General features: G+C 35.4%; 49 protein-coding genes, 1 tRNA gene and 1 pseudogene (1 of these 51 running past the window's edge). 27 read left to right on the top strand and 24 right to left on the bottom strand.

The window, feature by feature from the left end; genetic code table 11:
- Both EKL97_RS08450 and EKL97_RS15680 read left to right on the top strand, forming a co-directional pair.
- Nucleotides 1-220, top strand: the final stretch of a protein-coding gene (locus tag EKL97_RS08450) for a zeta toxin family protein (RefSeq protein ID WP_197037222.1). 365 nt of this gene lie to the left of the window's left edge; 220 of the gene's 585 nt are visible here — the last part of the coding sequence; its start codon lies beyond the left edge, outside the window; its stop codon occupies nucleotides 218-220.
- Entirely contained in the window at nucleotides 207-353 is a 147-nt protein-coding gene (locus EKL97_RS15680) for a hypothetical protein (RefSeq protein WP_197037221.1), read from the top strand. The genes EKL97_RS08450 and EKL97_RS15680 overlap by 14 nt, the downstream gene beginning before the upstream one ends.
- A gap of 293 nt (nucleotides 354-646) precedes the next feature.
- Here EKL97_RS15680 and EKL97_RS08445 read toward each other — a convergent pair.
- Nucleotides 647-1,063: pseudogene (locus tag EKL97_RS08445) on the bottom strand (transposase); the annotation flags it as partial.
- 540 nt (nucleotides 1,064-1,603) lie between these two features.
- On the opposite strand from EKL97_RS08445, the gene EKL97_RS08440 reads away from it, so the two are divergent.
- From EKL97_RS08440 to EKL97_RS08420, 5 genes are all read left to right on the top strand, one after another.
- On the top strand, nucleotides 1,604-1,897 hold the full coding sequence (locus EKL97_RS08440) for a type II toxin-antitoxin system HigB family toxin (RefSeq protein WP_126463225.1): 294 nt from the start codon (nucleotides 1,604-1,606) through the stop codon (nucleotides 1,895-1,897).
- Between the two features lie 5 nt (nucleotides 1,898-1,902).
- Entirely contained in the window at nucleotides 1,903-2,259 is a 357-nt protein-coding gene (locus EKL97_RS08435) for a type II toxin-antitoxin system HigA family antitoxin (RefSeq protein ID WP_126456257.1), read from the top strand.
- A gap of 550 nt (nucleotides 2,260-2,809) precedes the next feature.
- Complete coding sequence (locus tag EKL97_RS08430) at nucleotides 2,810-4,273, top strand: M28 family peptidase (protein WP_126568641.1); 1,464 nt, start codon at nucleotides 2,810-2,812, stop codon at nucleotides 4,271-4,273.
- A 9-nt stretch (nucleotides 4,274-4,282) separates the two neighbouring features.
- A complete protein-coding gene (locus EKL97_RS08425; protein WP_126568640.1) occupies nucleotides 4,283-5,449 on the top strand; it encodes an ATP-grasp domain-containing protein in 1,167 nt (388 codons plus the stop codon).
- Nucleotides 5,450-6,568 (top strand): porin, encoded by a 1,119-nt coding sequence (locus EKL97_RS08420; RefSeq protein WP_126568639.1) that lies wholly within the window; start codon nucleotides 5,450-5,452, stop codon nucleotides 6,566-6,568.
- A gap of 274 nt (nucleotides 6,569-6,842) precedes the next feature.
- Here EKL97_RS08420 and carB read toward each other — a convergent pair whose 3' ends face one another.
- Nucleotides 6,843-9,695 carry a carbamoyl-phosphate synthase large subunit gene (carB, locus tag EKL97_RS08415; protein ID WP_126561686.1) on the bottom strand — a complete coding sequence of 951 codons (2,853 nt, stop codon included), beginning with the start codon at nucleotides 9,693-9,695 and terminating at the stop codon, nucleotides 6,843-6,845.
- Between the two features lie 157 nt (nucleotides 9,696-9,852).
- Nucleotides 9,853-10,014, bottom strand: a complete 162-nt coding sequence (rpmH, locus tag EKL97_RS08410) for a 50S ribosomal protein L34 (protein WP_007136275.1) — start codon at nucleotides 10,012-10,014, stop codon at nucleotides 9,853-9,855.
- A 164-nt stretch (nucleotides 10,015-10,178) separates the two neighbouring features.
- Between rpmH and EKL97_RS08405 the strand changes: the two genes are divergently transcribed.
- Complete coding sequence (locus tag EKL97_RS08405; protein WP_126463217.1) at nucleotides 10,179-10,694, top strand: DUF2892 domain-containing protein; 516 nt, start codon at nucleotides 10,179-10,181, stop codon at nucleotides 10,692-10,694.
- Nucleotides 10,695-10,978: 284 nt separating this feature from the next.
- Here the strand turns inward: EKL97_RS08405 and EKL97_RS08400 are convergent, their stop codons facing one another.
- Nucleotides 10,979-11,872: a lytic transglycosylase domain-containing protein gene (locus EKL97_RS08400; RefSeq protein ID WP_126568638.1), complete on the bottom strand. Its 894-nt coding sequence runs from the start codon at nucleotides 11,870-11,872 to the stop codon at nucleotides 10,979-10,981.
- Between the two features lie 19 nt (nucleotides 11,873-11,891).
- Nucleotides 11,892-12,584, bottom strand: coding sequence for an alpha/beta hydrolase (locus EKL97_RS08395; RefSeq protein ID WP_126568637.1), 693 nt, complete (start codon nucleotides 12,582-12,584; stop codon nucleotides 11,892-11,894).
- 240 nt (nucleotides 12,585-12,824) lie between these two features.
- Between EKL97_RS08395 and EKL97_RS08390 the strand changes: the two genes are divergently transcribed.
- A complete protein-coding gene (locus tag EKL97_RS08390; protein ID WP_126555852.1) occupies nucleotides 12,825-13,541 on the top strand; it encodes a pirin family protein in 717 nt (238 codons plus the stop codon).
- A 29-nt stretch (nucleotides 13,542-13,570) separates the two neighbouring features.
- Entirely contained in the window at nucleotides 13,571-13,855 is a 285-nt protein-coding gene (locus EKL97_RS08385) for a GNAT family N-acetyltransferase (RefSeq protein ID WP_126463288.1), read from the top strand.
- A gap of 57 nt (nucleotides 13,856-13,912) precedes the next feature.
- Here the strand turns inward: EKL97_RS08385 and EKL97_RS08380 are convergent, their stop codons facing one another.
- The 3 genes from EKL97_RS08380 to EKL97_RS08370 form a co-directional block, all read right to left on the bottom strand.
- Nucleotides 13,913-15,547: an ABC-F family ATP-binding cassette domain-containing protein gene (locus EKL97_RS08380; RefSeq protein WP_126463208.1), complete on the bottom strand. Its 1,635-nt coding sequence runs from the start codon at nucleotides 15,545-15,547 to the stop codon at nucleotides 13,913-13,915.
- 284 nt (nucleotides 15,548-15,831) lie between these two features.
- A complete protein-coding gene (locus EKL97_RS08375) occupies nucleotides 15,832-17,007 on the bottom strand; it encodes a GlmU family protein (protein ID WP_126454386.1) in 1,176 nt (391 codons plus the stop codon).
- 161 nt (nucleotides 17,008-17,168) lie between these two features.
- The gene (locus tag EKL97_RS08370) at nucleotides 17,169-17,420 is read right to left on the bottom strand and encodes a type B 50S ribosomal protein L31 (protein WP_126454388.1); all 252 of its coding nucleotides are present in this window, start codon (nucleotides 17,418-17,420) and stop codon (nucleotides 17,169-17,171) included.
- A 243-nt stretch (nucleotides 17,421-17,663) separates the two neighbouring features.
- Between EKL97_RS08370 and EKL97_RS08365 the strand changes: the two genes are divergently transcribed.
- The 5 genes from EKL97_RS08365 (at nucleotide 17,664) to EKL97_RS08345 (ending at nucleotide 24,108) form a co-directional block, all read left to right on the top strand.
- The gene (locus tag EKL97_RS08365; protein WP_126463204.1) at nucleotides 17,664-18,194 is read left to right on the top strand and encodes a DUF4199 domain-containing protein; all 531 of its coding nucleotides are present in this window, start codon (nucleotides 17,664-17,666) and stop codon (nucleotides 18,192-18,194) included.
- 5 nt (nucleotides 18,195-18,199) lie between these two features.
- On the top strand, nucleotides 18,200-19,153 hold the full coding sequence (locus EKL97_RS08360; RefSeq protein WP_126463202.1) for a glycosyltransferase family 2 protein: 954 nt from the start codon (nucleotides 18,200-18,202) through the stop codon (nucleotides 19,151-19,153).
- Between the two features lie 610 nt (nucleotides 19,154-19,763).
- Nucleotides 19,764-21,491, top strand: a complete 1,728-nt coding sequence (locus EKL97_RS08355; protein WP_126563306.1) for a phospho-sugar mutase — start codon at nucleotides 19,764-19,766, stop codon at nucleotides 21,489-21,491.
- Entirely contained in the window at nucleotides 21,491-23,320 is a 1,830-nt protein-coding gene (locus tag EKL97_RS08350; protein ID WP_126568636.1) for an ABC transporter ATP-binding protein, read from the top strand. The genes EKL97_RS08355 and EKL97_RS08350 overlap by 1 nt, the downstream gene beginning before the upstream one ends.
- A gap of 86 nt (nucleotides 23,321-23,406) precedes the next feature.
- A complete protein-coding gene (locus tag EKL97_RS08345; RefSeq protein ID WP_126568635.1) occupies nucleotides 23,407-24,108 on the top strand; it encodes a hypothetical protein in 702 nt (233 codons plus the stop codon).
- An 11-nt stretch (nucleotides 24,109-24,119) separates the two neighbouring features.
- Here EKL97_RS08345 and EKL97_RS08340 read toward each other — a convergent pair whose 3' ends face one another.
- The 3 genes from EKL97_RS08340 to EKL97_RS08330 form a co-directional block, all read right to left on the bottom strand.
- Nucleotides 24,120-24,842, bottom strand: a complete 723-nt coding sequence (locus EKL97_RS08340) for a hypothetical protein (RefSeq protein ID WP_126463194.1) — start codon at nucleotides 24,840-24,842, stop codon at nucleotides 24,120-24,122.
- Between the two features lie 122 nt (nucleotides 24,843-24,964).
- Nucleotides 24,965-27,433, bottom strand: a complete 2,469-nt coding sequence (locus tag EKL97_RS08335) for a carboxypeptidase-like regulatory domain-containing protein (protein WP_233588567.1) — start codon at nucleotides 27,431-27,433, stop codon at nucleotides 24,965-24,967.
- 15 nt (nucleotides 27,434-27,448) lie between these two features.
- A complete protein-coding gene (locus EKL97_RS08330) occupies nucleotides 27,449-29,143 on the bottom strand; it encodes a M23 family metallopeptidase (protein ID WP_126568634.1) in 1,695 nt (564 codons plus the stop codon).
- Nucleotides 29,144-29,322: 179 nt separating this feature from the next.
- Between EKL97_RS08330 and EKL97_RS08325 the strand changes: the two genes are divergently transcribed.
- The 3 genes from EKL97_RS08325 to rny all read left to right on the top strand — a co-directional run bounded on the left by EKL97_RS08325 (nucleotide 29,323) and on the right by rny (nucleotide 31,689).
- Entirely contained in the window at nucleotides 29,323-29,613 is a 291-nt protein-coding gene (locus EKL97_RS08325; protein WP_126463190.1) for a hypothetical protein, read from the top strand.
- 8 nt (nucleotides 29,614-29,621) lie between these two features.
- Nucleotides 29,622-29,915 carry a cell division protein ZapA gene (locus tag EKL97_RS08320; RefSeq protein ID WP_126463188.1) on the top strand — a complete coding sequence of 98 codons (294 nt, stop codon included), beginning with the start codon at nucleotides 29,622-29,624 and terminating at the stop codon, nucleotides 29,913-29,915.
- Between the two features lie 208 nt (nucleotides 29,916-30,123).
- Nucleotides 30,124-31,689 carry a ribonuclease Y gene (gene rny / locus EKL97_RS08315; protein WP_126561677.1) on the top strand — a complete coding sequence of 522 codons (1,566 nt, stop codon included), beginning with the start codon at nucleotides 30,124-30,126 and terminating at the stop codon, nucleotides 31,687-31,689.
- 464 nt (nucleotides 31,690-32,153) lie between these two features.
- On the opposite strand, the gene EKL97_RS08310 is transcribed toward rny, so the two are convergent.
- The 3 genes from EKL97_RS08310 to EKL97_RS08300 all read right to left on the bottom strand — a co-directional run bounded on the left by EKL97_RS08310 (nucleotide 32,154) and on the right by EKL97_RS08300 (nucleotide 33,661).
- On the bottom strand, nucleotides 32,154-33,050 hold the full coding sequence (locus EKL97_RS08310; RefSeq protein WP_126568633.1) for a site-specific tyrosine recombinase: 897 nt from the start codon (nucleotides 33,048-33,050) through the stop codon (nucleotides 32,154-32,156).
- Nucleotides 33,051-33,124: 74 nt separating this feature from the next.
- Nucleotides 33,125-33,352 (bottom strand): hypothetical protein, encoded by a 228-nt coding sequence (locus EKL97_RS08305; protein WP_126561675.1) that lies wholly within the window; start codon nucleotides 33,350-33,352, stop codon nucleotides 33,125-33,127.
- An 84-nt stretch (nucleotides 33,353-33,436) separates the two neighbouring features.
- Nucleotides 33,437-33,661: a hypothetical protein gene (locus EKL97_RS08300; RefSeq protein ID WP_126561674.1), complete on the bottom strand. Its 225-nt coding sequence runs from the start codon at nucleotides 33,659-33,661 to the stop codon at nucleotides 33,437-33,439.
- 311 nt (nucleotides 33,662-33,972) lie between these two features.
- Between EKL97_RS08300 and EKL97_RS08295 the strand changes: the two genes are divergently transcribed.
- The 3 genes from EKL97_RS08295 to EKL97_RS08285 all read left to right on the top strand — a co-directional run bounded on the left by EKL97_RS08295 (nucleotide 33,973) and on the right by EKL97_RS08285 (nucleotide 37,695).
- Nucleotides 33,973-34,536 (top strand): porin family protein, encoded by a 564-nt coding sequence (locus EKL97_RS08295; protein WP_126561673.1) that lies wholly within the window; start codon nucleotides 33,973-33,975, stop codon nucleotides 34,534-34,536.
- A gap of 164 nt (nucleotides 34,537-34,700) precedes the next feature.
- Entirely contained in the window at nucleotides 34,701-35,114 is a 414-nt protein-coding gene (aroQ, locus tag EKL97_RS08290; protein ID WP_126561672.1) for a type II 3-dehydroquinate dehydratase, read from the top strand.
- Between the two features lie 94 nt (nucleotides 35,115-35,208).
- Complete coding sequence (locus EKL97_RS08285) at nucleotides 35,209-37,695, top strand: DUF5686 and carboxypeptidase regulatory-like domain-containing protein (RefSeq protein WP_126568632.1); 2,487 nt, start codon at nucleotides 35,209-35,211, stop codon at nucleotides 37,693-37,695.
- 146 nt (nucleotides 37,696-37,841) lie between these two features.
- On the opposite strand, the gene EKL97_RS08280 is transcribed toward EKL97_RS08285, so the two are convergent.
- From EKL97_RS08280 to EKL97_RS08265, 4 genes are all read right to left on the bottom strand, one after another.
- The gene (locus EKL97_RS08280; protein ID WP_126555878.1) at nucleotides 37,842-38,711 is read right to left on the bottom strand and encodes a cation diffusion facilitator family transporter; all 870 of its coding nucleotides are present in this window, start codon (nucleotides 38,709-38,711) and stop codon (nucleotides 37,842-37,844) included.
- A 113-nt stretch (nucleotides 38,712-38,824) separates the two neighbouring features.
- Nucleotides 38,825-40,135 (bottom strand): UDP-N-acetylglucosamine 1-carboxyvinyltransferase, encoded by a 1,311-nt coding sequence (gene murA / locus EKL97_RS08275; RefSeq protein ID WP_126463175.1) that lies wholly within the window; start codon nucleotides 40,133-40,135, stop codon nucleotides 38,825-38,827.
- A 104-nt stretch (nucleotides 40,136-40,239) separates the two neighbouring features.
- Nucleotides 40,240-40,965 (bottom strand): DUF4290 domain-containing protein, encoded by a 726-nt coding sequence (locus EKL97_RS08270; protein ID WP_126463173.1) that lies wholly within the window; start codon nucleotides 40,963-40,965, stop codon nucleotides 40,240-40,242.
- An 86-nt stretch (nucleotides 40,966-41,051) separates the two neighbouring features.
- Nucleotides 41,052-41,336, bottom strand: a complete 285-nt coding sequence (locus EKL97_RS08265; protein WP_126463171.1) for a DUF493 family protein — start codon at nucleotides 41,334-41,336, stop codon at nucleotides 41,052-41,054.
- A 147-nt stretch (nucleotides 41,337-41,483) separates the two neighbouring features.
- Between EKL97_RS08265 and EKL97_RS08260 the strand changes: the two genes are divergently transcribed.
- From EKL97_RS08260 to EKL97_RS08240, 5 genes are all read left to right on the top strand, one after another.
- Nucleotides 41,484-42,023, top strand: coding sequence for an AAA family ATPase (locus tag EKL97_RS08260; protein WP_126463169.1), 540 nt, complete (start codon nucleotides 41,484-41,486; stop codon nucleotides 42,021-42,023).
- 59 nt (nucleotides 42,024-42,082) lie between these two features.
- Entirely contained in the window at nucleotides 42,083-43,978 is a 1,896-nt protein-coding gene (locus tag EKL97_RS08255; RefSeq protein ID WP_126568631.1) for an ATP-dependent DNA helicase RecQ, read from the top strand.
- Nucleotides 43,978-44,925, top strand: coding sequence for a methionyl-tRNA formyltransferase (fmt, locus tag EKL97_RS08250; protein ID WP_126568630.1), 948 nt, complete (start codon nucleotides 43,978-43,980; stop codon nucleotides 44,923-44,925). The genes EKL97_RS08255 and fmt overlap by 1 nt, the downstream gene beginning before the upstream one ends.
- A 179-nt stretch (nucleotides 44,926-45,104) precedes the next feature.
- Entirely contained in the window at nucleotides 45,105-45,377 is a 273-nt protein-coding gene (locus EKL97_RS08245; RefSeq protein WP_073017033.1) for an HU family DNA-binding protein, read from the top strand.
- A 119-nt stretch (nucleotides 45,378-45,496) separates the two neighbouring features.
- Complete coding sequence (locus EKL97_RS08240) at nucleotides 45,497-46,057, top strand: YqgE/AlgH family protein (RefSeq protein ID WP_126568629.1); 561 nt, start codon at nucleotides 45,497-45,499, stop codon at nucleotides 46,055-46,057.
- Here EKL97_RS08240 and EKL97_RS08235 read toward each other — a convergent pair.
- Together EKL97_RS08235 and EKL97_RS08230 are read right to left on the bottom strand one after the other, a co-directional pair.
- Complete coding sequence (locus EKL97_RS08235; protein WP_126568628.1) at nucleotides 46,054-46,893, bottom strand: aminotransferase class IV; 840 nt, start codon at nucleotides 46,891-46,893, stop codon at nucleotides 46,054-46,056. The two genes, EKL97_RS08240 and EKL97_RS08235, sit on opposite strands and share 4 nt — an antisense overlap.
- Nucleotides 46,894-46,947: 54 nt before the next feature.
- Nucleotides 46,948-47,340, bottom strand: coding sequence for an START-like domain-containing protein (locus tag EKL97_RS08230; RefSeq protein WP_126463160.1), 393 nt, complete (start codon nucleotides 47,338-47,340; stop codon nucleotides 46,948-46,950).
- Between the two features lie 152 nt (nucleotides 47,341-47,492).
- Here EKL97_RS08230 and EKL97_RS08225 point away from each other — a divergent pair.
- Nucleotides 47,493-47,569, top strand: a tRNA-Met gene (locus EKL97_RS08225).
- Between the two features lie 264 nt (nucleotides 47,570-47,833).
- Here the strand turns inward: EKL97_RS08225 and EKL97_RS08220 are convergent.
- The 4 genes from EKL97_RS08220 to EKL97_RS08205 all read right to left on the bottom strand — a co-directional run bounded on the left by EKL97_RS08220 (nucleotide 47,834) and on the right by EKL97_RS08205 (nucleotide 57,462).
- Nucleotides 47,834-48,910 carry a PorP/SprF family type IX secretion system membrane protein gene (locus EKL97_RS08220; RefSeq protein WP_126555887.1) on the bottom strand — a complete coding sequence of 359 codons (1,077 nt, stop codon included), beginning with the start codon at nucleotides 48,908-48,910 and terminating at the stop codon, nucleotides 47,834-47,836.
- A gap of 13 nt (nucleotides 48,911-48,923) precedes the next feature.
- Nucleotides 48,924-55,643 (bottom strand): PKD-like domain-containing protein, encoded by a 6,720-nt coding sequence (locus tag EKL97_RS08215; RefSeq protein WP_126568627.1) that lies wholly within the window; start codon nucleotides 55,641-55,643, stop codon nucleotides 48,924-48,926.
- A 136-nt stretch (nucleotides 55,644-55,779) separates the two neighbouring features.
- Nucleotides 55,780-56,268, bottom strand: coding sequence for a hypothetical protein (locus tag EKL97_RS08210; protein ID WP_126568626.1), 489 nt, complete (start codon nucleotides 56,266-56,268; stop codon nucleotides 55,780-55,782).
- A 33-nt stretch (nucleotides 56,269-56,301) separates the two neighbouring features.
- Nucleotides 56,302-57,462: a restriction endonuclease subunit S gene (locus EKL97_RS08205; RefSeq protein ID WP_158614921.1), complete on the bottom strand. Its 1,161-nt coding sequence runs from the start codon at nucleotides 57,460-57,462 to the stop codon at nucleotides 56,302-56,304.
- Nucleotides 57,463-57,671: the final 209 nt, after the last annotated feature.

The raw sequence follows: 57,671 nt of genomic DNA, 5'->3' as shown, positions 1-57,671 counted from the left end.
TGGACATAATATAGAGACAGAAGTTATTCGACGTAGATATAAAAACGGGATTAAAAACTTATTTGAAATTTATCTTTCAATAGTTGATGAAGTTATGATTTTTGATAATTCAGGAGGGAAACCTGAATTGATTGCTGAAAAAACTTTAGAAACAGAAATAAACATTTTAAATGAAATGAAATTCGATAAACTTAAAAAATATTACAATGAAAAAGCATAAAAGAACATTAAATCAAACCAAGATTTTAGAAGGAATGGATAAAGTTTATGAAAAACTAATCGAATTCAAAAAGAAAATGAATAGCGAATTGATAATATTGAAAGATAACCAAATCGTAAGACTAAAACCGTAAATATTTGCACTTCTGCCAGCAGCTAGGGTTTCGTTGCGTGCGCAGCACGAAAAATCAATTATAATCACCGAATACCAACAAAAATAAATTCAATGAGGTAAATCCGGGTTGAACTGCCTGTCCCGTTTTTACGGGAGAACCGATTGTACGTCCGTCAACGCTATGCTCTTATCGAAAAAAAATTAGAGAGAATTATAAGAGGCAAGCGAGCCTCTTTTTTTGTAGCGTGGTTTCAGCTTGTTTTTTTTCGTGTTTTTCATCACTTTTGAGCAGAAGTTCCCTTACCCATCCCGCTAATTAGCGGGACAGGAATTTGAACTTTGGCTACCGCCAAGATACCAAGCAGGTGGACCACGCTGGTCAAAGACTGCTATCCGGTGTAAATTTCCTGTTTTACAACACGGACACTTAGGCATAAAGGTCTTTTTCTCTGCTTTTTCTAACACTTTTACTTTGAGCTTTTCTTGTAGAAGCTTTAGTTTTTTTCGTTTCCAGGTGCTACTCAAAAATCCATAATGCCGTATTTTTACAAAACGTTTGGGCAAAATATGCAACGAAAATCTTCTAATAAACTCCTTATGCGTGAGCGTCATTTGTTTTTTAACGCCCGCTACTCGGTAATCCTTGTAAACAAAAGTTACGTTTTCATTGTCAATGCTTTTAATTCGATTGTTACTAATGGCAATTTTATGAGTGTAACGTCCTAGATATCCCCGATCGCGCGGATATCTGATTTTTCGGACAACGATAGCGCGGATTTGCAATCCGTGCCCACAAAGAGAATGATTCAGCAAGAAATTGTGCCCGTTTAGAGTGTGAAATAGAAGTGGTTTTATTAGAATTATTTCGATATTGTTTACGGGCACGGATTGCAAATCCGCGCTATCGAAGCTAAAAATTATCATCAAAACTGTCCAGTTTGAACCGGAATGAGGTGTTCACTTTGCTCCGGATTTGTTCGTATTCAGTGCAATCTCCTAAAAAAGATGGCTTTATATTTTGGGACTCTAAAAACAATTTTTAACCCTTTTTACGGACTGTTATATTTTAATATTCATAAGCGAATTTTGCCAGAACGAATTTTAATTGTAGTTTAAATCACAGGTATTTACTCAATGAGTAACAAAATACAGTTCGTTTAGAGATTTTTAGACGAACTGACGTTGGCAGTCATACACACTTGCGACGGAAAAAATAGAAATCCCATTTCGGGAACTTTTTTTTATTATCTTTGAAAAAAATTAATACATTTGAGAGTAGTAGCTAAAAAAATATTAAAAGACTTTTGGGAGATACATGGTGATTGTGAACAACAATTAAAATCATGGTTTCAAGAAGCAAGTACAGCTGAATGGAAAAACCCAAACGAAATAAAGTTAGATTATCCTAGTGCTAGTATTTTAAATGACAATAGAATAGTTTTCAATATTAAAGGAAATAATTACAGATTGATAGTTAAACTAACTTATGAATATCAAATGATTTGGATTCGATTTATTGGAACGCATGCAGAATATGACAAGATTAATGCAAATGAAATTTAAATATTATGGAAATTAAACCTATAAAAACAGAAAACGATTACAATCAAGCTTTACAAAGACTTGAAATAATCTTTGATGCAAAAAATGGCTCTCCTGAAGGAGACGAACTTGAGGTGCTCGGTATTTTAATTGACAAATATGAAAATGAAAAATTTCCTATCAGCTTACCAGACCCCATTGAAGCAATTAAATTTAGAATGGAGCAAATGGGTTACAACCAAAATGATTTAGCAAATATTATAGGTCTGAAAAGTCGTGCAAGCGAAATTTTAAACCGAAAAAGAAAGCTTTCTTTGGAAATGATAAGACAATTACACGAAAGGCTTCATATACCAACTGACGTTTTAATTCAAACTTATTAAAAGTACGACTGCCAACAGCTAGGGTTTCGTTGCGTGCGCAGCACCAACAATGAATTATAATCACCGAATCCAACAAAAATAAATTCAATGAGGTAAACCCGGGTTGAACAGCCTGTCCCGTTTTTACGGGAGAACCGATTGTACGTCCGTTAACACTATGGAGTTGTCGTAAAGTTTTTAGAGAGAATTACAAGAGGCAAGCGAGCCTCTTTTTTTGTAGCGTGGACATGCTAACTTTACCAGCATAAAAAGTTAAGAAACCAGGATACCAAATAAAGTCCCAAATAGAATCCCTATGCGACACATTTCTTAGTAAACGAAACGGATTTACGCTATATTCGGGAATTATTAGAGCGCAATAGTAGAAAAACTCACAACCAATGAAGTACCAAAAGCATTCAGCAAAAAAAAAGTCATTTTGATGATTTGTAATAAAAGATTATCTATACATTTGGAAAGGCTAGACTGTTCAGTAGCGATTACAGACGGGCTGCCAATACTTATTGATCCTTTACGATTTTAAACTTTTCAATTTTTAAAAATAAATCTTATGAAATCCAAACAAATTCTTCTTTTGATATTATTTATTTCCACTTCGCTTTTTGCGCAAAGCACAGCACCACAATTAGATAAAATTAAGCAGCAAGATCTAAAAGATGATTTATATGAACTGGCGGGTGACGCCTTTCGGGGACGAAGAGGAGGAGAACTTGGCGAAATGCGAGCTTCTGTTTGGGTGGCTCAAAAGGCCCGTGAAGCTGGCCTTAAACCTGCAGGCGAAGATGGAACCTACTTCCAATTCTTTAATCTGAAACGCAGCCGTGTGGCCAATAGTAGTACTGTTAGTGTAAATGGTAAAGCACTTGATCTTTGGAAAGAGATTTGGCCAACTAATTTGGTTGACACTACCCTAGAAGGCTCCGTAGTTTGGCTGGACAAAATACCGGATAATACTGTCGATCTGAAAGGCAAAATTGTAGCTATGAATATTATGCCTCCAACCCCCATTATTCAAGACTGGGTGAGCCTCTGGCAATATCGTTATACCGCTTCTGCCATGAACCAGCAGGGAAAAGAACTCCTCAGCCGCGGTGTTACTGCTATAATTTTTGTTGCTGATGACACTGTAGAGTCACTTATCTCATTTACGGGATTTCATTATCAAGAAGGAAGTTATGGAATAGAAGGTGCCCAATCCTCTACTGCAGCTACGGTACCAATTATATTGGCAAGTAAACAGTTAAAGAATATGTTTTCTAAACAAGGCGCTTATTTAAAAACTACTTTGAAGGTAGAAAATTTTGACTATCCTTCTATTAATGTTGTTGCTAAGGTTGATGGAACTGATCCTAAACTCAAAGAGGAATATGTTTTATTCAGCGGTCACCAGGACCATGACGGAGTAGGACCTGCAGTTAACGGGGATCCTATCTGGAACGGTGCTGATGATAATGCATCAGTAACGGTAGCGATGCTTGCAATAGGGAGTGCGTGGAGTACACAACCCGCTAAGCGATCGGCTTTATTTGTGTGGCACGGATCTGAGGAAAGAGGTTTATTGGGTTCTCGCTATTTTGTTAGCCATCCCACCGTTAAACTGCCCTCCATAGTTGCTGTTTTAAATGGTGATATGATAGGACGCAATGCACCTGATTCTGCGGCGCTATTAGGCGTAACAGAACCTCATCTTAATTCTTCTGACCTTGTAGCTATCACTTTAGCAGCTAATAAAAGTATTGCCAACTTCAAAGTAGATACTTCTTGGGATGCTGCAGATCACCCAGAGAATTGGTACTTCCGAAGCGATCATCTTCCCTATGCTCAAGCTAATGTTCCAGCAATATTTTTTACCACCTTATTACACCCTGACTACCATACCCCCTTCGATAGCCCAGATAAAATTGACTACGTAAAACTTACTAAGATGACAAAGTGGATTTATGAAACCGGATGGAGAGTTGCTCAAAGTGCCAAACGTCCTGCTTTAACTATTGAAATAAAAAGTAAAAAATAACTAACTATTATGTTCTTAATAGACAAGCCATTTGTTTCCGATTTTCTTATCAAAACAATAAAAGATAATAATTATAAAATAATTGCAACCAAAGTAGCAAAAGAATTGGTAAAAGATGATTCTTTGTCATGGATAGCCGAAGAGGAAGCAATCACTTTACTAAAAAATAATCCAGAAATTTCTCTTTATAGCAATTCAGAGAACGCATTAGCTTGGATCGATCAATACTATGGAGAAAGTGAATTATCAAGTCAATTACACGTTTTAAAAAATAAAGTAAAGTTTAGAGAACTTATAAAAGAGTTGTTTCCCGACTTTTATTTTAAGCAAATAAGTATTGAAGAAATCCAACGATTGTCCGATGATGAGATTCGGTTCCCATTTGTAATTAAACCTGCTGTTGGTTTCTTTAGCATAGGAGTTCATATAGTAGAAAATGAGAAAGACTGGGTAAAAGCTAAAAGTGAGTTACAACCTGATAAACTTAAAAGTATATTTCCTGAAAATGTATTAAACACAAGTAATTTTATTATTGAAGAATTTATTCGTGGAGAAGAATATGCAATCGATTATTATTACGACAATAATGGAGATGCTGTTTTGTTAAACGTTTTACACCACCTCTTTTCATCCGGAACAGACACAAGTGATCGGGTTTATTCAACATCCAAAGCAATCATTGAAAAGTATAAAATTGATCTTGAATATTTTTTAAGTAAAATTGGTAAAGAGTTACATTTAAAAAATTTCCCGGCTCATGCAGAAGTCCGCATTGATGAAAATGGGAAAATAATCCCTATCGAGGTAAACCCTTTACGCTTTGGTGGATTTTGCACCACGGCCGACCTTCTAGGAGTAACTTTAGGTTTTAATGAATACAAATGCTTTTGTGAAAACAAAAAACCAGACTGGAATACTATATTTAAAGGAAAAGAGAATAAAACATTTAGTGTCATTATTTTGGATAATAATTCAGGAATAATCCCTTCGGATATTTTAGGATTTAACTATTCAGGTCTTGCTAAAGATTTTGAAAAACCGATAGTAATTAGAGAATTAGATATAAATAAATATCCTGTATTTGGATTTGCTTTTATTGAAAGTGCTGCCAGTAATAAAAAGGAATTAAATGATATTCTAACCTCTGATTTAAGAAAATATATAGTATCGAAATAAATGAATTTTAAATCACAGGTTAGGAGCTTACTTCTATTTATTTCTTGTTTTTCAAGTAGTATTCTTCTTGCTCAAAATGATAGCATTTGGCACCAAAAGCCTGAACTGAATATTTCGGGCTTTTTGGATGTTTTTTATGTATATGATTTTAACCAACCACAAAAAACAGAAAGACAAACATTTTTATTTAACCACAACCGCCACAACGAGTTTAACTTAAACTTAGGTTTTGTGAAACTTGATGTGAAACATTCAAAGTATCGAGCAAATTTAGCTTTACAGACTGGAACGTATGCAAACGACAACTATTCAGCAGAGCCAGGTATATTGAAAAATATTTTTGAAGCGAATGTTGGTTTGTCATTAAATAAAAAAAAAAATCTTTGGATAGATGCCGGTATTTTTGCTTCACATATTGGTTTTGAAAGTGCTATTTCCAGTGACAATTGGACAATGACACGTTCCTTGTTAGCTGAAAATTCACCCTATTTTTTATCAGGAGCAAAATTAACCTATAACCCAAACGATAAATGGGAAATAACAGGTCTAATTGTAAACGGTTGGCAACGCATCCAGCGACTTCAGGGAAATTCAATACCTTCTTTTGGCACCCAAATAAAATTTAGTCCGACTGAAAAAGTTATTCTTAATTGGAGTACGTTCATTGGAACAGACGACCCTGACATAATAAGAAGAATGAGATACTTCAACAATTTTTATGGACAATTTCAATTGACAAAAAAATTTGGCTTAATCGCAGGGCTTGACATTGGAATACAGCAAAGCATGAAAGGAAGTTCAGATTGTGACTTATGGTATAGCCCAATAATTATCGGACAATATGCCATAAATAAGTATTGGAAAACAGCCATAAGAGCAGAATATTATCAAGATGAAACGGGAATAATTATCCCAACAACCACGCCAAACGGATTTAAGACAACAGGACTTTCAGTCAATCTTGATTACTCCCCGACTCGAAATATAATTTGCAGACTTGAAGGACGTTGGTTAAACAGTAAAGACAAAATTTTTGAAACTAAGACAACACCAACAAACAATAATTTCATAATAGGAACATCAATAGCAATAAAATTTTCAGAAACATTAAAGAAATAAAATACAATTCTATAAAACAGACGGAAGAAGAAGACCAGCAAACAATAGTGTCTTTAAGAAATTAGCGGTTTATTGAAGTTCTGTTTAACAATTAAACTTTAGTGGAAGTTGACAGTTCTGTGCTTCGAAATCGTTAATTTCAAATAACTATAAATTGTTAAAAATAAAATCAAATTGTGCCATTAAAAAAAGCATTTATGGCTATCCGCCATTTTTCATATCTAAGCAAAAAAAGCCCCAATCGGGGCTTTTTACATATAATAAATTCAAGTTTCTACTTACTCAAATACATTTTTCTTCTGGAGTACAATTCGTAGAATTGATCGTCTTTCAAATCATCAATAAACAAGATGCTTTCTCCTGTTGATTTCATTTCTGGTCCTAATGCTTTGTTCACATTATGGAACTTGCTGAAAGAGAAAACCGGTTGCTTGATGGCATATCCTTTCAATTGCGGATTAAATTTAAAATCGGTTACTTTATTATGCCCTAACATTACTTTGGTCGCATAGTTCACATACGGTTCTCCGTAAGCTTTTGCAATAAACGGCACCGTACGAGACGCTCTAGGATTTGCTTCAATGATGTAAACGATATCATCTTTGATTGCAAACTGAATGTTGATTAAACCAACGGTTCTCAAAGCCAACGCAATATTTTTAGTGTGGTCTTTTATTTGTTGCATTACAAATTCACCTAAGTTAAACGGTGGCAAAGTCGCGTTACTATCTCCAGAGTGCACTCCGCAAGGTTCGATGTGCTCCATAATTCCTATGATGTACACATTTTCGCCATCGCAAATCGCATCAGCTTCCGCTTCAATTGCACCATCTAAATAATGGTCTAAAAGCAATTTATTTCCTGGAATCGTTTTCAATAAATTGATTACGTGCTCTTCCAGTTCTTGTTTGTTGATTACAATTTTCATTCCTTGACCACCCAACACATACGAAGGACGAATCAATAATGGAAAATCTAAAGTATCCGCCAAAGCTGAAGCTTCATCCGCTGTTTCAGCGATTCCAAATTGTGGAAAAGGAATTTTTAAATCGGTCAACAATTCTGAGAAACGACCTCTGTCTTCGGCTAAATCCAAAGCATCAAAACTCGTTCCTATAATTTTAATACCGTATTTAGACAGTTTTTCGGCTAGTTTCAGGGCCGTTTGACCTCCTAACTGCACAATTACCCCTTCTGGTTTCTCATGTTGGATAATATCATAAATATGCTCCCAGAAAACCGGTTCGAAATACAATTTATCTGCTGTATCAAAATCAGTCGAAACTGTTTCCGGATTACAGTTTATCATAATCGTTTCATAACCACATTCTTTGGCGGCAAGCACCCCGTGAACACAAGAATAATCAAACTCGATTCCTTGTCCAATTCTATTTGGGCCTGACCCAAGAACGATTATTTTCTTTTTATCGGTAACAATACTTTCATTGTCAACGTAACGGGTTCCGTCCGCTTTTTCTATTTCGGCTTCAAAAGTCGAGTAATAATAAGGCGTTTTTGCTTTGAACTCCGCTGCACACGTATCCACCAATTTGAATACACGATTGATGTTCATTGTAGTTCGCAGCGTATGTACCTGGCTTTCCAAGCAACCTACCATGTGAGCAATTTGTCTGTCGGCGAAACCTTTTTGTTTGGCTTCTAATAGCAATTCTCTGGGTAAAGAATCCACTTTATAAGTAGAGACTTCTTTCTCTAACGTATAAAGCTCTTCGTATTGTTTCAAGAACCACATATCGATTTTAGTGATTTCATGAATGCGGCTCAATGGAATTCCCATCGCGATAGCATCATAAATCACAAAAACACGATCCCAACTCGCAAAAGTCAGTTTCTCGATAATTTGTTCGTAGTTTGTATATCCTTTTCCGTCAGCACCCAGACCATTTCTTTTGATTTCTAATGATTGAGTCGCTTTGTGCAATGCTTCTTGGAACGAACGTCCAATTCCCATTACTTCCCCAACAGATTTCATTTGAAGTCCTAACGTTCTGTCAGCACCTTCGAATTTATCAAAGTTCCAACGTGGAATTTTTACAATCACATAATCCAAAGTTGGTTCGAATAATGCCGAAGTCGATTTGGTAATTTGATTTTGCAGTTCATCTAAGTTGTACCCCAAAGCTAGTTTGGAAGCGATTTTTGCAATAGGATATCCCGTTGCTTTTGATGCCAAAGCAGAGGAACGAGATACACGAGGATTGATTTCAATCGCTACGATGTCTTCCTTATCGTCAGGAGAAACGGCAAACTGCACGTTACAACCTCCGGCAAAGTTTCCGATACTTCTCATCATCAAGATTGCATAATCACGCATTCTTTGAAAAGTCGTGTCAGATAATGTCATTGCTGGCGCCACAGTGATGGAATCACCGGTATGGATTCCCATTGGATCCATATTTTCGATCGAACAGATAATCACAACATTATCGTTTTTGTCTCTCAAAAGCTCCAATTCGTATTCTTTCCAACCCATTAAAGCCTTGTCAATTAAGACTTCATGAATAGGAGATGCTTCTAAACCTCGGGTTAGAAGTTCGTTAAAATCTTCTTTTTTATAAACAATAGCCGCTCCTGTTCCACCTAAAGTAAACGAAGGACGAATTACTAATGGGAAACCAAATTCCTGAGCAATTTCTTTTCCTCTCAGATAAGACGTACATATTTCTGCTGGAGCAGATGGCACTCCGATTTTTTTCAAAAGCTGTTTGAACTGTTCTCTGTCTTCAGTAATGTTAATGGCGTTAACATCCACCCCAATTAATTTCACGCCAAAATCCTGCCAAATCCCTTTTTCATCGGCTTCTAAACAGAGATTTAAAGCCGTTTGCCCTCCCATTGTAGGTAGGACTGCATCAATCTGAGGATGTTCTTTTAAAATTTGAATAATCGATTTTGTCGTTAAAGGCAATAAATAAATGTGATCCGCCATTGAAGGATCGGTCATGATTGTTGCCGGATTCGAGTTGATCAAAATAACTTCGATTCCTTCTTCACGAATAGAACGTGCAGATTGCGATCCCGCATAATCAAATTCGCATGCTTGACCAATAACAATAGGACCTGAACCTATTATTAAAACTGATTTTATGGATGTATCTTTTGGCATTGTGTGTAATTATAGTGTTGTGTAGTTGTTGTTTTGAAAAGATTAAAATTACTGAACTCAAATCTTTTAACTGTAAATCTTAAACATTTTTTAACGATTAGGTATAAAAAAAGGCGATACTAAAAAAAGTAACGCCTTATTTATGTTTATACAAACATTATTTTTTGTGTCTTGGTTCGCAAGAAACAGTCAATTTATGTCTTCCTTTAGCTCTTCTACGCGCAAGAACTTTTCTTCCATTAGCAGAAGCCATTCTGTCCATAAATCCGTGCTTATTTCTTCTTTTTCTTTTCGATGGTTGAAACGTTCTTTTGCTCATTGCTTTGTATCTTTAAAATCTTATTTATATGTCTTCCTATTTTTGAATAACTGTTATTCTAAAACCGAGTGCAAATATACAAAGACTTTTTTTTCTCACAAGTAGTTTTGTAAAAATATTTTCAATTCATTTTACTATATTTGTCATCTTAAAATAATCACACTATGTTTCACAGAAATATTAAACTTATTATCGCCGGACTTATTATAGCTACTGGCATTTGGCAATTTAAAGAAAGTAATATTGGGAATGGAATATTCCTTATATTATTAGCTGTAATCCCTATTTTCCTTTACTTTAAAAACGAATTCATCTTATTAGCCTTCTTAAAACTACGAAAACAAGATTTTGAAGGTGCCAAAAAATGGTTGGCGTACATCAAAAATCCGGAAACGGCTTTGATACAAAAACAGCAAGGCTATTTTAATTACCTGCACGGGATCATGCTTTCGCAAACGAATATCAATCAAGCAGAGAAATATTTTAAGAAAGCCATTGAACTCGGATTATCAATGGACATGGACTTGGCTGTAGCCAAATTGAATCTGGCCGGAGTTGCCATGACACGTCGTCGTAAACTTGAAGCCACTTCCCTATTGAACGAAGCCAAAAAATTAGACAAACAGAATATGCTGAAAGAGCAGATTACTATGATGAAACAACAAATGAAGAAAATATAGTTTTTATAATTATCGAAAAAAGGGTCAAATGATACACATTTGACCCTTTTTCTTTGGTATATATCCTAATTTTTGGAATAAAACTGCTTCATGTTTTCTTATATCAATATCCGTTATTAATACTAAATTGATAAAATTAGCCACAGATTAAAAAGATTCAACTGATTTCTTAAATACAAAATAAAATCTGTGCAAATCTTTGAAATCCGTGTCAAAAAAATGCTTGGCACACTTTGCGGACATTCCTATTTTCTTAAATACCTTATATGGTTCAAAAAAATCAGTTAATATCCTTTTAACGGAATTTCGATTTGGTATTTCTTACCGGTATCATTTATTAATTTTGTTTCTCTAAGCCAAGGATTATGAATTTTCAAAATCTTATAGTTAATCCCTTGGCCTTTTGCAAAATCAGCTAAATCTGCAATCGAACTGTCAATTTCTATTTTCCGAGTGGGCAGCGTTGCGTATAATTCTTCGGGAGCAATCCTAAAATTGTATTTTTCTGGATTTTCCATAATTTCTTTCAAGGCTAAAATTCTGAAAACATAGCGGGATGTTTCTTCGGTAAGCAACAAATCATAATAATTCGATACTTTTTGAATCTCAATTTGTTTGTTTACTCCTGTCATTCCGCCATTATACGAGGCTGCTGCCAAAGTCCAACTGCCAAATTTACCTTTGGCACTCAAAAAATAACTGCACGCTGCCTGGGTTGATTTCTCAAGATCATAACGCTCATCCACATTTTCATTGACTTCCATGCCGCGTTCTTTGGCCGTTTCCGGCATAAATTGCCAGATTCCCCTTGCCCCTGCCGGAGAAACTACATTCACTAATCCACTTTCAATAACGGCCAAATATTTGAAATCATCCGGAATACCGTTCTTTTTTAGAATAGGCTCAATTACTAAAAAAGCACGACTGGCTCTTTTTATTGCCAAAATTGTAGAAGCATGTAAATTGACATTCACCTGTAATTCCCGGTCAAATCGTTCCTTGACATCTGCTATTTTCAACGGAGTTGCTTCCCCTGAAAAATTCAGTTTTTCAGGAAAAAAAGATGCCGATTCTCTTTTTAACACTTTTTCAACGTCCGGATTTGTAGTGGCAAAAACTAATATCCCACTCGCAAAAACTACGGTAAGCACTAGAATCACTTTATTCATTACTTTCATCTTTTCTTTTTTTATACCTTTAGAGTAATTGCGAAAGTGCGTTTGCTTCTTTTTTGGTTTCCAATATAATGGAAGGCAAATTTTCATTCAACCATTTGTATTTATTCAAAATCATAATATGTGTTCCTCCTTTTACAACGATACAATTCTTAATATATTTGATCGGGAAAACATCATCCATATCTCCATGAATATGAATCACGTCTGGGTCTGCAACTGTTCTGTCCCAAAGAACAACCTGCTCTACTGCCCAATTCAAATAGCGAATATCCCGAACCGAAAGGAATTTTTTATACAATTTTAATCTTTGATTCACTTTTTCTCCAAACGAAAATTTAGCCAGGTTTTCCAGATTCAAAATCAAACTCATAGGAATCAGCTTATAAGCCTTCGTTGTTTTAGCAATTTTTAATCGGCGTGGAAATTCTAAATTACTTTTGACACTCGAAATGATAATCACTTTTGAGACAGCTATACATCTGGCGATTTCCTGAACCAAAATACCTCCAAATGAAACGCCTATCAAAACGGGATTTTTATGCTTGATTTTCTTAGCTATCCTATTGGCATAATCCATCAGCGCTTCATTTTCCAACGGAATCTCCCACTCTAATAAATGGATCTCAAAACGATCTTCCGGAAGTGCAATTCGTTCAAAAATAGCGGTACTTGCCGCTAATCCTGGCATTAAATAAACTGGAATTTTACTCATAATTGTTTTAACGATTTTATAACAACATTCCCCTTTTTTATAGCGAATTTTGTATAAAATTAATTTTTTTATTGGAACCTGCTGTAACTAAGTAAGTCGAAAGTTTAAAAGTTGTAAAGTCAAAAGAATTAACTTTAAGCAAAATAGCTTTAAATCAGATTGTTACATAATTTTATCCTGATTTTAAAATACGACATTATACCATGGTTATTACTTATCATCTTATATTATTAATAATTTATGACTACACAACTATTTGAATCAAACACTAGGGGCAAAGCTGATTTTGGCTGGCTAAAAGCCAATTTTTCTTTTTCTTTTGGAAATTATTTCAATCCGGAACGTTTGCAATTTGGAATGTTACGTGTTTTAAATGATGATATCATCAAGGGCGGAATGGGTTTTGGGACTCACGGTCATGCCAACATGGAAATTATCACCATTCCTCTTGAAGGCGGCTTGAAACATCGTGACAGCATGGGAAACATAGGTGTCATTGGTTTTGGAGAAGTTCAGGTAATGAGTGCCGGGACTGGAGTAGAACATTCTGAAATGAACGCAAGCCACATAGACGAAGCCAAAACGCTACAGCTTTGGGTCTTTCCTGACAAAGAAGAAGTTACACCAAGATACGACCAAAAATCATTTGATATTGAGAATCAAATCAATACCTTTGTAAATATCGTTTCGCCAAATGATATGAATGATGGCAATGCACTTTGGGTTTACCAGAAAACCTTTTTTCATTTAGGAATTTTTGACAGCAACACTCGTTCGACCTATCAGGTTCGAATTCCTAATAACGGTGTGTACTTATTTTTAATCGAAGGCGAAATAGAAGTTAACAACCATGTTTTGAAGGCAAGAGATGCCATGGGAATAACCGATTTTGAGGCATTTGAAATCAAGATTATTACCAAATCAAAAATACTTTTGGTAGAGGTACCAATGAATTAGCGTTAATTATTATGGAGGCAGCAATCACTATGGAAATCAAAGACAACACTTTTGCAAGACAATTTGAAACTATGGTCGACGAAGGATTAGTTTCTGTTGAATATTCGTTTCAGGAGAAAAAAATATTTTTGACAAAAATAAATGTACCGGAATCCTTTGAAGATGAGGAATTCATTTCTAAATTTCTAAAAAACATTATGGAAATTGCGATAGAACGAAAATTTAAAGTTGTTCCTATCCTTCCAAAAATAGTTGTTTTTTTTAAAAAGAACCCTATTTACAAAGAGTTGCTTCCTCCGGGAATCAGACTCTAAAAAAAAGAGGCTATATTCTTGAATACAGCCTCTTTTTTTATGCAGATTTTCAAGCGATTACTTCTCTATCTCTCGCATACTGTCCATTTTTTTGTGCGCTAGGAAACCCGCAATATCCTCAAAATGTTCCACTACTCTTTTGTTTCCAAACTCAAAAACCTTAGTGGCTAATCCGTCTAAGAAATCCCTATCGTGAGAAACGATAATCAATGTACCATCAAAATCGCGCAAAGCCTCTTTGATGATGTCTTTGGTTTTCATGTCCAAATGATTCGATGGCTCATCCAGAATCAATAAATTCACCGGTTCCAATAATAATTTAATCATTGCCAAACGGGTTTTCTCTCCTCCGGAAAGCACTTTCACTTTTTTGGTTACATCATCGCCCTGAAACATAAAAGCCCCCAAAATATCTTTTATTTTAGTTCGAACATCCCCCACGGCAATGTCATCGATGGTTTCAAAAATAGTCGCATTTTCATTTAATAAAGAGGCTTGATTTTGAGCAAAATAACCAATTTGGGCGTTATGGCCAATTTCTAAACTACCACCATTGATTTCGATTTGTTTCATAATGGCTTTGATCATCGTCGATTTTCCTTCTCCATTTTTCCCTACAAAAGCCACTTTTTCGCCTCTTTCGATCACCATATTTGCATTCGAAAAAACAACATGCTCTCCATACGATTTTGATAAATCTTTTACAATTACGGGATATTGACCGGAGCGAGCAGCTGGTGGAAATTTTAGTTTCAAAGCAGAAGTATCTACCTCATCTACCTGAACGATAACGAGTTTCTCTAACATTTTTACACGGGACTGTACAGCATCCGTTTTAGAAAAAGTTCCTTTAAAACGATCAATAAAAGTCCTGTTATCCGCAATCATGCGCTGTTGCTCGTCATACGCTTTTTGCTGATGCACACGTCTGTCTTTTCTGAGTTCTAAATAATGTGAATACTTGGCTTTATAATCATAAATACGTCCCATTGTAACTTCGATGGTGCGATTCGTAATATTATCGACAAAAGCTTTATCGTGCGAAATAACCACAACCGCTTTGGCGGAATTAATCAAGAAATCCTCTAACCATTGAATACTTTCAATATCCATGTGATTGGTAGGCTCATCCAGCAAAATTAAATCTGGTTTTTGCAAAAGAATTTTGGCAAGTTCAATTCGCATTCTCCAACCACCAGAAAATTCCGTAGTTTGACGGTTAAAATCTTCGCGAACAAATCCCAGACCAAGTAGAATTTTCTCCACTTCGGCTTCATAATTTACTTCTTCAATAGCATAAAATTTCTCGCTTAAGTCAGAAACTCTTTCGATCAATTTCATATAAGCATCACTTTCATAATCGGTGCGAATCGTCAATTGTTCATTGATTTCATCGATTTCGGCTTTCATACCAAAGATTTCACCAAAGGCTTTAGAGGTTTCTTCCATAACCGTTGCGCCATCTGTAGTCAATAAATGCTGAGGCAAATACGCTACTACGGCGTCTTTTGGCGCTGAAATATTCCCAGTTGAAGGCTTACTTTGACCCGCAATAATTTTAAGCAGTGTCGATTTTCCTGCTCCATTTTTACCCATTAGGGCAATTTTATCATTTTCATTTATGGCAAAAGAAACATCACTAAAAAGTGTCGTTCCACCAAATTGTACGGAAATATCGTTAACTGTAATCATTATTTTTGTTTAAAGTTTAATGTTCAAAAATTTAAAGTTGTCATTTCCCGATTAAACCTTTTTTTTTGAAGTTGCAAAGATAGATTAATTAAAGAATTGGACAACACAATTAGATTTTTAGAATCTATTGCAAATTTTTAACGGTTAGACAATCCAAAAAAAAATACATTTTGTTTAAAATTAAAAATTCGATAATTCACATAGATTACTATGTGAATTATCGAATTTTTAAAATATAGATTCAATCTAAGAAGTCTAAAAATCTACCTATTTAACTAATCCCATCACTCCTTCCTCCACTTTTTAGTTTCTTCAAAAACATGTTCAAGAATAGCCGCTTCTCTTTCATCAAAAGCTACGTTTCGGCGACTCATTACTAATCGGGCTGTTTCAAATGCTTTCTTGGTAATATAGGTCGTAAAACCGGACGCCCCGCCCCAAGAAAAACTCGGTACAAAATTGCGTGGAAAGCCGCTGCCAAAAATATTAGCACTTACGCCTACTACCGTTCCGGTATTAAACATCGTATTAATTCCGCATTTACTATGATCTCCCATCATCAATCCACAAAACTGAAGTCCGGTTTTAGCAAAACCTTCGGTTTCGTAACTCCATAATTTTACTTCTTCATAATTATTTTTTAAGTTTGAATTGTTACTATCCGCGCCAATATTACACCATTCGCCAAGAACAGAATTCCCTAAAAAACCATCATGTCCTTTATTCGAATACCCAAACAATACCGAATTATTAACTTCGCCTCCAATTCTGGAATGCGGACCTACGGTTGTTGCTCCGTAGACTTTGGCAGCCATTTTTACGGTTGCGTTTTCGCACAAGGCAAAAGGACCTCTGATGACAGAACCTTCCATAATTTCAGAATCCTTACCTATATATATTGGACCTGTTGAAGCATTTAAAGTAACAAACTCTAACTTTGCGCCTTCCTCGATAAATATATTTTCGGGAGCGATGACGTTGACACTTTTTGGGATGGGCTGTGACCTGCGGTCTTCGGTTAAGATTTCGAAATCTTCCCGAATGGCGGCATCATTTTTCGAAAAAATATCCCATGTATTTTGAACCGTCAAACAATCGTCCTGAAATTCTATAATTTCATAGGAATCAAAATCTACTTCTTCTTGTTCTTCAGTGGTGTAAAAAGCAATCACTTCATCTGCTCTAAAAATGGCCTGATTGGGTTCCAGATTACTAATCATTTCTACCAAAATAGCATTGGGCAGAAAAGAAGCATTGATCATCACATTTTCTTCTAGTTCCACCATAGGGAATTTTTCAGACAAATAGTCCTCCGTCAAAGTAGTTGTGGTAGAGCCTAAATGCATTTCCCATTTTTGACGAATGGTCATAATCCCAATAAGAATATCCGCAACAGGACGTGTAAACGTAAAAGGCAGTAAGGCGTTTCGAGCGGGACCGTCAAAAAGTATGTAATTCATATATTTTTTTTTAAAATGTATCCGTACGGACAAGTCGTGACTTGTCCGTACTTTTAAGCAGTGCCAAAGTTACAAAGTTTTCAAATAGATAAAAATAAAAAAAGCCTTCCATCTCGAAGTATCGGGAGGAAGGCTTTACTATAATTAAAAACAAGCTTTTATTATTTAGCGTGTTTAGCATATTTCGTTTTAAATTTATCAATACGTCCTGCAGTATCGATAAGTTTAGATTTACCGGTGTAAAAAGGGTGAGAAGTTCTGGAGATCTCCATTTTTACAACTGGATATTCAACTCCGTCAACTGTTAACGTTTCTCTTGTATCTGCAGTAGATTTAGTGATAAAAACATCTTCATTTGACATGTCTTTAAAAGCAACTAATCTGTAATTTTCTGGGTGTACACCTTTTTTCATCTTGTTATTCTTTTTTATTTGTTTGGCTATAAGTCATTTTGAAGCTTTTCTTCTGACAGAAAAGGTATAAATGTATTATAACTTTTTGTTTTTACACTATTATTTTGAGTCTGCAAATTTACAATTTTTTTCCAATAAACAAATCTTTGTCTCACTTTTTTTATATAATCGTAAAAAGTGATTTTTAGTCCCGAATATATTGGGAATTGTTATATTTGTAGATTAATTCTAAAACAACACATAATGATCAACGAAATAATTAAAAAAAACGGTGTAACCTACGGTGTAATTGCAGGAGTACTATTATCATTGATAACTGCTGTTATGTACGCTATAGATATCAAATTATTTATCGCGTGGTGGACTACCCTTTTAAGCTTCTCTGTTTTTATAATCGTTCCTATCATAATGCTGTCAAAAACAAAAAAGGAATTAAATGGCATTCTTTCTTTTAAAGAGGCCTTTACTACCTATTTTATATCAGCAGTGGTTGCCGTTCTTATTTCTGTTGTTTTTAAAATCATTTTATTTAATTTTATTGATCCTTCCGTAAAGGAGACTCTTTTAGACTTAACCATAAAATATTTAATTAGTACGTCTGAACAGTTTGGGGTTCCGGCATCCTCATTGAATGAAACCGTTTCAAAATTAAGAGAAACGGATCCGTATTCGATCGTTGAACAATTAAAAGGATCTGTTTTCGTACTCTTTTTTTGTGCCATATTAGGATTAATCATGGCAGCATTCTTTAAAAGTAACACTACACAAGAATAAAAGTAATGAATTTATCTATACTCATACCGCTTCTTAATGAAGAGGAATCCCTTAATGAACTCTACCGCTGGATTATCAAAGTGATGCAATCTCATAATTATTCTTATGAAATCCTTTTTCTGGATGATGGAAGCACGGATAATTCCTGGACACTTATAGAAGGATTTGCCCAAGAGAACCCTCATGTAAAGGGAGTTCGTTTCATGAAAAATTTTGGAAAATCACAAGCGTTGCATGCTGGTTTTGCAAAAGCGCAGGGTGATGTAATTATCACCATGGACGCCGATTTACAAGATAGCCCGGAGGAAATTCCAGGTTTGTACGATATGATCACCAATGGCAAATATGATTTGGTTTCCGGATGGAAAAAGAAACGCTACGACTCCGTAGTGGCAAAAAACCTTCCGTCTAAATTATTCAATTGGGCTGCCAGAAAAACCTCTGGTGTAGCATTGAATGATTTTAATTGTGGATTGAAAGCTTATAAAAATGTTGTGGTAAAAAATATCGAAGTTTCGGGTGAAATGCACCGCTACATTCCGGTTTTGGCAAAAAATGCCGGTTTTGGAAAAATTGGTGAAAAAGTAGTGCAACATCAAGCTAGAAAATACGGACAAACAAAATTTGGAATGGAACGTTTCATCAATGGTTTCCTGGATTTAATTACCATTTGGTTTCTTTCTCGTTTTGGAAAAAGACCGATGCATTTATTTGGCGCCATGGGATCGTTGATGTTTATCATTGGGTTTATGCTTGCCGGATATATTGGTGTTTCCAAATTATACCACATGTACAATGACATGCGCTATAGCCTGGTAACGAATAATCCTTGGTTTTATATTGCGCTAACGACAATGGTTTTGGGAACACAATTGTTTTTAGCTGGCTTTCTGGGCGAAATTATTTTGCGAACAAAAAACAATGAGGAACGCTATAAAATTTCGAAAGAACTGAATTAACGAGATCAATCTTTTTGTATAATTATTTTTTTTAAGGTCCCAAATTGTGACCTCAAACATTTAGAAGCTATAGAATTAAAAATTATACACAAAAAAATAGTGGAGATAAGAGAATTCAACGTGATGCTTGATTTTGGTTTAGCCTTGTTAAACAATGTTGAAACACGCATTTTATAGCAAGTCGTACGAAGAAACCGCTCTCGATTCCCCAAAAATTTCATGTTTATGCTGACCGCAACTGAGACAAACTAATGGGTATCACAAGCTGTGATACCCTAAAAAAGCAATATTAGTGTTGCTTTGCCTTTTGCTTTACAGAACAAGGGATCGCAATGCTCTTGATTGTCTAAAAAAAGCAATAGAAAATCAATTTGCTTTCGCCTGTTCGTCTTTCAGACTCGAGTCTGGATATTTACAACGCATTAAATTATTTGGTAAATAAAGGTAATACGGCTCAAAAGGATTCTGAACGAAATAGAATTGGGTACAAAAAATAATTTTTGAAAAAACGAGTACTAGCCCTGATAGCAATGGAAATCCTTTTTTGAGGTTTTTACCGAAAAAAAGATTGAAATGAATAGCAGGAAAAAGCTCCGAAAAATTTATAAAAATGGAAATTAAACGACACATTTTAGACGCCGTAAATGAATGGCTTACGCCAACATTTGATGCTGCGACTCAGGAAGCAATTACTGAATTGATGACTACATCACCAAAAGAGCTGGAGGAAAGTTTTTATAAAAACCTGGAATTTGGAACCGGCGGAATGCGCGGTGTCATGGGCGTAGGAAACAATCGGATCAATAAATATACGCTTGGGAAAAGCACGCAAGGTCTTTCGGATTATATGCACACTGTCTTTCCAAACCAGCCTTTGAAAGCGGTTATTGCTTATGATTGCCGTCACAATAGCGATACGTTGGCTAAGTTAGTTGCGAATGTTTTTAGTGCCAATGGGATTGAAGTGTACTTGTTCTCGGAGATGAGACCTACACCAGAATTGTCCTTTGCGGTGAAACATTTAGGTTGCCAGTGTGGCATTGTGCTTACGGCATCACACAATCCGCCGGAATATAACGGATACAAAGTGTACTGGCAAGATGGTGGACAAATTGTGCCACCGGAAGATGAAGGAATTATTACTGTCATTGAAAATTTAAATTACAATCAGATCAAGTTTACTGCCAATGAAGATTTGATTCATTATATAGATACGGAAATTGATACGGCTTTTATCCAATCGACGATCGAAAATGCTAGTTTTGGAACTTCGGCTGTAGCCAAAGAAAAGCTGAATATTGTATTTACTTCCTTGCACGGAACCTCTATAAAACTAGTTCCTGATACTTTGGCGCAAGCGGGGTATCCAAATGTGAATATAGTGGAAGAACAACGAGTACCCAATGGTGATTTCCCTACTGTGAAATCGCCAAATCCGGAGGAACCGGAAGCCTTGACCATGGCGTTAGCACTTGCCGATAAAGTAAATGCGGATATTGTTATTGGGACGGATCCTGATTGTGATCGTTTGGGAGTTGCTGTTAGAGACAATGAAGGTAAAATGACGTTGCTAAACGGGAATCAAACCATGATTTTGATGACTGCATTTTTATTGGAACAATGGAAAAAAGCAGGTAAAATTAATGGCAAACAATTTGTGGGCTCTACGATCGTTTCCACACCTATGATGATGGAATTAGCGACAAACTACGATGTAGAATGCAAAGTGGGTTTGACTGGTTTTAAATGGATTGCCAAAATGATTAAAGACTTTCCTGAATTGGAATTCATAGGTGGTGGTGAAGAAAGTTTTGGCTATATGGTGGGCGATGCGGTACGGGATAAAGATGCTGTTGCAGCAACGTTATTGATTTGCGAACTTGCAGCTCAGGCTAAAGCCAAAGGAAGTACGGTGTACAAAGAATTATTAACACTCTATGTTGATAACGGATTTTATAAAGAACACTTGGTTTCGTTGACTAAAAAAGGAATGGACGGCTTACAGGAAATCAATCAGATGATGGTTGACATGAGAGAGAACCCACTGAAAGAGATCAACGGACAACGCGTGATTATGCTGGAAGATTACCAATCATCAATCGCTAAAAACCTTTTGGACGGATCCGAGTCTACGATGACCATTCCAAAATCGAACGTGTTGATTTATTACACGGAAGACGGGTCTAAAATTTGTGCCAGACCAAGCGGTACGGAACCAAAAATAAAATTCTACATCAGTGTAAATGCTGAACTATATTCAGTAGAAGATTTTCAGGAAGTAGAAACCGTATTGAACGAGAAAATTAAAAATATTATTATTGCAATGCAATTGAACTAATGGACAAAAATTTAATCAAATTAATTCCCTTTACAAAACCATACAAAACACATATTATCTGGAATGTGGTGTACAATATTTTGTATGCTTTATTTAGTACCATTTCAATGTTGACGCTGCTTCCAGTACTTCAGGTGCTTTTTGGCAAAGTCAAAACAGTAGAAAAAGAGCCAATATATACCGGAATAGGGAATATAAAAGACTACGGGACTGATCTTTTATATTTTAAAATAACCGAATTAACAAAAGACAATAGTGCTCAGTTTGCGCTTTTATTAGTCGTTTCATTAGTCATTGTCACTTTTTTATTCAAAAATTTATTCAATTACCTCGCTTCGCATCACATCATGCACCTTAAAAATGGTGTATTACGCGATTTACGAAAATCAATGTATGATAAAATAGTTGAATTGCCCATATCCTATTATTCCGAAAAAAGAAAAGGAGACATTATGGCGCGAATGCTGGGCGATGTCAATGAGGTTCAAAACTCTTTTTTCTCAATACTGGAACTTATCGTAAAAGAACCTTTGACTATAGTCTTTGCAATAGTCACCATGTTTTTCATAAGCGTTGAACTAACGTTTTTCGTTTTGATCTTTATTCCGATTTCGGGATTTATCATTTCAAAAATCGCTAAAAACCTGAGAGCACAATCTTTACAGGCACAAAAAGAAAGTGGTTTTCTGATTTCAATAGTTGATGAAAGCCTAGGTGGTTTAAAAGTGATTAAAAGCTATAATGCCGAACCTAATTTTAAAAACCGATTCAACGATTCGGTAACCCGATTATTGAATTTATCCAATAGTATAGGCGACAAAAATAATTTGGCAACGCCATTGAGCGAATTTTTAGGAATTACGACTATTGCTGCCTTGCTATGGTATGGTGGAAACTTAGTCTTAATTGACAAAACCCTTGAAGGTGCCGCTTTTATTGTTTTTCTTACGCTGGCCTTCAACATTCTTACTCCTGCCAAAGCCATTTCGAAAGCATCGTATGCCGTGAAAAATGGTTTAGCCGCTGCAGAACGAGTTTTTGAAGTTTTAGAAGTCGAAAACGAAATCACTTCAAAAGAAAATGCAATCGAAAAAAACACTTTCGATTCCAATATCACAATCAAAAACATTAACTTTAAATACGAAAAAGAGAATGTGTTGAAAGACTTTACTCTTGAAGTAAAAAAGGGTCAAACGGTGGCTCTTGTTGGGCAATCTGGAAGCGGAAAAAGTACCATTGCCAATTTGCTCACCCGTTTTTATGACACCAGTGAAGGCGAAATCACCATTGATGGAGTTAACATAAAAGATTTTAGTTTAAAATCGCTTCGGGGCTTGATGGGCTTGGTTACGCAGGACAGCATCTTGTTTAATGATACGATCAAAGCCAATGTTGCCCTGGGAAAATTAGACGCAACCGATGAGGAAATTATCGAAGCGTTGAAAATTGCCAATGCCTATGAATTTGTAAAAGATTTACCGTTAGGGATTCACACGAACATTGGCGACAGCGGAAACAAACTTTCCGGAGGTCAAAAACAACGTTTATCGATTGCCAGAGCCGTTTTGAAAAATCCACCAATTATGATTCTGGATGAGGCCACATCAGCATTGGATACCGAAAGCGAAAAATTCGTTCAAGTCGCTTTGGAGAACATGATGCAAAACCGAACTTCGATTGTGATTGCGCACCGACTATCAACCATTCAAAAAGCGGATAAAATTGTGGTGATGCAAAAAGGAAAAATAGTAGAACAAGGAACACATGACGAATTAATTACTCTTGATGGAACCTATCATAAATTAGTGACGATGCAGTCATTCGAATAACTCTTGCGTCTTATGATACGCTGATGAAATGAATTTGCGACAGTAAAAACATGATTTTGACAGATTTTTAAATCTTTAAATTAAAAATGTACATTAATAATCCAAACATAAATCTTCCCGAGAACCCCAATACTGTTGTTTGGAAATACCTCGATTTGTCTAAGTTTCTGGACTTGTTGTTGTCACAAAAGCTATTTATGTCCCGATCCGATAAATTTGAAGATCAATACGAAGGCACTTTTAGCGAGCCTACTTTTGAGGAAATAAAAAAACTTTCTATTGACAATCCTGACTTTTTAAACTACTATAAAACACATCGGGAAAAAGTAGCGATTAGCAGCTGGCACATCAACGAATATGAATCATTTGCTATGTGGCAAATTTTCACGCAAAACAGTGAAGGTTTAGCCATTCAATCTACGATTGGGCGTTTACAGCAAGCACTTGCTCCGGAAACAAATTTTAATCAATACATTGGGGAAGTGAATTATATTGATTACAAAAAAGAACACATCCCGTTTGATGATCTATTTTTTCCTTTTTTGTTTAAGCGAAAAAGTTTTCAATATGAAGGTGAAGTGCGCATCATCACGGACATTGGAGAAAGCAATATAAAAATTAATGATGGTTTAAAAATCAATGTAGACATCAATCAGTTAATTGAAAAAATATACATCCATCCCAAATCCGAAAACTGGTATAAAAACCTGGTCATTCAGTTAGTGAAACAACTGGGATTTAATTTTACCATTGAAAAATCAGACTTGGAAAGTGATATTTTGATCTAAAATCAGTGCTTCTAAACGGGCTCATACCCAATTATTTTCCACTCTTTATTGGACAAATCGATATAGTAATAATTCACGACATCTTTTTTATCAAATTCACCATTTTTATTAGTGTCTTCAACGGTCCTAAAATACAAACGATTTTTGGAACCGATCAATTTCCAATCGATCAATTCCTGAAAATCGGGTGACATCTTTGTGAACTTCTTGCCGCTAATCTCACTTAAATACAAGGCCTTAATATCGCTTGTGTCTAGTTTTCCATCTTTATTAGTATCCACATCGACCATCGTATAGACCATAATCTGGTTATTGGTTTTATCAGCAACGGACTTCAAATACGTCGCTGTTTGAATCAAAACAGGTTTGTCTGTCAATTTCCTGATGGAATCCGAATCTACTTTTTGAAATTTTAAATTTTGCAAAAAACCGGTGATTTCAAATTCACCATAATTAGAAATCGTAAAACTTAAATCATTTACACTCGAAGATCCATATCGCGCTTTAGTTCCTCTTTCACGGATACTTAAATCGGCCACAGGATGAATCAAATAATCCGTCCCTTCCATTTGCAATGGTAAGTCAGCAATTTGTATTTGAGTAGAATCCACTCGGGCAATTACCTTTGCTTTGCTCGTTCCATCGTAAGTTACTTTAGGTTTTTCAACCTCTTCTTTACAACTAGTCAAAAGCAGAACGGCTATTCCTATAAGAGTGATCTGTATTTTTTTCATGATGCTGTGCTTTAAAATTCAAATATAATCATTTTTAAAAAATGACAATCGTATTCCGTTGTCGATTTATCTAATTAAAATGGAGTCCGACTTTTATCTAAAATACGACATATCGCATACTACTATAATTTAGCACTCAATTTCACGTTAAAAACTCTGGTAGTCATGTAATTAGGAATTGCATACTGATTTTTAGAATATACATCGCGAACCCAAGTATTCGTAATGGCATTTTGATTGTCAAAAAGATTAAAAATTTCCAATCCTACCGCCAACTCTTTAAAATCTTTAAACCAACCCGTATTCTTTTTTACTGTTGTGTTATCTATAAAAACTTTAGAAAAACCTACATCCACACGGCGGTAATCATTCAATCGGTTTTGGTATGCATAAGGATCTGCATAAGACGGCGAACCTCCCGGCAGTCCCGTATTATACACTAAATTCAAATACAATTTAATACTTGGAATATTGGGCATATAATCCTGAAACAACAGACCAAATTTTAATCTCTGGTCTGTTGGTCTTGCGATAAAACCCTGGTTATTGCTATTTTCCTCTGTTTTCAAATACCCAAAACTAAACCATGATTCGGTTCCGGGAACAAATTCCCCGTTTAACCGAATGTCTACTCCTTGCGCGTACGCTATAGCATTATTATTAGCGACATACCTAATGCGCACATTGTCAATCGTATAGGTATTTACATCCGACAGTGATTTGTAATACAACTCAGATATTAGTTTGAAAGGGCGATTCCACATCGTGAAACTAAAATCATTCCCAATCACAAAATGAATGGATTGTTGCGCCTTGGTATTGGGCTGCACCAGTGCATCTGCATTTCTCAGTTCCCTGTAAAACGGAGGTTGATGGTATAAACCTCCGGAAAGTCTAAAGATCATATCGAGCTGCCAATCCGGCTTTATGGCAAATTGTGCTCTGGGACTAATCGTTATTTGGGATTTACCAATTATAGTAGCACCTGATACTTCCCATTGATGCATCCGGACTCCGGCATTATACCAAACTTCACTCCTGCCAATAGTGCTTTTCAAACTCCATTGGCCATAGCCTGAAAATCTATTGATCGAATTAAAATTAGTCGCACGAATGTCTTGGTAGGGCACTAGCGGTCCTGTGTAAGGCGAGTAGGGCTGGTCGTTTTTAGGCAAATCAATAACAGGTGGATTCAACGAGAAACCGGCTGAATCGATTACCTCCCACTCTATAATTCGATCTCGGATGGATTCTCGTGTATACTTTATTCCCCATTCAAATTGGCTTTCTTTCCAATCCTGAAATCCTTTTATTTCCGTATTAACGATCAGTGCATCTAAGTCATTTCTGGCATGATTGAGCTGGGAGCCAATTCCTCTCGTAAAAGCGACTTCGCCATAGGTTTCAGAACCAATACTGGAATCCACTTCGCCTAAGCGATATTGGGCAAAAATATCAAAATATTCTTGTTCTAAAGTATGAAAAACAGAACCAATAAATTTCAACGTAAAATTATCCGAAACGTTATAGGTTGTTTTCACCGCGCCGAAATACGTGTCGTACTGATCCTTTTCCTGTCCTTCATAGAAAACAGAAAGACGCATTGGATTATCTATAGTTCCGAAATTAGTTTGTCTGGTTAATGGTTGATACTGGTATTTGTTTTGGGAAATATTACCTAAAAAACTCCATTGCCATTTCGCCGAAGCATTATAATTTATATTGGCTTGAATGTCTGCAAAGGAAGGCGTGAAATTTGTTTGTGTTTCCTGGCTATTCACCAGAAGACTGTTGTTGCGATAGCGGACTCCCGTAACCGCAGACCATTTTTTATCCTTGGAAACCACATCTACAGAAAGGCTTCCGCCAAGAAGACTCGCTTCAAGGCTTGCGCCAAATTTAATCGGTTTTCGATACGTAATATCTAAAACCGAGGATAATTTATCTCCAAACTTCGCTTGAAAACCACCCGCTGAAAAATCAACATTTTGCACTAAATCCGTATTAGTAAAGCTCAACCCTTCTTGTTGCCCCGACCGAATTAGAAACGGACGATAGACTTCAATTTCATTCACATAAACTAAATTCTCATCGTAATTTCCCCCACGCACGGCGTATTGCGTACTCAATTCGTTATTTGAGTTTACTCCCGGCAATGTTTTCAAAATATTCTCGACACCGGCGTTAGCCCCAGGAATTTTTCGGATCATTTCTGGTTCAATTGTAGTAATTCCCTGGATCTGTTTTCTGTTATTTGCCGTTATAATAACTTCTCCCATTTGCTCCTTCCGATTCGTCATTACAGGGTTGAACTCCCTTTCCTCTTTTGGTTCCAATACAAAAGTTACCGTTATTTTCTTCAGCGAAACATGTGTAAAAACAAGCGTAATTTGTTTATTCACAGGAACTTTTAGCACATAAAATCCATTTTGATTGGAGCTTGTTCCACTACCGGAATACGAAACATTTACGCTTGCCACAGGCTGGTTGTTTTCATCCAAAATCACCCCTTTGATCCTAGCCGTTTGGGCTGCTGCAGTAAGACTCAGAAGAAAAAAAAAGAATACAGGTAATAATCGATTCGTGCTCAAATGGTTTGGCTTTTATTATTTTTGACTTCTAAAAAAATGCGTTTCAAAGGTAGTTGAATTTCCTACATTATCCGTCACTACCACTTTTAAATCATTGGCGCCTTCAGCAACAATCCCATCACTAAAATAATGAGTAATTTTTCTGGTTTTATTATCATATTCAAACAATACCCATTTTCCGTTCAAATACCCATTGTATGATTTGATGCCTGACAAATCATCGGATATAGAAAGCTGAATCGTTTTTTGTGTACTGATCCATTTTCCTTCTACAGGTGCATTCATGGTGATTTTAGGAGCAACGGTATCAGAAACCAAAGCATATTTTCCCAAAATTTTGACTTTGGTGCTAAATACGTTGTCTTTTATGTATGTTGGATTGTAATTTGTAGCTTTTCCGTCGATTCTGCCAATAAACATTTTCTCTCTTTGCAGTTCCGTCGCTTTTGTGTCTTCAATAGAAACAGTAAAATTACTATGGGCAGGAACGGTGTCATCATGCAACCATAAAATGTCATTTTTTACATCAAAATTCATATTAAAATCATCGTAAAATGTTCCCGAAGGAAAGAAAACTGACATGTTCTCTAAAGCAAAATTGCTATCTACGTTAGCGTTCACAAAATAATTTGACACCGCAGGTTCCGGGCTTATAACCGTTGGCAATAAATCATATTGAATAGGAATCGCTATTATTTTTTTGTTTCCAAAGAAATCCGACACTTCAATGCGATACAACGAAGCTAAATTTGGCGTTATTTGCAAAACACCTTTATTTTCATCGGCTTGAATAATGCTCAAATTATACGGAGTTTTCATAAAAAGTTTCTGAACCCGTTGTTGCGTTTTTTTATATCTGGGATAATCAATCAAAGCATTAATGTAACGCATCTCATCAAAGGAATAGGTGTTGAATTCATACCCAAAATTTGGTTTCCCATTATAAAAGGAGTGCACCTTGTACACTCCGTTAACATTAAACGAGACATCATCACTATCAGAAGCGGAAATACCAAAACCAATCACGCCATTTGCGGTTACTTTATCAGACAGGTAAGTCCCATCTTTTTGTAACGAAACATTGAGAGCTATTGGTCGTTTGGAATGGTTAACTGTTGTTTTTGAATCTAAAGGGTACACGTAAACGGCTGAAACAATTGGTTTTTTAGTGTCTTTTAAATATGTATCGTAGCCAAAAAGCATGGGGTTGATTATGAACTCCGTTTTGGAATCTCGAAATTCAAAATGCAGATGAGGACCTTGAGAAGATCCTGTATTACCAGAAAAAGCGATAACATCCCCGTTTTGAACCTGCATTTCATCGGGTTTAAAAAACATTTCAATTTCAAAGGATTCCTCTTTATAATGGCTGTTTTTGATGTAGCTTTCAATAGCACCATTGGCCATTTTTAAATGCCCATAAACGGATGTAAAACCATTAGGATGATTGATATAAATTGTTTTTCCATTACCAAAAGTAGAAATTTTTATTCTGGACACATACCCATCGGCTACTGCATACACCTTGAAACCCTCCTTTTGCTGGGTTCTTAAATCAAATCCTGCATGAAAATGGTTGGGTCGCAATTCTCCAAAATTCCCTGACAATTGCATCGGGATGTCTAATGGAGACCTAAAATAATCTTTTGGATACTCCGCTTGCGCAAAAACAAAGTTGCAAAAAAATACTAAATAAAGAGAAAATTTCATTGTTTACATTTTTGCTAAGGTAAAAAAAAAGTATGCAAAAACAGTTCTAAAAAAAAACAGTTCCTAATCAATTGTTTAACTGTTATTTAACTAAATAAATGCAAAAAAAATAATAAAATATTGCAAAATTAAAAAGGAATACTAACTTTGTATGATTATGTAATGAATTAGAATATATAATGAGTGCAATTGCAGAAATTATTGATACTCTTGAAAATAAAGTTGAAAAACTTTTCATAAAAATGAAAAGTTTGGAACAAAACAATCAAGATTTAAGAAACGAATTAACAAAAACTGCATCTATAATACTAACTCAATCACAACAGATTGAGGCCTTAAAAACGCAGTATGAAACACTCAAAGTAGCGAATGCATTACTAGGCAGTGACGATAATAAAAGAGATACCAAGTTTAAAATAAATTCATTAATTCGCGAAATTGATTATTGTATAGCCCAGCTATCAGACTAATAAAAGATATGGACGAAAAGCTTAAAATTAAAATATCAATTGCAGACAGAGTCTACCCGTTAACGGTTGATCTTTCACAGGAAGAAGGACTGAGAAGTGCTTCAAAAAAAATTGATAAAATGATAAAGCAATTTGAAGAAAACTATGCCGTTCGTGATAAGCAGGATGTTTTAGCAATGTGTGCCCTGCAATTTGCCTCACAAACGGAACAAAAACAAATTGATAATGCAATTGATGGAGAAGAAACCATTGAAAGAATTAAAAAAATCAATGCGGTTTTAGATCAATATCTCGACAAATAAACGTTCTTTACAAAAACTAAGATACTGCCTACATTAGTTCACATTTGGTAAACTCAACACTAACAATTTAGAATGAGCAAATCATCACTACTAAAGCATGCCACGCCCCGGCGAGGAAACTTGAACAGTGAGTTAGCTCAAAACTTGTCTTTCCGAGTTTATTCAACACAACTAATGTAGGCTTTTTTATTTATAAATTTTAACAAACATGGACAACATATTAACGATTATTATTACGGGAATTATAGGTATTGCAGGCGGTTTTGCCATCGCAAAAATGATAGAAAAAAGCAATATCTCTAACTTGATTAAGAATTCAAAAAAAGAAGCCGCATCGATTCTTAAAGATGCCAATCTTGAAGCTGAAAATATAAAGAAGGATAAAATTCTTCAAGCGAAAGAAAAATTTATTGAATTAAAATCAGAACATGAGCAAGTGATCCTTTCTCGTGATAAAAAAGTCGCTGAAATAGAAAAAAGAGTTCGGGACAAAGAATCTCAAATTTCAAATGAATTATCAAAAGCTAAAAAAGTAAATGATGATTTTGAAGCAAAAACGGTAGAATACAACTCTAAAATAGACGTTTTAGACAAAAGACAGGCTGAAGTGGACAAACTTCATAAGAGTCAATTGCAACAATTGGAAGTAATCTCCGGCTTATCCGCAGAGGAAGCAAAAAATCAATTGATTGAAGGACTTAAAGCCGAGGCTAAAAGCAAAGCAATGTCTCACATACAAGACACGATTGAAGAGGCGAAACTTACAGCACAACAAGAGGCTAAGAAAATAATCATCAACACCATTCAAAGAGTTGGAACCGAAGAAGCAGTAGAAAATTGCGTTTCAGTATTCAACATTGAATCTGATGATGTAAAAGGACGAATCATAGGCCGTGAAGGTAGAAATATCCGTGCACTGGAAGCAGCTACAGGAGTAGAAATCATTGTAGATGACACCCCGGAGGCGATTATCCTTTCCTGTTTTGATCCGGTTCGAAGAGAAATTGCACGTTTGGCACTACATAAATTAGTGACTGACGGAAGAATTCACCCCGCTCGTATTGAAGAAGTAGTAGCAAAAACTGCCAAACAAATTGACGATGAAATTATAGAAGTGGGTAAACGTACCGTTATAGATTTAGGAATTCACGGATTACATCCTGAATTGATTAAAGTAGTAGGACGCATGAAATACCGTTCTTCTTACGGACAAAATTTATTGCAACACTCCCGGGAAGTTTCTAAACTATGTGGAATCATGGCAGCTGAACTTGGCTTAAACGTAAAACTGGCTAAAAGAGCTGGTTTATTGCACGATATTGGTAAAGTTCCAGATGCTGAAAGTGATTTACCACACGCTTTATTAGGAATGCAATGGGCTGAAAAATACGGTGAAAAAGAAGAGGTTTGTAATGCGATTGGTGCTCACCATGACGAGATAGAGATGAAATCATTACTATCCCCGATCATTCAGGTTTGTGATGCTATTTCAGGTGCAAGACCAGGAGCAAGAAGACAAGTCTTGGATTCTTATATACAACGTCTAAAAGATCTTGAGGAAGTAGCGTACGGCTTTAGCGGTGTGAAAAATGCTTATGCCATTCAAGCTGGTAGAGAACTTCGGGTTATCGTAGAGAGCGAAAAGGTTTCGGATGAAAATGCGGCTACCTTATCTTTTGATATTTCACAAAAAATTCAAACAGAAATGACCTATCCGGGCCAAGTTAAAGTAACCGTAATACGGGAAACAAGAGCTGTGAATATTGCTAAATAATTTATTCCCATTATAAGAAACAAAAAAACTTCTCCGTATGGAGAAGTTTTTTTTTGCACTGAAAATACGGTTTTTAAAAATTATTTATCTCTTGGTAATTTTCGTTTTAGGGAACATCAAAAACCATAATTACTTTTTATATCATTTAAATGCGATTATAATTTAGATTTTATTTTTATTCAAACATAAAAAAAGTATCAATTTTATAAAATTTCAACTAAACTAAACTAAACTAACCCGTTGGGTACAATTGTTCAAAACGTCAGTTCGAGTGTTTTTTGTAGAGTAAAACGGAACAAAACTTCTCGATACGCTTCGCACTCGAAGTGACGTGTATCGAGAATCGTTATTAATACTAATTTTCTAGTTCTCGATATAATCCCGCCTAAAAGCGGGATCACTCGAACTGACGAAAATTTTCATCAAAATCTAATTACAACCAACAGGTTAAGCTAATAAAAATATTACTTTCTTGGGTGAAAAGTATTTAGAACCTGAGTAAGAAATGTTCTGTCAAGGTGTACGTATATTTCCGTTGTGGTGATTGATTCATGACCAAGCATCAATTGTATTGCACGCAAATCAGCCCCGTTTTCTAAAAGGTGTGTGGCAAAAGAATGCCGCAGGGTATGTGGACTAATTGTTTTGTGTAACGCTATGACTGACGCTAAATTTTTGATTATCGTAAAAATCATGGCTCTTGTCAATTGGCTTCCCCTTCTATTTAAAAACAACGTATCTTCAAAACCTTTTTTTATATTCAGTTGATTTCGTTTTGTATCCCTGTAGATAATGATGAATTTTTGAGTATAATCCCCTACAGGTACAAAGCGCTGTTTGTTTCCTTTTCCGGTAACTTTTATAAAACCCTCTTCAAAAAACAAGTCGGACATTTTTAATGCCACTAATTCCGAAACCCGAAGCCCACAACCATAAAGGGTTTCCATCATAGCGCGATTGCGTTCCCCTTCATTAGAGGTCAAATCAATGGCTGCAATAAGAGTATCGATCTCATCAACAGATAAAATATCTGGAAGTTTCCTGCCCGTTTTGGGTGTTTCTATAAGTTCTAATGGATTATCTGTTCGATAGTCCTCAAACATTAAATAACCAAAAAAACTTTTAAGACCAGAGATAATTCGGGCTTGTGAACGGGGATTCACTTCTTTTGAAACACTGTAAATAAACTGTTGAAGTATTTCTTCATCAATTTGAATGGGTGAAACTTCCATTTTATTTTCAGTCAAAAAAAGACACAATCGTTGTACATCAAACGAATAATTTTCTATTGTGTTGTGAGAAAAACCGCGCTCAATTTTTAAGTACGATTGATACCTTTTTATGTAAGCAGTCCAATTCATAAACACAAAGTAACACTTTTATTCATTAAAAAACCTTCCAAATTGAGAGGCTTTTGAATGTAACTATGCAAACTTTAGAAATGCAATGCAAAACCCATATTAAATTGAAAATTTGAATCATAAAACGACTTGTTAACCGCATTATTGTAGCGAATACCTGGTTCCATACTTACATTTTTGCCAAGAAAAAAAGCGTATCCTGCTTGAAAACCAATGTAGGCAGGATTTGCATCTGTATCGCCAAAGCCTACACCATTATAGGAAATCTCGACCGGAATTTTACTTTTAAAATAATACTTCAATCCTAATTTATACGCAATTGGGTCCGTGAGAGTACTGACACCATCGTCGCCATAGCCTATCCCACTTTAATTGCTAAGTTATCTTTAATAAAATAACCCCCCTTCAACCCCTATATTATAGGCGGTAACACCATCAGATGTTTTAAAGTACAAAGAAGTATTGCCTACATTTTGCCCAAAACCTGTATTTGCTTCAATTAACCATTTTCCTTTAGAAACTTGATTTCCTTGTATTTGTACTTCATTTTCTTGAGCTTGAGCAACTAAAAAAGCAAAAAAGACAATACCGCACAGCATATTTTTTTTCATGTTGATTTGTTTTTATTGGAACGAAAGTAGATAACGCTAAATAATTTGTACGATTTTTATGAAAAAATTAACTTTTAAAATTGACAGTATTTTTCTTCACATAAAAAATATAATTATAAATTTATAAATACACAACGCACTCAATTGTAACATTTTAATCCAAACTAACCAAGAATAATAATTAAAAAAAATAACTATTATTCCTATTAACAAAATGTGGACTAATTTTTGATTAGAGATAAGACAACAATAATAATCAAACAAAACAGTTTATAATACATGCTCTCATTAAATTAATTTAAAAAAAAATTATGAAAAAAATAATTCTAGTTGCAGTAGTTCTTCTTGCCGCGTCAGTAGACATGCAAGCACAATTGATCAAGTTTGGGTTTAAAGGGGGTTTAAATTACGCCAATCAATCAGGAACTGATATCACAGTAAACAGTAATAATTACAACACTGATGCGATTACCAGTTATCATGGGGGTTTAGTAGCTGAACTTAAATTGACAGATGGTTTTTCGATACAACCCGAATTATTGTATTCCACTCAGGGAGCAACGTATAAAAATGCTGTCGATGAGTTCAAAAATGAATTAGGGTATTTATCTATTCCTGTTATGGCTAAATTTCATTTCAACAAAACAGTAAGTTTAGATCTTGGACCACAAGCTTCATTCCTATTGAGTGAAAGAAATGAATTTGATGTAAAAAATGCAGAAACTTTTGAATTTGGAGTAGCCGGTGGTTTAACTCTAAATGTAACTAAACACATTTTCCTTCAAGGTCGTTATGTGTTAGGATTAACTGAAGCTTCAAAACAAGCAGAAGTTAAGAACTCTGTTCTTCAAATTTCAGCAGGATTTACATTCTAAAAAAATAAAAAATTAAATTTATTAAAACCGTTCTATAAAGTGGAACGGTTTTTTTATTTTTACAAAAGCAGGAATTATAAAATGAGCGTATCGGAAATGTAATGAAAACCAGATAAGCCACATGGGAATTCGATATTCAAATAAAAAACAAATAGCAACTACTTATGAAAATTAGTATCATCAATGGACCGAACCTCAATCTTCTGGGTCAACGCGAGCCTTCAGTTTACGGAAATCAAACTTTTGAAGAATATTTCACTACTTTACAAATTAAATACCCAGCAATAGCATTTACTTATTTCCAAAGTAACATTGAAGGGGAATTAATTGATAAAATTCAGGAATTTGGTTTTTCATTTGATGGCATAATCCTAAATGCCGGAGCGTATACACATACTTCTATAGGAATTGGCGACGCTGTAAAAGCCGTTACCACTCCAGTGGTTGAAGTTCATATTTCGAATACGTTTTCCCGTGAAAGTTTTAGACATCAATCCTATATTTCTGGAAATGCCAAAGGTGTTATTCTGGGTTTTGGTTTAAAGAGTTATGAGCTGGCAATTCAGTCATTTTTGTAGTATCAAAATAAAATAAGCCATTAGATAAATCTTTAACAAATAATTAATACGCTCTTTTGTAACTTCTTCTATTTTTGTGAAAGAAAAAACCTTCATGAAAAAATACTACTTTCTACTGCTTTTATTAGTTTCATTTGTCAGTACTGCTCAAATTAAAGGAACCGTTTCGGACGAAAAAGGAAATCCCTTGCCTTTTGTGACTATTTTTCAGGAGGACACCTATAATGGAACCACTTCAAACGAGCAAGGAAACTATGAATTCAACTTAAAGAAAAAGGAAAAACAAACAGTTGTCTTTCAATTTTTAGGTTTTAAAACCCAGAAAGTAGTTATACAAACAGACAAACTCCCTTATTCGTTGCACATCAAAATGATCGAAGAAAGTTTCTCGCTGAACGAAGTAATCATCAACAAAAAAAACAATCCGGCTTTAGCGATAATAAAAAGTGCCATTGCCAGCAGAAAACAAAACACCAAAAAAACAAATCGATTCAACGCTAACTTTTATTCCCGCGGTATTTTTAAACTAAAAAATGCCCCAAAAAAAATATTAGGCCAAAAAATTGGTGATCTTGATGGCGCACTGGATTCTACCGGAACCGGAATTATTTCCTTATCTGAAACGTTTTCAAAAATAGCATTTGAGAAACCCAATAACTTAAAAGAAGTAGTTACTGCCTCAAAAGTAAGTGGCAGAGACAATGGCTACAGCTACAATACGGCTACATCTTCATTCTACGATTTTTATGACAACACCATCGATTTTAGTGTCCAAATGATTTCTCCAATAGCGAACAACGCGTTCAACTACTATAATTACACCTTAGAAAGCACTTTTTTTGACGAGAATACAAACATGATCAACAAAATAAAAGTGATTGCAAAGCGCGACAGTGAACCCGTTTTTGAAGGGTACATTTATATAGTGGAAGACTCCTGGGCGATTTACGCCGTTGATCTGGATATAAAAGGCTACCGAATAAAAGAAGAATTTCTGGATGTGATGACCTTAAAACAAAATTTCAGTTACAACAACAGCAATAAAATCTGGGCCAAAAATACCCAAAGTCTCGAAATCACAGCAGGTGCTTTTGGGATAAAATTTACCGGAAAATACAATTACGTGTATAGCAATTATGAATTCATAAATGCTTTTGCACCCAAAACATTTACAAATGAAATTACGAGAATCGAAATAAATGCCAATAAAAAAGACAGCTTATTCTGGACTACCAACAGGCCCATTCCCTTAACAAGTGAAGAAAGCATGGATTATGCTAGAAAAGACAGCATTTACAAGGTCCGAAATTCCGAAAAATACCTAGATTCAGTAGACACAAAAGAGAACAAGTTCAAAATCTTGAAGCTACTGAGCGGCTACACCTATAAAAACAGTAGCAAAAAACACAGTTTTAGTTATGAAGGATTATTAAATCTTGGTTCATTGAGTTTCAATACGGTACAAGGATATAATTTTGACTCGGGATTTAAATACACCAACTGGAAAAATCAGGAAAGTAAAGGAATCTACACTTCCATAAGTACAAAACTCAATTACGGTTTTGCCGAAGATCGTTTGCGTGTCACTGGACAATTTATCCACCGGTTCAACAATCAGAATTATGCCACTTTATATATGACAGGGGGCAGTTCTGTAAAGCAATTTAATCCGAATGAACCCATCAGTAAAGTAATAAACACAATCAGTTCCCTAGCATTCAAGAACAATTTTATGAAGTTGTATAATCTGGAATCAGCGGCAATTGGCTACAGCCAAGATGTTGCAAATGGCGTGAATCTCAATGGAAAGATAGAATACCAGCAACGCAAACCAGTATTCAACAATACGGATTTTTCTTTTTTTAACAAGGACGAATTATACACTTCGAATAATCCGTTGGTGCCAAATGATTTCACCACTCCCGGTTTTGAAAAACACCATTTGACGAAAATTAATGTGCTAGCAAAAATCAATTTTGGAAACAAATATTCCTCCCGTCCCGATGGAAAATTTAACATCCGAAATGAAAAATATCCAACTCTTTATTTAGGCTATGAAAAAGCAATTGCGGCTAATGAAAAGAAGTATGAGTTTGACCATTTCAATAGCCGATTAACGTATGATTTGACATTGAAAAATAAAGGTGTTTTAGGGTTGAATCTAAAAGCGGGAAAGTTTCTGAATGCAGATAACATTGCTTTTATAGATTACAAGCATTTTAATGGCAATCAAACCCACATTGGGCAGTCAGCGCGCTATTTGAATGTATTTAACTTACTGCCGTATTACTCTAACAGTACGAATGACAGCTACTTTGAAGCCCATTCGGAATACAACGACAAAGGCTATATCATGAATAAAATACCTTTATTAAACAAACTAAAATCAACTTTGACACTGGGTGCTCACGCGCTGTCTACGCCAAACAACAAACCTTATACTGAAATTACAGTTGGGTTAGACAATTTAGGTTTTGGTAAATTTAAAATGCTCCGTATCGATTATGTTCGTTCGTACCAAAATGGATTTCAAGGAGACGGCGTAGTATTTGGGCTCAAATTTTTGAATATATTGGAGTAAAAAAGAATCTATTTGTCAGTTGCAGTACAGTCGGAAAATATAACGGCATCTCGACTGCACTCGATGTGACAAAAACATAACGAATTAAAAAAAGGCACTCGAAAATAGTTTTGGTGCCTTTTTTAGTTTTATCATACACCACAATATTAATCATTTGGTTCCACATGAATCAACACCTGTCCCAATTCCGGAATTTCCTCTAGCAAAGTATCCTTTAGTTTATGAGCCAGATCGTGTCCTTCTTTCACGGTAATATTTGAATCAACAGTAGCATGCAAATCTACATGATATTGCATGCCGGCTTTTCGAATAAAACATTTCTCGGTATCGATAATTCCGTCAACCTGAATGGAAACCATTCGGATTTGAGCTATTAAATCGTCGTATAAATGTTCGTCCATTATTTCGCCCAAAGCGGGTCTAAAAATAAGGTAACTGTTATAAAGTATGAATCCCGAAGCAAAAAGTGCAGCCCAATCATCCGCAGATTCGTAACCATCCCCTAAAATCAAGGCAATCGAAATTCCAACAAATGCCGCCACAGAAGTTATGGCATCACTTCGATGGTGCCAAGCATCAGCTCGTAGTGAGGAACTATTGGTTTGAATGCTTCTTTTCATCACCAGTCGAAACGAATATTCTTTCCAAATAATAATTGCAGCCAGAACGAGTAATGTCCATGGTTTTGGTAATTGATGTGGCGTTCCAATATTTACAATACTTTCATAGGCAATAATTGTGGCCGAAGTAATCAAAAAACCTACCACCAGAAAAGTAATCAAAGGTTCTGCTCTACCATGTCCGTACGGATGATTTTTATCCGCTGGCCTGTTGGAATATTTAATTCCGAACAACACCAAAAAAGAAGCAAAAATATCAGTCGTTGATTCAATTGCGTCTGCAATTAGTGCATACGAATTTCCGAAAAAACCGGCCAACCCTTTAATAATAGCCAGGCAAGTATTCCCTATAATGCTAAAATAAGTCGCCTTGATCGCTGTTTGTTCGCTTGACATGCGCTTTGTTTAAAGATGAAATAAAAGTAAAATCGTTTAAGTAAACCGAATTAAATTTTAGATTTAAATTCTTTCTGGCTTACTTAAACGAAAATTTTTATGATTTATGTTATTTATGCACGTACAATATTTGCACCAATAGCTCTCAATCGTTCGTCAATACGTTCGTATCCTCTGTCGATTTGTTCAATGTTTTGAATTGTACTCGTTCCTTTTGCGGAAAGCGCAGCAATCAATAATGAAATTCCCGCACGAATATCCGGTGATGACATTGTGGTGGCTTTGAGCTGCGATTTGAAATCATGCCCCATCACAACTGCTCTATGCGGATCGCACAACATAATTTTTGCTCCCATATCAATCAATTTATCCACAAAGAACAATCTGCTTTCAAACATTTTTTGGTGAATCAAAACATCACCTCTTGCCTGAGTGGCAACTACAAGCACAATACTCAATAAATCCGGAGTAAATCCGGGCCAAGGTGCATCAGCAATTGTCAAAATAGAACCGTCAATATCTGTTTTTACTTCATATCCATCTACGTGAGCAGGAATGTATATATCATCGCCACGACGTTCCAGCGTAATTCCAAGTTTTCTAAAGGTCGTAGGAATAACACCAAGGTTGTCCCAGCTGACATTTTTTATTGTAATCTCTGATTTTGTCATTGCAGCCAGGCCAATCCAGCTCCCAATTTCAATCATATCTGGAAGAATTCTATGCTCGCAACCACCTAAACTTTCAACTCCTTCAATAGTCAATAAGTTAGACCCAACTCCAGTTATTTTAGCTCCCATAGAGTTCAACATCTTACACAATTGTTGCAAGTAAGGTTCACAAGCTGCATTATACACTGTTGTTTTTCCTTTGGCCAAAACGGCAGCCATAACAATATTTGCGGTTCCGGTTACGGAGGCTTCGTCTAATAACATATCGGCCCCTTTTAATCCTTTTGGTGCTTCAACGCCATAAAAATGATCTTCTCTGTTGTAACGAAATTTAGCGCCCAGATTGATGAATCCTTCAAAATGCGTATCCAATCTTCGGCGGCCTATTTTATCACCACCTGGTTTTGGGATATATCCTTTTCCAAATCGTGCCAAAAGTGGCCCAACAATCATAATAGAACCTCTTAAAGAACCGCCTTCTTTCTTGAATGCTTCGGTTTCCAGATACTCTATATTCACTTCATCAGCTTGAAAAGTATACGAGCCTGATCCATTTTTTTGAATTTTTACTCCTAAATTTCCTAGAAGCGTAATTAGTTTATTGATGTCAATAATATCAGGAATATTATTGATAATTACTTTTTCAGGTGTTAAAAGAACGGCACATAAAATTTGCAACGCTTCATTTTTTGCCCCTTGTGGCGTGATTTCTCCTTTTAGACTGATGCCACCTTCTATTTTGAAAATTCCCATTTTTTACAGTTATGAGTTATAAATTATTAGTTATGAGTTAAAAAGTTACGAGCTAAAAGTAATAGAACAAAATTCAAAACTTATAACTCCAATTTATAACTGACTTACAAAGGTTTCCTATTTTGGTTCTTGTGAATCGGATTTGGTTTTCCTGTTTTTGTATTCTTATTGCTAAGAATTTTGGGTTGTCCTACCGGCAATATTTTATTCGAAACCCGCTTATTGGTTCGTAATAAATCAGTGGTATTTAATAATTCCTCTGAACTTTGAATCAAATTCAACTTGCCATCAGAGAGTTCAAATAAATGTTCAAAAATGACATCATCTTTTACTGTGTCTTTGTTCCAACTCAAATATGATTTTTTCATGTGATTGGCAATTACTTTCACCAAGGCACTTTTCATATCGCCATCTTCCCATTTATTGGCCACGTCAATCATGTATTTTATGTTGTTGCCGTAATACCTGTATTTAGGAAAATTCTGAGGATAACTCAACACATCCGGTTTCAGCTGCAAGACTTCGCGAGATGGAGTTGGGTAGGGCGAATCCGCCACTAGTTTAAAATCAGACATTATGAAAATTTGATCCCATAATTTGTGCTGAAAATCAGGAACATCACGCAAATGCGGATTCAAGCTACCCATGACCTGAATAATGTATTTTGCCGCTTTATTGCGTTCTACATCATCTTCAATTTTAGTTGCCTGATCAATTAATTTTTGCAAATGACGCCCGTACTCCGGAATAATCAAATGCGATCGCTCTGCATTGTATTCCAAATGATGCACTACATCGTTCGCATTTTCTTTACTATATTTTGAATTCATATTTGAATGTATATATTTTTTTGATTTACGTGTTTTCTTTTTCGAATAGTGGAATCATTCGAACACCCATCCCAATTTTTTTATATCTAAAGAGAAACAATGCCTTTTATTGTAGAGACTTCTAGGTATTTATCTACTATTTCTTGTGCATCTTTCACAGTCACATCAACAGATATACTGGTAAATTTGCCTGTTTTGGATTTTGTGGTTTTGATAACTGCTCCCATACAATCAAAAGCCAACTCAACACGTTCTACATTATCACTTTCTGTTGGCACAATAAATTTAAATAAATATTCTGCTGGCCATGTATTGCTCATATCCAACTCTACTTTTAATCTATCGTAAAATTCTTCCGTCTTCTTATCCATTTTTTATTTAAAAATAAAGGCAAATATACGGTTTCAAACGTGAATTATGAATTTTGAAATATGATTTTTTGTCTAATCGCACTTTAACCGCAATGATTTTTTCAAATCCCAATAAGTTTAAGTAAATTTGCCCCTTATTTTTTAAAAGTGCAGAAAGAAATTATAGTTATCATTGGCGGTCCAGGAACCGGTAAAACTACTATCATCGATGGATTGATAGCTCAGGGACATTGTTGTTATCCCGAAATTTCCCGGGAAGTAACATTGGAAGCAAAAAAACAAGGAATCGAGCAATTATTCCTAGAAAAACCACTGTTATTCAGCGAATTGCTTCTTGAAGGAAGAAAAAAACAATTTCAAAATGCTTCTAAAGAAATCCACGATATTGTATTTATAGACAGAGGAATTCCGGATGTTTTGGCCTATATGCATTACATAGGCGATAGTTATCCTGCTACTTTTGATACGGCTTGCCGCGAACACACCTACTCAAAAATATTCATACTCCCACCTTGGGAAGAAATTTATATCAGCGACCACGAACGTTATGAAAACTTCGAACAAGCGAAACTCATCTACAATCATCTCACTGAAACCTATGAAAATTATGGGTACAAACTCATAGAAGTTCCAAAAGATACGATGGATAACCGAATTCTTTTTATCTTAGATGAAATTTCCAGATAGTCTGCAGGTTTAGGATCTATGCTTTGGACTGTTTTTCAATGAAATGAAATCTATACTCTATGCAAGAAGCAGAAGCTATTCTTCAAAAATATTGGAAGCACAACAAATTCAGGTCACTGCAAAAGGAAATCATCGATTCCGTTTTAAGTGGTCAAGATACTTTTGCATTGATGCCAACCGGCGGTGGAAAATCAATTTGTTTCCAGATTCCGGCAATGATGAAAGAAGGCATTTGCCTGGTTATCTCGCCATTGGTAGCGCTCATGAAAGATCAAGTCGCCAATTTGCAACAGCGAAACATCAAAGCCATAGCGCTGACAGGCGGAATTCGATCCGAAGAAATGATTGATTTATTGGACAATTGCCAATTCGGAAATTACAAATTCCTTTATTTATCGCCAGAGCGTCTTCAATCCGATTGGATTTTAGAACGAATAAAAAATCTTCCCATCCATTTAATCACAATCGATGAAGCGCATTGCGTTTCCCAATGGGGACATGATTTCCGACCAGCTTATTTAAAAATTTCAGAACTAAAAAAGCATTTTCCAACAGTCCCGTTTTTAGCCTTGACCGCTACTGCAACGCCAAGAGTCAAAAAAGATATCATCGCAGAACTGGGACTACATAAACCACAGATTTTTGAAAAATCATTTGCCAGAGAAAATATTGCTTATATGATTTTTGAGGTCGAGGATAAACTGTTCCGAATCGAACAAATCCTGAAGAAAAATCCACAACCTTCCATAATATATGTACGAAACAGGAAATCGTGTCTGGATATTTCCTCTCAATTGAATTCATTAGGATTTAAAGCTACGTATTATCACGGCGGACTTTCGTCCAAAGAAAAAGATAAAAACATGGAGTCCTGGATGAATGAGGATGTACAGGTTATTGTGGCAACCAATGCTTTTGGAATGGGAATTGACAAAGCCAATGTAAAAACGGTCATTCACATTCAGCTTCCGGAAAATATGGAAAATTATTATCAGGAAGCCGGACGTGCGGGTAGAAACGGAGAAAGAGCTTTTGCGGTTTTATTAACCAGTCCCTCTGACATCATTCAGGCTCAAAGCCAATTTATCACTATTCTTCCTGATAAAAAGTTTTTGAATCTCATGTATGTCAAGCTTTGCAACTATTTTCAAATCGCTTACGGAGAAGGAATCAATGAACAGTTTACCTTCAATTTACATCATTTTTGTTTAAAATATGAATTCCCAACCTTAAAAACGTACCATGCAATGCAATTCCTGGACCGACAAGGAATTATTAGCCTGTCTCAAGAATTTTCAGAAAAAATCACCATGCAGTTTCTTATTCCCTCCAAAGAAGTGATTCGGTATATGAGTTTAAATCCAAATGACGAGGAAATTATTTTAGCCATTTTGCGCACGTATCCGGGAATTTACGAAATGCAAACAGCATTCAACCTGCAACTGATTGCTAAAAAATCAAACCATAAGGAAACTGAAATTCAGGCTGTTTTACATAAATTAAAAGAAAAGAAAATTATAGAGTACCATTCGAAAAATAATGACGCCACATTAATTTTCAATGAAGTTCGGGAAGATGACAGAACCATCAATCGAGTTTCGAAGCATTTAGAAAATCAAAATCAGTTAAAAAAAGAACAGCTTCAATCCGTAATTCAGTATATAAGTAAAAAAAAAGTATGCAAAAATAAGTTGATTCTAAATTATTTTGGCGAAAAAACAACCGTTGATTGCGGCGTTTGCTCCTTTTGCATTACTAAAAAAATAAAGAAAAAAGAGGTATCGGTACTTTCCAAAGAAATAATTGCGTTATTACAAGCAGAAGATTTAAACTCAAGAGACATTCAAAATAAAACTAAAAATAGTCCAGACGAAGTTATCTTTGTACTTCAGGATTTACTAGAAAACAACACAATTTTGGTTAAACCAAATAATAAATATACTTTACGATCATAATGAAAAAATTACGAATAGTTTTTATGGGTACGCCCGAATTTGCCGTGGGAATATTAGACACGATACTTAAAAACAACTACGAAGTCGTAGGTGTCATTACTGCTGCAGACAAACCTGCAGGTCGCGGACAAAAATTAAAATACTCAGCAGTAAAGGAATACGCACTAGCCAATAATCTAACTTTATTGCAGCCTTTAAACTTAAAAGACGAAACTTTTTTAGCTGAATTAAAAGCGTTGAATGCTAATTTGCAAACTGTAGTTGCGTTTAGAATGCTGCCAAAAGTAGTTTGGGAAATGCCCTCTTTAGGCACTTTTAATCTTCATGCTTCGCTCCTGCCGAATTATCGCGGCGCGGCACCCATAAACTGGGCAATCATTAATGGAGAAACTAAAACTGGTATCACCACTTTTTTTATCGATGATAAAATTGATACAGGCGCAATGATTTTAAGTTCGGAAATTCCAATTGATGAAACCGAAAATGCGGGACATTTGCATGACCGATTAATGGAATTAGGAAGCAAGGCCGTTATTGACACTTTGGCGCTGATCGAAAAAGGAAGTGTATCGACAGTGATTCAAAAAGACACCAACGATATCAAAACAGCCTACAAACTCAACAAAGAGAATTGCAAAATAGACTGGACAAAATCAGCGCAGGAAATAAACAATCTGATCCGAGGTTTGAGTCCGTACCCAGCGGCTTGGAGTTACTTTGGCGACAAGAGTGAAGAGTGGAATGTAAAGCTATACGAAGCCAAAATAATCACTGAGGAACATAATTATGCTGTCGGGAGTTTAATTTGCACCAAAAAAGAAATGAGGGTAGCTGTAAAAAAAGGATTTATCCAAATACTTACTCTACAGTTTCCAGGCAAAAAGAAAATGAATACTTCTGAATTTCTGAACGGGATTGTATTTTCTGTTGACGCAAAAGTCTATTAACACCAACAAAAAGGGCACCTCATACACTTTAACAAGAAACAATCTTTACTTTATCAACAAAAAAAATAAGTTATCAACAAAATACTCTAAATTAACACAAAACGCTTGCAAGGAACGTATTTCCTACTAAATTTGTGTATTAACAATTTTTTTTAACCAACAATTAATAACTAATTATTATGAACAAATCAGAATTAATCGATGCTATCGCTGCTGATGCAGGAATTACAAAAGCTGCAGCAAAATTAGCTTTAGAGTCATTTTTAGGTAACGTAGGCGGAACTTTGAAAAAAGGTGGAAGAGTATCTTTAGTAGGTTTCGGATCATGGTCAGTATCTGCCAGAGCTGCAAGAGACGGTAGAAATCCTCAAACAGGAAAAACTATTCAAATCGCTGCTAAGAATGTAGTGAAATTTAAAGCTGGAGCAGAATTAGAAGGTGCAGTAAACTAATTTTTATCCTTCCTAAATATAATAAAACCTTCCATCTGGAAGGTTTTTTTATACGTTTCAACGATTTTATATGGCGCCCTTAAAATAAAAAACCTAAATTTAATGAAAAATCTAATCCGATGATAACAGATAAGATAAAAAAAGGATATTTGCTTATAGCAGAGCCTAAGATAATTGGGGATTTATCATTCAATAGATCGGTAATTTTATTAGCTGATTATAATGAAGAAGGATCCGTAGGGTTCATAATTAATAAACCTTTAAAGTACACTATCCACGATTTAATTCCGGAGATAGCGGCACGATTTAAGATTTATAATGGTGGTCCAGTAGAACAAGACAACTTGTATTTCATTCATAATATCCCTGAATTAATTCCAAATAGCATTGAAATATCTAACGGAATATATTGGGGTGGTGACTTTGAAGCAACTAAAGAGCTCATCAATAAAGGAGAGATAAGCAAAGACAATATCCGATTCTTTTTAGGATATACCGGCTGGCATGAAAACCAACTAGAGAGCGAAATGGAAAGTCACTCCTGGATTATAACGGCAAACAGCTATGAAAACAAAATAATTGGAACATCAGCCACTCATTTCTGGAAAGAACAGATTATGGAATTAGGCGGCGAATACCTAATCTGGTCTAATGCTCCAGAAAATCCATACCTAAATTAAGCATTTCGGACTATTTCGTTGAGTTTTTCTAATAATTGAGTCGATACGTGAGTCGTAAATATTTTTTTGCGGTATCGCGTTATGGGTTGAATGCCTTTTATTACGTTCGTTATAAATAATTCATCCGCTTTTTGCAGGTCAAACGGAGAGATCACTTCCTCGACAACCTCTAAAGTTTCTATTTTTTTAGCCAGACTTAAAATCTGTTTTCTCATAACGCCGTTTAAACACCCCTCAGAAACCGGCGGCGTAATCAATTTATCACCCATTAGCATAAAGATATTCCCCTGCAATGCTTCTACTACATTCTTGCTATCATTAAGTACTAAGCAATTGTCCAAGCCATTTTCATTAGCGAAAATACTTCCTGTTATATTGATAATTTTATTAGTCGTTTTGATCGACGATAGCAATTGTTTTGTGATATAGAAGTCTTTGTATAAATCTACTTCATATTCTTTCTTTTCAATTGAATACAAAGTGTTCTCAAGCGCTATTGAATGAATCAAAAAAGAAACCGTATTATTTTGCGGCAAATAATACCCGCCATCGTTTCTATATACTGTAATTCTGGCTCGGGAGGAAAGAGAGAGACCCGTTTTTTTTACTAAAGAGAGAATTTGTTCCTCCAGGTATTCCATGGTGAAATTCATTGGGATTTCCATACGTACCACCCGCATAGAAGACATTAACCTGAAATAATGATCTTCTAGAAAAAGAATTGTATTATTTACTATTTTAACTGTTTCAAAAACACCGTCACCATATAGAAAAGCACGGTTTTGAAACAATACATTGGTGTCCTGAGACACAATAGTTCCATTAAAATTAATCATAAAGAAGCCCTAAATTTTATTCAAGGCAAATATAAGTCATAAAATATGATTTTACTATACAGATCCTATTAGATGTTTAAGATCCGATATTTGATTTTCCCACAGTAATGTGGCCTCGTCTACCTCGTCTTTTTCAGCAAAATCTACTACCATTAAAGAAACGTCTTTAGTGAGTTCATCTACTAAAATATGCAATTCAAAAAAGTACTCCGTGTCTTTACTATTCTCGTCGACCCACTTGAATTTTACTTTCTCACCTGCTTTCTTAGAGGCAAGCCTTGCTTTTTCTTCGGAATCCTTCCAAATAAAAGTAAAAAATTCACCACGAGAGTTTACATTATCTGCAAACCATTCAGACAAACCTGATGGAGTAGAGATATACTGATACAATAATTGTGGAGAAGAATTTATGGGAAACTCGATTTCGTAACGTACTTTTTGATCCATGACCTACATTTAATTTTTCGGAAATATATAGAATATAACTACATAAAAAAAGTGTTTTTAAAAATATATTTTTTTATTAAAAATATAGTTGCATCCAATATTTTTATTTTTATATTTGCACCCGCATTCAGGGAAGGTTTTTCCCTAATTATGGCGAGATAGCTCAGTCGGTTAGAGCGCAGGATTCATAACCCTGAGGTCCCGAGTTCAAATCTCGGTCTCGCTACCAAAGCAAAAACCCTAACATCATTATGTTAGGGTTTTTTATTGGAAATAATTCAAAAAACATCGCACTCTGATTACTCCAGTGAGCACCGAAGTGACGAATTTTATGAATTGAGCTGATAATTCTTTAAGTATGATACAGACACTGCAAACATGCAATGTAGTTTTCATGTGTACCGCGTCTCTTTCAACCAAATTTTCAGAATTTTAATTGTTGCAGAAGATTGTAGTATGATTAATTCGTTTGATTGTTTTTTCTTTTAAAATGTTAATCATCATAATTCCTACCCCAGGGTCTTCTTGCTAAATAATTATTACAACTATGACATTCCCTACCTATCTGCCAAGTAAGCGAAAACTCATGAACTCCTTGGGTATTTTTTATTTTTGATGTACTTACATCGTAGGAATATCCAAAAGTGAAGTTATATATTTTAATAGAACCAATTAGATTTACTGAAGTAAGTATATGGCTTTCACTACTTTTAATCATAGGATTTGTTGCAGCAATGACTCCCAGAATAAATGGATTAAAATGAACAATACTACCAAAATCCAATCGATTATATTGTCCTTGTTTCATGAAATTTGATGTAAGTACTAATTTGGAATCATTCGGTAAAAATGATAAAGCGGGATTACTGTCCAGATTAAATGCATATCCACTCTGAAGAGTAATGTTCATATCTAAAGGGAGCTTACCTTGAGAGTCGAAGGCAATATTGGGAGTATTGAGATGCTTCACTGAAGCTCCGAGCCAAAAATCATCGGTATAAAGTAAAAGACCAGATGAAATATCTAAGAAATCTATTTTATTTTGTAGACCTATAAGACTTGGATCTGAACTACCATCACCAATACTACCATCGTTACTATTAATTTGATCTTCAAACAAAAGGCTTTTGAAATTAAAATTTTTAGTTCCATAACCCCCTTCTACTCCTAAAATCATTCTTAATCCGGAATAAAAATTATCTAAGTCAAGATTTAGCGAAAACACACCGTTAATTTGAGTGTAATTATAGTTTGTAAAAGCCTCATACTGATTTAGTACGGTGATACCGATTCCAATATTTTGAAGATTTGAATCATTCGGACGGGAATCTTCTGATAAATTCCCAATGGAACCATTGATAAAGGCATAATCAGTATCCACTCTTCTAACTCCATCGGGCCACTGTGTTCGGTGTAAAATTCCGGTGTTTAACGTGTTTACGGTTCCTGTAAACGCGCCGTTCTGCGTTTCAGGGACAAAATAATAGTGTGTAAAAACAGGATCTTGTGCGTTAACTTCTGTAATAAATATGGAAGTTAACAGGATATACAAAGCAAATTTTAATTTCATTCTCTGTTGTTGATTATTTTATTACTACAAAAGGGTGATTTTCAGTGACAATAGTTCCATAAAAAGTTTCTGCGCTAACTTTACAATAATAATTACCATTCTCCGCATTCTGGCCTTTTATTTTACCATCCCACCCTTTCAATGTGTCTCCGGTTTCTGAATAAATAAGTGAACCCCAGGTGTCATAAATATCCAGGCGAACATTTTTTAAGGTCTTCGCCACAGGTCTGAATGTATCATTGACAATATCGTTGTTGGGTGTAAAAGCAGTGGGAACAACCAACACATACCCCTTTTCAACGATAAAACTAATTTTTTGTACATAGATGCATCCAAACGGATAAGTAACTGTTTGTGTTACCGTATATTCTTTTGGATTTATGAAGGTATGTACTGGATTTAGATCTGTTGAAAAGCTACCGTCGCTAAAGTCCCAAATCATACTGATGTAATCACCAGTAGCGGTATTGGTAAACTGTATTGGATCCATTATAGAATAACTACCATACGTTAAATAAGAATATGATGTTACATTAAATGATGGTGTTCCAAGAGACTGCAATTTAACATTGAAGGAGTAATTTGCTTTACAGCCCAAGGCATCAGTTACATATAATATTGCCGTTCCGTTTTGACTGGTATTCATTATTTCATTATTTGAACCGCTGACCGTTCCATTGGACCAAGACAATTGGTAAGGCGGAACCCCACCCGAAACTTGGGCTACAAAGTTTTGTTTAACGTATTTGGTTTCACAATCAAATTCTGTTTTGGTTGCCACTCCAATAACGATAGGTGGCGGTCGATTGATGCTATATTGCGCCTGTTTTGAACAGCCTCTGCTATCAGTTACTGTAACCAGATAATTTCCTGCTGGAATATTCACTAAATCCTCAGTTGTAGATCCATTTGACCAAGAATACGTAAAAGGTGGTGTCCCTCCAGCAACCAGAAGATTTATTGTACCACTATTGGCATTGTCACAATCAAAGGCATTGGTAGTATTAGCGGATAAAATTAAAGGTTGAGGTTCTAATATTATAAAAGTTTTTTTGATTGCGCAAGGCTTACCATCCACGATAGTTACGGTGTAAGAGCCTGGTTTCAAATTGTTTCTAACATTTCCAGCTACTGAACTATCATCCCAAACCAATTTTACAGGAGCAATCCCTCCAATAATATTTAGATTTATACTACCATCTTGGGCACCAAAACAAGAAATGTTTTTAACTACAGGATTGATCGTAAAAATGGGGGCTTCGGGGATATTTACATTCAGTGTTTTTACACAATTATTTGAATCTGTAATGGTGATTAGATAATCACCAGCCGTAAGATTATCCTGAAACGTGCCGCTGCCAAGATTACTCCACACTATTCGATAGGGTGCAAGACCTCCATTTATAACAAGACGTATAGAAGCATCATTAGAACCATAACAGATTATTGGTGTGGTTGTGGCTGACAAAACAATGGCAGTTGGTTGGGTTAGTGTAACACTTAATACTTTAGAACAACCTGAGTTATCAGTAACCTGTACATTATAAGTTCCAGCTGAAATAGCAGTGAGATTTTTATTGGAACTTGTAAATCCGTTAGGTCCAGTCCAAGCAAAGCTATAGCCCGAAAGTGTAGGTGTTCCTCCAACTACTGCAATCTGTATCGCTCCTGTAGACTCTCCATAGCATAATATATTAGTTTGACTGATTAGGCTAACCGCTAATACAGGTGGTTCTGTTATGGTAAATGTCGCAGTTTTTGGGTTGCAATTATTAGCGTCCGATACGGTTACTTTATATATTCCGGGACTTAAATTGGATATATCATCGGTGGTTGCATAAGAAATTCCATCTTTCGTCCAAGCATAATTGTAATTTAATGTACCGCCAGTGATTGTGATTTTAATTTCACCATTGGCAGCATTAAAACAAGTAATGTCTTTTTCTAAATCAGTAGTTATACCAATATCGTCGGGTTGCGTAATATTTACTGTTTGAACCTTCGAGCAATTCTTAGCATCTGTAACGGTCAAATGATAAGTTCCTGCAATTAATCCTGTTGCATTTAACGAAGTCTGTACTGGAATTGTATCCCAAGAGTATGTCAATATTCCCGTTCCACCACTTGCTAAAACGGTAACTGCACCTGTATTATTTTCGAAACAATTTACATTGGTTTGTGAGGCTATTGAAATTATAATTCCGTTTGGTTCTGTGATCGTGGCTTGTGCTGCTGTAGTACAACCTTTAGCATCTGTAATTGTGGCTGTATACGTGCCGATTGTCAGATTTATTGCTACAGCTGAAGTTTGAACTGGTGTTGTGTTCCAAGAATAACTGAAAGGCGCTGTGCCTCCAGTAGCAGTCACAGTTGCTGAACCGGTGCTATTTCCTGAACATAAAACATCCGTTTGAGCGGTTATAGTTGCAGACATTCCTGCTGGTTCTGTTATTGTTACAGCCGTTGAAGTAGTACACCTATTCGCATCTGTAACCGTTACATTATAAAGTCCTTCTGTTAACCCGATAGCTGTTGCCGAGGTTTGAATTGGGCTGGTATTCCAAGAGTAAGAATAAGGGGAAGTCCCTCCAGTAACTAAGACAGTAGCATTTCCGTTATTTCCTCCAAAACAGCTCACGTTAGTTGAATTCGAAATCATAGCGGTCAATCCGGCAGAAGGCTGAGTAATAAGTACTGTTTGCACTTTTGAACAACCATTGGCATCTGTTAGGGTAACATTATAAGTTCCTGCTACTAATCCCATAGCTGTTGCGGTAGTTTGAATTGGAACTGTGTCCCATGAATAGTTTAAAACTCCTGTGCCTCCAGTGGCAGAGACTGTTGCAGAACCCGTACTATTGCCAAAACACAACACATTAGTTTGAGATGTAACGGTAGTGACAATAGCATCTGGTTCCGTAATTACAACCTGTTTTTGTATCGAACAAGTATTGGCATCTGTGATCGTAACGGTATAAGTTCCTGCTTTCAAACCTGACGCAGTTGCCGTGGTTTGAATTGGATTCGTATTCCAAGAATAGGTTAAAGTTCTTACACCACCACTTGCGGTTACCGTTGCTGAACCCGTTGCACTGCCAGCACAACTTACTTTAGTTTGCGTTGTAGAAGCTGTTATACCGTCGGGCTGCGTAATTACTATTCCAGAAATTGTCTTCACACTTCCATTTGCATCGGTAATTTTAATATCATAAATGCCTACCCCCAAACCCGTAAAAGTATAAGTAGTAGCTGCTGAATCAACAATACTATTAATTGCTCCACTTCCTTGCAAAGTCAATAAATAATCATAAGGTCCAACAGATTGTTGTGTAACATCTACTTTAATAGCTCCAGTCAAATAACCAAAACACAAAACATTTATTTGTGCTGCTGTATCTTCCTGGATAAGCAAAGCTAATGGTGCCGTTAAGGTAAAATTTAATATGACAGGATTACAAAGTCCATCGTTTATGGTTAATGAGTATGCGCCCGCTGGAACAAGTGAAATATCTTGACTTGAAGCCGAAAAACCGCTTGGTCCTGACCATAAATAAGTATAAGCGCCCGAACCTCCCGTAACGGTAACATTAATTGCTCCATCACTTGCACCAATAGTACTCACATTAAATCCATTAAAATTAGAAGGAATACTGGATGTTATAATGGCAGGACTTACCGTTATTTTATAAACTAAAGGCACCCCCGAACAAGAAACCGCATTATTTTTAAAAGTAGCGGTCGCAGTATAAATTACAGTTAGTGGATTTGTGGTTGAATTTACCAGCGTTTGAGTTGCTATTGTATCTGTTCCCGAAGGTGTTGCGCCAGAAATTCCCGCAGGAATAGTAGCCGTCCAATTGAAGGTAACATTTCCGGTAGTAGGACTTGATAAACTTATTAGTGAACTGTCACTTCCAGAGCACAGCGTTTGATTTACTCCCGAAAATTGGACTTTTGGAGAAGGATTAACAGTAATTATTACTGTAAATGTTGGCCCTGTACAAGTTCCAGATTTAGGAGTTATAGTATATGTAGCCGTTTGAACATCATTTGTTGGATTAATTAATGTACCCTTTATAGTTGTTTGATTTACTAAGGCTGCACCTCCAGTAATTCCTCCAGTTACCACAGGAGCCGACCATGAATAGGTGGTTCCAACCGGGACAATATTTCCCACACCGTCTGAAGGAACTATTGAAAAAGCGGTAGAGGAACAGATGGTTTGGTTTTGTGGGGTTATAATACTTGGATTAATACTCACAGTAAATGTTTCTGTTTTCTGGCAACCATTAGAATTTGTATACGTAATTATTGTAGTTCCGCTTGTGAATGCAGTAACTAGTCCAGTATCGCTAATTGAAGCGACAGCCGGATTTGAAGATGACCAAGGTGAAGTTGTGGATGCTGTTGCTGTACCTGATAATTGTGAGCTAGCACCAATACATGTAGACAATGTCCCTCCTATAACTGGTAAAGCATTTACAACTACTGTTACTGGTTTAATTATAGAACAACCGTTCGTATTCGTTGCTTTGATATAGTATGTACCTGAAACTGTAATCGCAGATGGTGCTGATATCGCTGTTGTTGCTGATGCGTTTGTCCAATAACTATAAATTAATCCGTTGTCAGAACCTAATGTTATGGCTGGTACTGTAATGTCTACAGTCCCAGGAGAACAAACTGCTAAGGGATCTGTAACAATTAAACTGGAGAATTTATTTAATGTAAAAGTAAAAGTAGCTTGACCTGAGCCTGCGCAATTTCCATTAACGACTACAGTGATATTATACGTTTTAAATGTCGTAACGTTTATTTTAGGGAACTGACTGTTAGCCGTTGTCCCGCCGATAAAACTGTAATCCGATGTAGTGACACCACTACCGGAAATAGACCATAAGAAACTTGTTGGAGCATAAGGAGCGACACTATAATTTGGCTTCGTCCCGACTTGACTAAAATCGATTGTATAATTGGGTGGTGCCTGATTGCATATTGATATTGTGTTAGGACTAAAACTTACTGTAGGGCTTCCTAAAACTTCAATAATTTTTGGTGTCGACACAACAGTTCCACAAGAATTTGTAACAGATAATTTCACAGTATAAATACCAGGATCTGTAAATACTATTTCAGGGTCTTTTGAAGCAGAATTAGACGGACTGACAAATTGATAACCAGTAGAAGGTGAAACAGTCCATAAATAGATTGGCTCTTGACAACTAAGATTAATTACATTTGAAGTATTTGTAAATTGGATTTGTGTATTTGGACAAATCGGTGTTTCTGGTGTATTCGTGAAAGTAGCTGTTGGTGAGATCTCTATTTTTATGGTTTTAGTAACTTCAGAAACAGTCTGACATAAATCGTCATTTATTGCTGTTAATTTTATTTCCCAACAACCTGGAATAGTAATTAATGCTTTGGGAATTTTCAGATTATTCGAAGAATCAATCCAACTAGAGATTTTAACCTCCGTAAAACTCACATCCCCGGGTTTTTTGTAATACCATGTAAAGGTGGCTTTATCAAGACAAGTTCCACTGCTCCCATACGACCCCAACATTGTTTTATTAGTTGCAATAATGTCTAGATTGATGCATTGCTTTGTTGATAAAAGAAATTCTGCTTTTGGGGCTAAACTTACATTTACTTTTTTCTCAACACCATTTCCATTTTTATAAAATTCAGTACAGTAATTTGCATTAGCGCCACCATTGTAAACGCCTTTATTTAAAAGAGTTTCTTTTATAATAAAATTACCATCAGTCTTAGCACATGATACCGACGTAAATGTATGAGTTATGGTTGGATTTGCCATTAATTCTGCCTGCGTTAGTTCCAATACAGGTGAACTGTCGCCAAAATCAACCCTATATTTTGAACCACTGTAATTTCTTCCAATTCCTTGATTTGTTACATCAACAGTAAATGAAACATCTACACCTACACAAACCACTTCACTTGTAGAGTTACCTAAACTTGTACCATTTCCGTGAAACAAAAACACCAAACTATACACAGATTTACTGTTCTTTTCAATTTCAAAAACATACGTTCCAATTGCTAAATTGTCAGGGATCGTTATTTCTCCATTTCCAATGTTATAGGCAATGAGAGTTTGTGTACCATTAATTACGTCTATTAAGGTTATTTTGTAATTATCCGTATTTAAATAATTGCAAACTGTAATCTTCTTTTTCGGCAAAATATTACTAGTAGCTCCTGAACTTTGTGTCAACGAACCAAATATGTTTGTTGTTTTTAAACAGGTTAAAGTACAATTAAAAAAAGAACTATTATTTGTTAAATCAGAAGTAGCAGAAGGAATATCACTACTACCTGGAACAATATTAAATGATAAAGTTTCTTCTGTGGGATATGTTTCTGGTGTTGTCCCCAAACCTGTTGTCGCTCTAACCCTTAATTTATAAGTTCCAGCAGGAAGTCCAGCAGGAAGTGTACCATTCATCACAGGAGCATAAAACTCATTTAAAGTTGTTAATATCGTTGGTGAAGTCGGAAAAATCCCTCCAACGTTAGATAATTCTAAAATAAATTGATTATCCAATTGAAATATTCCTGTTGGATTAACGATTACAGAAACTCCTGAACCAGCAGTATAATTAGCTGTATTATTAAATCTAATTAAGTTAATTGTCTGAGAGTTAACACTATATATTGCAGTAAAAAGAAGGATAAATAAAAATAGAATTTTGTAAAAGTGTTTCATTAAGTATATTTTGTTTGCTGTCAGTAATTATATTTTATCCAAATAATTAAACAGGATAATTTATTTATTCCTAAACATGAAAGTTCAAACCTACAGTTTATAATACTATCTCCTTTACGGTTTTCCGTAATGTCGTCTAAATATCATCAAAAAAATCATTTGGATCAAATGGGATATCATCATCTGGATCTTTATCATGGGCATTGACACCCGGCGGATTAAATAATCCCCAACTGTCTTTGATATAATCCCAAACATCAAAACTCGCCACCCAATCAATAAACAATAACCTGAATTCATCAATGGTATTTCTTAATAATTCGATGTAATCTTTATCAGTAATATCTTCTTCAAAACGTAAACTTCCTGCCTGCACATACAATTCTCTGGCAGCTTTACGAATAATCGCGGCGTTTTCCATTTTTATATCATACAAACCAACCCCTGCAGCACCAGCAATTTTGGCCGGAATCAGGAACGCATTTTCCATCATAAACCGTACGGTCGTTTCTTGCAGAAACTCGTTTTCTCTGGGTACAATTTCTACTAATCCCATGATGATTTTTAGGATTTGCTCTGCCTTTTGGTACAAAGGCATTTGCTTTATTTCATCGTGTTTTGACATCTTTTTTTAATTTTAGTATCAAACTATTGATTTTTATTTCCCATAACGTGGGCTTTCCTCCGCAACCATTCCTAATTCTTCCTCAACCTCACCCACACTTACTTGACCATTCATCAACATAGGCAACAACCAATCCCGAAGCGATGCGAGTTCCTGATTTTGAAAAATATTGCTTTTTATTTTATTATAAAAACCAGAAACTATTTCTTCAAATTCAATAGCAGTTTTTTTACTTGGAATAATTATTTTAGCATCTTTTAAAAATTTAAAATGTCTAGCATAACCATAATTTGATAAATCTATTTTTAATAAAGAATGAAAAAATAAGTGTTGTGGCATCTTTTCATTTTTTGACAATAAAACTTGTGTTCCATCAGCTCCACGAGCAAAATCAAAATTAATTAACTTTAATATTCTAGTGTGGTCACCAAAAAGAATTCTAGCTTTATCTGTTGTTATTACTGACCTTTTATCATTGGTATATCCTTTTATATAATTTGTACTTTGGTCTATAACAGGAATTAATCCTTTTTCTAAAATTTCAGAAGTAGGAATTTTTGTAGTTGTCGTTTCTTTAGCTAATAAAACATCAACAATTTTCATCTCCCAACCCTCAGGAATTTCCCTTTTCAACTCTTCATTCCAAACCATTTTACCGCCAGAAGTTTTATACGCTTTTCCATTGGCATCAGGAAAATCAAACTGCACAAACCAATAGTCATACAGCGTTTTTGCCATCGCTTCCAGCTCGGTATTGATGCGGTTATTGAGTTCTATTTTAGAATCTAAATCAGAAAGGACTTTGGCTATTTTTTGTTGTTCAATTAATGGTTTATATATAACATCAATTTCTCCAAAGTTTTTCAAAATAATCCTTGGAAGCGCACTTCCAGAAACATATTTTTTTGCAACAGTTACTTTTACAGAATTAGAATGTAAATAATATTTTAAATATTCAGGATTAATTTTTTTTAAGTTTGGTCGTAATATACCAATTGAAGATAATATTCCTTGTTTCTTTTCTTCTTTAATTACAAATACATGCTTTAAATAACTACCATCTTTGGCAATTAAAACGTCATTAACTAATGGAACACAATCACTTTTTAACATGTCATTATAATCTTCTTCGGAAATATATTTACAAGCGTCATAAGAGAAGCCATGATGAAGCATATCTTTTACAGAAAGCATTGGATAACCTTCTGTAATTCCTTTAGGACTATAATGTGAACCATCGGTTATTCTTGTACAAACCGTGTTCAATTTTACAAATTCGAGATTACTCATATTTCAGACCTTTCAAATTATTCTGAATTTTTACTATTTTGTTTGACCCGGAAAGGGTCGAACGTCTATAAAAAAACATACTCCAAATTGGTTCGACCCCAAAGGGGTCGGAT

Source organism: Flavobacterium sp. LS1P28, assembly GCF_003970335.1.
Lineage (GTDB): Bacteria > Bacteroidota > Bacteroidia > Flavobacteriales > Flavobacteriaceae > Flavobacterium.
Note: the sequence above shows the minus strand (reverse complement) of the source record. Positions and strands in the feature narration are given on the sequence as shown.

Bases quoted from the DNA above. Each gene is read 5' to 3' on its own strand.
- EKL97_RS15680 (WP_197037221.1), top strand. From the start codon at position 207: ATGAAAAAGCATAAAAGAACATTAAATCAAACCAAGATTTTAGAAGGA.
- EKL97_RS08435 (WP_126456257.1), top strand. From the start codon at position 1,903: ATGGAAATTAAACCTATAAAAACAGAAAACGATTACAATCAAGCTTTA.
- EKL97_RS08430 (WP_126568641.1), top strand. From the start codon at position 2,810: ATGAAATCCAAACAAATTCTTCTTTTGATATTATTTATTTCCACTTCG.
- EKL97_RS08425 (WP_126568640.1), top strand. From the start codon at position 4,283: ATGTTCTTAATAGACAAGCCATTTGTTTCCGATTTTCTTATCAAAACA.
- EKL97_RS08420 (WP_126568639.1), top strand. From the start codon at position 5,450: ATGAATTTTAAATCACAGGTTAGGAGCTTACTTCTATTTATTTCTTGT.
- carB (WP_126561686.1), bottom strand. From the start codon at position 9,695: ATGCCAAAAGATACATCCATAAAATCAGTTTTAATAATAGGTTCAGGT.
- rpmH (WP_007136275.1), bottom strand. From the start codon at position 10,014: ATGAGCAAAAGAACGTTTCAACCATCGAAAAGAAAAAGAAGAAATAAG.
- EKL97_RS08405 (WP_126463217.1), top strand. From the start codon at position 10,179: ATGTTTCACAGAAATATTAAACTTATTATCGCCGGACTTATTATAGCT.
- EKL97_RS08400 (WP_126568638.1), bottom strand. From the start codon at position 11,872: ATGAAAGTAATGAATAAAGTGATTCTAGTGCTTACCGTAGTTTTTGCG.
- EKL97_RS08395 (WP_126568637.1), bottom strand. From the start codon at position 12,584: ATGAGTAAAATTCCAGTTTATTTAATGCCAGGATTAGCGGCAAGTACC.
- EKL97_RS08390 (WP_126555852.1), top strand. From the start codon at position 12,825: ATGACTACACAACTATTTGAATCAAACACTAGGGGCAAAGCTGATTTT.
- EKL97_RS08385 (WP_126463288.1), top strand. From the start codon at position 13,571: ATGGAAATCAAAGACAACACTTTTGCAAGACAATTTGAAACTATGGTC.
- EKL97_RS08380 (WP_126463208.1), bottom strand. From the start codon at position 15,547: ATGATTACAGTTAACGATATTTCCGTACAATTTGGTGGAACGACACTT.
- EKL97_RS08375 (WP_126454386.1), bottom strand. From the start codon at position 17,007: ATGAATTACATACTTTTTGACGGTCCCGCTCGAAACGCCTTACTGCCT.
- EKL97_RS08370 (WP_126454388.1), bottom strand. From the start codon at position 17,420: ATGAAAAAAGGTGTACACCCAGAAAATTACAGATTAGTTGCTTTTAAA.
- EKL97_RS08365 (WP_126463204.1), top strand. From the start codon at position 17,664: ATGATCAACGAAATAATTAAAAAAAACGGTGTAACCTACGGTGTAATT.
- EKL97_RS08360 (WP_126463202.1), top strand. From the start codon at position 18,200: ATGAATTTATCTATACTCATACCGCTTCTTAATGAAGAGGAATCCCTT.
- EKL97_RS08355 (WP_126563306.1), top strand. From the start codon at position 19,764: ATGGAAATTAAACGACACATTTTAGACGCCGTAAATGAATGGCTTACG.
- EKL97_RS08350 (WP_126568636.1), top strand. From the start codon at position 21,491: ATGGACAAAAATTTAATCAAATTAATTCCCTTTACAAAACCATACAAA.
- EKL97_RS08345 (WP_126568635.1), top strand. From the start codon at position 23,407: ATGTACATTAATAATCCAAACATAAATCTTCCCGAGAACCCCAATACT.
- EKL97_RS08340 (WP_126463194.1), bottom strand. From the start codon at position 24,842: ATGAAAAAAATACAGATCACTCTTATAGGAATAGCCGTTCTGCTTTTG.
- EKL97_RS08330 (WP_126568634.1), bottom strand. From the start codon at position 29,143: ATGAAATTTTCTCTTTATTTAGTATTTTTTTGCAACTTTGTTTTTGCG.
- EKL97_RS08325 (WP_126463190.1), top strand. From the start codon at position 29,323: ATGAGTGCAATTGCAGAAATTATTGATACTCTTGAAAATAAAGTTGAA.
- EKL97_RS08320 (WP_126463188.1), top strand. From the start codon at position 29,622: ATGGACGAAAAGCTTAAAATTAAAATATCAATTGCAGACAGAGTCTAC.
- rny (WP_126561677.1), top strand. From the start codon at position 30,124: ATGGACAACATATTAACGATTATTATTACGGGAATTATAGGTATTGCA.
- EKL97_RS08310 (WP_126568633.1), bottom strand. From the start codon at position 33,050: ATGAATTGGACTGCTTACATAAAAAGGTATCAATCGTACTTAAAAATT.
- EKL97_RS08300 (WP_126561674.1), bottom strand. From the start codon at position 33,661: ATGAAAAAAAATATGCTGTGCGGTATTGTCTTTTTTGCTTTTTTAGTT.
- EKL97_RS08295 (WP_126561673.1), top strand. From the start codon at position 33,973: ATGAAAAAAATAATTCTAGTTGCAGTAGTTCTTCTTGCCGCGTCAGTA.
- aroQ (WP_126561672.1), top strand. From the start codon at position 34,701: ATGAAAATTAGTATCATCAATGGACCGAACCTCAATCTTCTGGGTCAA.
- EKL97_RS08285 (WP_126568632.1), top strand. From the start codon at position 35,209: ATGAAAAAATACTACTTTCTACTGCTTTTATTAGTTTCATTTGTCAGT.
- EKL97_RS08280 (WP_126555878.1), bottom strand. From the start codon at position 38,711: ATGTCAAGCGAACAAACAGCGATCAAGGCGACTTATTTTAGCATTATA.
- murA (WP_126463175.1), bottom strand. From the start codon at position 40,135: ATGGGAATTTTCAAAATAGAAGGTGGCATCAGTCTAAAAGGAGAAATC.
- EKL97_RS08270 (WP_126463173.1), bottom strand. From the start codon at position 40,965: ATGAATTCAAAATATAGTAAAGAAAATGCGAACGATGTAGTGCATCAT.
- EKL97_RS08265 (WP_126463171.1), bottom strand. From the start codon at position 41,336: ATGGATAAGAAGACGGAAGAATTTTACGATAGATTAAAAGTAGAGTTG.
- EKL97_RS08255 (WP_126568631.1), top strand. From the start codon at position 42,083: ATGCAAGAAGCAGAAGCTATTCTTCAAAAATATTGGAAGCACAACAAA.
- fmt (WP_126568630.1), top strand. From the start codon at position 43,978: ATGAAAAAATTACGAATAGTTTTTATGGGTACGCCCGAATTTGCCGTG.
- EKL97_RS08245 (WP_073017033.1), top strand. From the start codon at position 45,105: ATGAACAAATCAGAATTAATCGATGCTATCGCTGCTGATGCAGGAATT.
- EKL97_RS08240 (WP_126568629.1), top strand. From the start codon at position 45,497: ATGATAACAGATAAGATAAAAAAAGGATATTTGCTTATAGCAGAGCCT.
- EKL97_RS08235 (WP_126568628.1), bottom strand. From the start codon at position 46,893: ATGATTAATTTTAATGGAACTATTGTGTCTCAGGACACCAATGTATTG.
- EKL97_RS08230 (WP_126463160.1), bottom strand. From the start codon at position 47,340: ATGGATCAAAAAGTACGTTACGAAATCGAGTTTCCCATAAATTCTTCT.
- EKL97_RS08220 (WP_126555887.1), bottom strand. From the start codon at position 48,910: ATGAAATTAAAATTTGCTTTGTATATCCTGTTAACTTCCATATTTATT.
- EKL97_RS08215 (WP_126568627.1), bottom strand. From the start codon at position 55,643: ATGAAACACTTTTACAAAATTCTATTTTTATTTATCCTTCTTTTTACT.
- EKL97_RS08210 (WP_126568626.1), bottom strand. From the start codon at position 56,268: ATGTCAAAACACGATGAAATAAAGCAAATGCCTTTGTACCAAAAGGCA.
- EKL97_RS08205 (WP_158614921.1), bottom strand. From the start codon at position 57,462: ATGCTTTCTGTAAAAGATATGCTTCATCATGGCTTCTCTTATGACGCT.